The following is a 56656-nucleotide window of genomic DNA, read 5'->3' as shown; positions in this document are numbered from 1 at the left end:
GCGGTGACGCCGACCGCGACCGCACCGATGACGGAGAACACGAGCTGCCAGGTCTCCGACGGCATGGTGTGTTTCACGATGCCATGCGTGGCGTGGAAGCCGGCGATCGCCGCGGGTGCGACAAATGCCAGCGCGATCAGCAGGCGTGCCCAGAGCGGGCGGACAATTCCAAGCAAGAGCTGCCCCACGCCCAACGTCAGGCCGGCGCCGAGCATGCCGATAAGGATGGCGCCGAGCCAGCCCGCGCCAGTGTCATAGGCCCAGGTGCCGGCGGTCACGCCCGCGAAGAATGGCAGTGCGAACACCGCGAGCGTGAACAGCAACCAGCACAAGATGCCGATGGCTGCGAAGGATAGGACAATGCCGAGGATAATCATGGTGGTGTCTCCGAAAGAGCAAATTCTGACGGTCGCGCCTTCCACCACCACCACGGCGCATTCGGGAGCATAGCAAAAGCTGTGCTCCGTCGGGAGCGGAAACCGCAGGGGTCTCCGCGTCGCCTGGAAGGGTGGCGCGCCGTCATGGCGCGAAGGGATCGACCTCGTGGACGATCTCCGAGACGTCGCCGTCGTATTCGTTTGCGGGTGTCACCGAGAGAGTGCCGTCGCCCGCGCGGAAGATGACGATGACGGCCATCAGCGTGGTGGCGAGGCTGAAGGCGAAGGCGTGTGCGTCGGGGAAGGACATCGATCCGGCTCCTGTTTCGAGCGGAGGACCATCCCCCCGCTGACAGGCGCCCGATGTGTTCGGCCGATGGCCGCAATCACCGCGCAGGCAACGCCGGCGCGGCGGCACGCTATGCGTAGTCCGACCCTTTACGGGTTGATGGCGTCAGGCCATCGGCTGGACCAAGGACCAGCGCCATTCAGCGGGGAGTGGTCTTCTCCGGGCTGGGAGCCGAGTCGATGTGGCCGTGACGTTGGTGAAGCCGTACTGTCTGCGCGAGCTGCCGTGCGACCTCACCTGCGTCATCCGCAAAGCCTGGTGGCCATTTCCTCGACGGCTCGCGCTGAAACCCGCCACGCTGAAAATGCGGATGGAGGTGGCTGATAATCCACTCGATGCGTGAAGGAGGCACCAAGCCGGCTTGAGCCGAATAATGGAGTGCCTTGGCGAGATCGTGCCCGATGTTCGCGCGGTTCCAAACATCATCGGTCGCGACGTTAAGCAGATAGGATTTGAGGAGGAGTTCGATGGCAATTGCAATCGCATGAAGGGCTTGATTGTCGAATCCTTGATCCGCCGCCCATTCGGCGGCTGCAGCCTTCACGGTGGCATTCTCCAGGAAAACCGCAGCGAGAACGGCGTCCGAACGTGCCGGTTTCGGGAGTGGCTTCAGTCGCTGCATTCGTTGCGTTATGCCATAGGCTTGGCCGTTTAGCAGGTGCCCGATGCGGCGGCGCTTACGCGCCGCCGAATTTCCACACCGGGATGCCGAGCTTCTTGGCTTTGTCGGCGAGGTTGTCATTGATGCCGGTGCCGGGGAAGTGCAGCACGCCCTTCGGCAGGATTTGCAGCATCTCGTCATTGCGTTTGAAGGGTGCTGCCCGGCCGTGCTTCGTCCAGTCGGGTGCAAAGCCGATCTGTGGGACATTGCGATTCCTGGCCCAGAGAGAAGCGATCTTCTCGGCACCCTTCGGCGACTTGCCGTGGATCAGCACCATGTCGGGGTGCTTCTCGTGAACCTGGTCGAGCTTGGCCCAGATGAGGTGATGGTTGTCGAAATCGAGCCCGCCGGTGACGGCGATCTTCGGTCCAGGCGGCAGGAGCACTTCCTGCTCGGCACGCTTCTTCGCCATGATGAAGTCGCGGCTGTCGATCATCGCCGAGGTGAGGTTGCGATGATTGACCTTCGATCCTGACCGCGGGAGCCAGGCTTTGCCGACCTGGCGTTCGTAGTGCTCGGCGGCCTGGTCGCGCATCAGTTCGAAGGCGGTCTGGCGTTCGACCTGTGTCTTGCCCTCGGCGATCAGGCGCTCGAGATCGACCGACTTCACCTCGCTGCCGTCCTGTTCGCGTTGGGAGCGCTTTTGGGCCTGCTCGTTGTCGTCGAGCTCGCGGTTGATCCGTTCGGCGGCGCGATGAAAGACGTTCACGGTCGACCAGAGGAGATCGTCGAGGTCGGGTTCGAGGCGCGTGTCCTCCAGGGTCACGATCAGGGCGTCGAAGATGTCGGCGACCGCGCCCGCGACCGCGTTGCCGTCCGGCAGAAGCCGCTGATCGGGTTCGTCGGCGAAAGGCCGGTAGCCGTGGAGCTGCAATTCGTTGAGGACGTGGTCAGTCGGTGAGGATTCGTGGTGCGGTTCGTAGTCGTCGAGATCGCGCATCGGATGCTCCGTCGGATGGACCGCGACCGTCGCGGCCTTCATGGCGACGAAGCACACCGGCGGGGCGGCCCTGCACCCGGAGCGCGAGCGAGGGCCGGAGCGTCAGCGGAGGATGGCGGAGGCCGGCTATTTTGTTTCGCGATGGAAAGCGGCCCCTTGGGGCCGCGCCGGAAAATAGTCGGCCGCAGCCATTGCCGGGCCGGCCTGCCTGTGGGCCGATCGCCCTCTCGAAGGCCGAGGCGCGGTCCTCTCCGATCCGCTGCGTCTGAGCGAGTACGGCGGCGGGGCCGCTGCCGCTTCCTTACCGGCTATGCCGCCAGCGCCATGAAGCGTGCGACGTCCTGCGGCCCGAGCTGTACCCGAGTCTGACTGCGCAATGTCGCGATGCCGAGGGTGCGGAGATCCTCGTTGAAGTCCCCGAGCTGTGGAGAGATCACGATCGCCTCGATCCCGGCCGCGTTCGCCCGTTCGATCAGGCTGTCACGCGCACCATCGCCTGCCGGATCGTCATCGCGCAGGATGTAGAGCCGCCGCAGCGTGTCCGGGAACAGGATGGCGGCGAGATGTGCCGCGGAGAGCGCCGCCACCATCGGCATGTTGGGCACGACCTGGCGGATTGAAAGGACCGTCTCGATGCCTTCGCCGGCTGCCATCACTTCGCCACCAGCGCCAAAGCGGACCGCGTTGCCGAGGAGATCGCCCATCGCCCGGCGCGGGGTTTCGAATGGCGCCTTGTCGTGGCGTCGTGAGTCGAGCCAGGTGCGATGCGCCCCGGTGATCATGCCGTCGAGGTCAGTGACAGCGGCGATCATGGCCGGCCAAGTCTCGGTCGGCGCATGCTCGTCCGGGCGATAATAGCAGTGCGGGTGGAAATACAGATTTCCGGCTCCACGGAGATCCGTAATGCCGCGTTGCCGGAGATACGCCGCGACGATTGTGCCCGCAATCGGCTGCGACATGCGGATGAGGCGCCGTGCGGCTTCGGGCGATCCATGTGGTGCGGGCGCCAGCGGCTGGAAGGCGGAGGGTTCCGGCGCTGGTGGTGGCATGCTGAGGAAGAGCCGAGCCTCGTCGGCGACATCCTTGAAGTCGATGAGGCCGCAGCTCTCGCGGATGACGTCGAGGAGGTCTCCATGCTCGCCGGTAGCGGCGTCAGTCCATTTCCCGGCGGGGCCTTTGGGCGAGTCCTTGAGCCGGACGTACATCGAGCGGCCCTTAGTGTTACGGGCGTCGCCCACCTGCCAGTAGTTGCCCTGACGGTGGCCATTGCTGAGATAATGGCGGCACACCGCCTCGGCCTGTCGGCCGAGACGTTGCGCGAGATCGGATGCGTCGAGACGGGCCATCACGCTGCCTCCCGCTCGCCGACGCGCTGGATCGGGTAGGTGCCGATCAGCTTGCCGATGATGGTCGCGCCGTCCGCGCCGACGGGCACGAAGAAGCGGAGCTTCCACGAGATGATCTCGCTGAAGAGGCCAAAGGCGCGCAGGCGCTCGCGCATCGCGTCGGTGAAGCCGGAGAGTTCGATGCGATCGGCGCCCATGACGCGCACGCGACGGAGTTGGAGGCCTTCGGCGAGATCGAGGATTGTCTTGCCCTCGATGAGCGCGGCATAGGCATGGTCGGCGGACAGGTTCGTCGTTCCGACTGTCGTGGCGTTGGCGACCCATGCGGGCGACACGCGGCGGCCGATGATCCGTTCCCCGTCATCGGTCTGGAGCCGATAGACACGGCTCGACTCGTTGGGCAGCCGCTTCCAGATCGGCAGCAGCAGGCCAGCGACGATGTGGATCGTGGAATCGGAATAGGCTGGCACCTCCGCGATCTCGGCGTTCCAGGCGGCGGTGAACTCGGCGCGACTGGCGGCGATCCAATGGCTTTCGTCCATCATGCGGATGGAGGCGTGATGCTGCTCCATCGGCCGGATCAGCCGCACGCGGCGTTCGATCTCCCCGTCGTCGAGCATCAGCGAAGGCGCTGGAAGCTGAACCGCGGCGCGGTGGGAGCGCTCGTTGACCAGCAACTTGGCGACCGGATCGTCGAGCCAAGCCATCGCCTCCTCGGCGGTCATCGGCCGGTTGCGCTCGCGCTGTTGGATGGTCAGCAGGCTGGTTTCCGCGCCGGTGCCGGGATGGGTGTAGATGGTCTGGCGATCGGTGACGACGAAGCTCTCCGCGCGCAGCGTCTCCAGTCCGATGTCGTAGATGCCGGCGGCGATCGCGCCCTCGACCTTGGCGGTCAGAAGCTGCTCGAAGGCGGCGAACAGGACGTCCTGCAGGTCGATGGTGAGCGCGAGCAGGCGGTTGAGAAAGGTTGTGATCGGCGGGAGCTCGTCCTTGATGCCGTTGTCGTCCATCAGCTTCAGGCCGGTCGTGTCCTCGAACCGCTGGAGCGAGCACCCTTCGATCTTGCCGCGGACGATCAGGATGTAGAGCTGGCGAAGCGCATCGCGCGCATAGTGGCTCTCCAGATTGTCCTCGGGTCGGAACAGGCCCTGGCCGCCGGTCTGGCGCTGTCCGCGCGTGATCGCGCCCAGCGTGTCGAGCCGGCGCGCGATGGTCGATAGGAAGCGCTTCTCCGCCTTCACATTGGTCGCGATCGGACGGAAGAGCGGCGGCTGCGCCTGGTTGGTGCGGTGGGTGCGGCCGAGGCCTTGGATCGCGGCGTCGGCTTTCCAGCCCGGCTCAAGCAGATAGTGGACGCGAAGCCGCGTGTTCCGTGCCGACAGCTCCGCATGGTAGCTGCGGCCCGTACCGCCGGCATCGCTGAACACGAGCACGCGCTTCATGTCGTCCATGAAGGCCTGGGTCTCGGCGAGATTGGCGGACGCCGCGCGGGTCTCGACCACAAGGCGCTGTCCCTTGCGCACGATACGACGCGAGCGGCCGGTGACTTCGGCCACCACGTCCGCGCCGAAATGCTGGACGATCTGGTCGAGCGCGCCCGGCACCGGCGGAAGGCTCGCGAGTTTCTCGATCAGCTCGGTGCGGCGGGCGACCGCCTCGCGGCTCTCGACCGGCTGGCCGTCGCGAAAGACCGGACGCGAGGACATATTGCCCTCGCCGTCGCTGAAGGGCTCGTAGAGCTGCACCGGGAAGGAATGGGCGAGATAATCGAGGACATATTCGCGGGGCGTGATGTCGACGCGAATGTCATTCCACTCCTCGGTCGGAACTTCGGCCAAGCGCCGTTCCATCAGCGCCTCGCCGGTCGAGACGATCTGGATGACCGCGGAATGCCCGGCCTCCAGGTCCGCCGCGATCGAGCGGATCAACGTCGGCGTCTTCATCGATGTTAGCAGATGACCGAAGAAACGCTGCTTGGCGCTTTCGAAGGCGGAGCGCGCGGCGGATTTGGCCTGGCGGTTCAACGTCCCGGTCGAGCCGGTGATGTTGGCCGCCTGCATGGCCGCATCGAGATGGTTGTGGATGATGGCGAAGGCGCCGGCATAAGCATCGTAGATGCGCCGCTGCTCGGCGGTCAGCTCGTGCTCGACCAGCTCATATTCGACGCCGTCGAACGACAGCGATCGGGCGGTGTAGAGGCCGAGCGCGCGAAGGTCGCGGGCAAGCACCTCCATCGCCGCGACGCCGCCGGCCTCGATCGCCTCGACAAACTCGGCGCGGGTCGAGAAGGGAAAATCGTCGCCACCCCACAGACCGAGGCGCTGCGCGTAGGCAAGGTTCTGGACCGTGGTGGCGCCGGTGGCGGAGACATAGACGACGCGGGCATTGGGCAAGGCGTGCTGCAGGCGAAGCCCCGCGCGCCCTTGCTGCGAGGGCGTGACATCGCCCCGTTCTCCCTTGCCGCCGCCAGCGTTCTGCATCGCGTGCGCCTCGTCGAAAATGATCACTCCGTCGAAATCGGAGCCCAACCATTCGACGATCTGCTTGACCCGCGAAACCTTCTCGCCGCGGTCGTCGGAACGCAGCGTGGCATAGGTTGTAAATAGGACGCCTTCCGGCAGAGCGATCGGCTTGCCCCGCGGGAAGCGCGAGAGCGGCGTGACCAGCAGGCGCTCCATGCCGAGTGCGGACCAGTCGCGCTGCGCATCCTCAATCAGCTTGTCGGATTTGGAGATCCAGACCGCCTTGCGCCGGCCCTGCATCCAGTTGTCGAGCACGATGCTGGCCGACTCGCGCCCCTTTCCGACGCCGGTGCCGTCGCCGATGAAGAAGCCGCGGCGGAAGCGGACGACGCCGTTTGCATCATCGGCGGCGGCCGCCACGACATCGAAAGTGTCGTCGATGGTCCAGGAACCTGCGAGAAAATCGGAATGGGCTTCGCCCGCGAAGATCAGGGTTTCGAGCTGGGAGTCTGAGAGCGAGTCCATGATGGTCGCTGGCAGCGTCGGCCGATAGCTCGGCTTGGGCGGGGCGACCGAGGCCATGGCGGCGGATTGCACGAGCTTGGTGGGATGGGCCTGAGAGCCGGGAATACGGATCGTCTGCAATCCGTATTGCTCGTAGATCGCGTCGCTGAGGCGGGCGCCCTCGGCCGGGGTCCAGTCGACGGTCTCATAGGCGAGCGGCACGCCCTCGGGATCGGCGAGGCCCACGCGGGTCGCCGATGTCGCCGCGGTGCGCGCGAGATAGCCGCGAACGGTGCGCGGCGTGGCGCCGGTCGGCATGACCTGAACAGCAGGCGCGACAGCCAGGCGCGGCGGCACATGCTCGGCGATCCACGTCATCAGCGTGGCGATGTCGGGAGCGGTGCCGGGGGACGCCGGAAATGCGGATGGCTCGTCGGCCGGGATCTTGTCGATCACGGTCAGCCGGGTTTCGACGGTCGTGCCGTGCTTGGCATAGACTGAGCCATGGACGGCGGCGGTGAACACGACGCGGCCCCTCTCCTGCAGGCGGACGAAGGCGTCGCGCCAGGCCGGTATGTCGGGGCCGAAATTCGCGCCGGTGATCGCGACCAGGCGCCCGCCATCGGCGAGCCGCGCGAGCGCGGATGCGAGATGGCGATAGGCTGCGTCGGCGACACGCCCCTCGACATTGGCGAGGACCGAGAATGGCGGGTTCATCACCACGATTGTTGGGACGGTCGCCGGGTCGAGATGATCGTCGATCTGGGCTGCGTCGAAGCGGGTCACGGGAATGGCCGGAAAGAGGGAGGAGATGAGTGCGGCCCGGGTTTCGGCGAGTTCGTTGAGGACAAGCGTGCCGCCGGCGATCTCGGCGAGGATGGCGAGCAGGCCGGTGCCGGCCGATGGTTCGAGCACGCGATCGGCGGGTGTGATGGCGGCCGCAGTGATCGCGGCCAGGCCGAGCGGGATCGGCGTCGAGAATTGCTGGAAGGCCTGCGCCTCCTCGGAGCGGCGCGTGTGGGTGGGCAGAAGTCCCGCGATCTTGCCGAACAGAGGAACCGCCGCAGCCGGAGACCCGGCTTTGCGCAAAAGCGCCTTTCCGTATTTGCGGAGCATGAGGACGGTTGCGGCTTCGCAGGCGTCATAGGCGTCCTTCCAGTCCCAGGCGCCGGCAGTATCGGACGCGCCGAAGGCGGTCTCCATGGCGGTGCGCAAGACCGCGGCGTCGATGCGCTCGCCGCGCTCGATGTGAGGAAGGAGGAGAAGTGCCGCGGCATGGATGGCGGCAGCGTCGGTCGGCTGATCGGCGGCGGTCGGCAGCGCCGCCGCAAGGGTGTGAGCATTCATGGGAGACGTCCTCGGGAGAGCGGAGCGGGAAAGCCCGCCGGCGCTCTCTCTCGGACCGGACGGGCTCAAACCCGTCCCGGCCTTCCTCTCGCTCTCAAGGGGCGCGGCCCGGCCGCGCCATCAAGCGACAGACAATGGTCTCGATGATGTCAGGCACCATCGCCGCCATCGATCACCTCGGCGAGCCAACCGTTGGTATAGATCCACGCCACAGTTTCGCCGGTCGCGAGATCGAGGACATGCGCGCCGCCACCGAAGCCATCGAGACGCGGCCGGGAGCAGGTGTTGGCGTACTGAAAGCCCCATCGGCCGGTGAGGTGGAATTCGGCGGCGCAGCGTATGACGAACTGGATCAGCCGTTCGGGATCGCCGGTGACATCGTCGCGCATCCAGAGTTTGGAGCCGCCATGCTCGGGCTGGATGGACAGGAGGAAGCCATCGGACGGCGGTTCCTCGGATGCTCCGTCCTCGGACAGTTGGTTGTAGAGATCGAGCGCGCGGGCTGCGGTCTCGGGCGTGCCGACATCGAGCAGGCATGAGAAATGGGTGAAATAGTCGGCCATGAGGCCACTCCCGGAGAGCAGGGAACGGGAGAGCCGGCAGGCGCTCTCTCCTCCATGTCCGGCTCGCCACGTCCGGGCCAAACTCTCCCTCTCGATCGGCGCGCATGAAAAAAGCCCGACGCCCCCGAAGGGACGCCGGGCTCGTCAAGTCAGATGAGGACCGCCGTCACTCCGCGGCGGCGAGGTGCCGTTCCTCCTCATCATCGGTGTTGGTCTCCTCGTCATCGCCGTCGAGGAAGTCCGGCAACGCCTCGTCGCCCTCGCCAGAGTCCGCCTCGGTGCTTTCGGCATCGGCGCCGGAATTGCGCAGCGGTTCGGGCAGCCAGCCCGTCTCGGCGAGGAGACGTTCGGCTTCGGTCGCCATGTCGCCCTTCTTCAGATGTGCGATGAGTTGGGCGGCGCGCTCGCCGGCGCCTTCACGCACCGCTTCGAGGATGCGGGGCTTGGTGACGCGGCCGAGATAGTTGGCGACGGTCGGCCGCCACCCGGCTTCGGCCATGTCGAGCCCGACCGCCAGCGACAGGCGATCGGCTTCGGCGATGCGCTGTTCGACACTATGCGCCGAGACACGGCCACCGTAGCGATCGGCCCGCTCATAAAGCGCATTGACGCCGAACGAAGCGCAATGGGCGAAGAGTTCGGCCTGTTCGGGGCCAGTCAGTGCGGCCAGCCCATCCCAGAGATCAGCGACTTTGGCCGGGAGCCGTTTGCGCCAGCTATCGTGCCGGGCCTCGATCGCCTTGGCATAGACGCTGTCACGAAGCCCTTCGGGCTGCGAATGGAAGGTCGTGCCCCGCACGCTGACCTCCATCGCGAAGCCGTACTGGCTGCCGCCGTAGAACACGTCCTGGCAGAACTTGTGCAGGACGGCGACGAAGGCGACCGAGGGATCGGTGGCGAGCTTGTCGCGGAGCGCGAGGGTGCGATCGGCGGTCAGCTCCGTGATCAGTCGATCGGGGAGCGGCTTGATCGTGTCGTCCTCGTCCTCCTCCTCGGGCTCGGCAGGTTTGCCGCAGATGGTGATGACCGCGCGCTGGACCGAAGGCGACGCCGGATAGTCAGCGTCATCGTCGCCGCCATCCTGCTCTTCACCCTCGCCATCGCCCGCCTGGTTGGCGATCTCGTCCTCGGGTCGGACATAGCCGCGGTCGATCGACAGCGTGCCGTCGGCGTCCAGGCTGACGAAGACCCCGGCGATCGCGATGTCGGCGGGTTCGTAGTGGACCGGCCGCTCGTCGAAGCTGGCGAGCGCGGTTTCGATTTCGCCAAGGCGCTGATCGATCTCGTCCGGCAACTCGTCGGCGTTCTCATATTCGGCCTCCAGCTTGGCGCACTCGGCGTTGAGCGCCTCGATGGTCGCCTGTTCGTCAGCCGTCAGGTCGAGCGGCGTGCCCACGATCTCGCGCAGGCCGTGGGTGGCGCCATAGGGGAAGCTCATCGCCACCTCGATCCATTTCCAGCCTTCGCCGGCGATCGCTTCGGCGGAGGCTTTCAGCTTGTCGGCGACCAGGCGATCGAGCAGCGCAGGATCCTGCAGCCAGCCGCCGTCGTCATCCTGGAAGAGATCGCGCAGCACGCAGCCGCCGTTGGTTTCATAGGCATCGATGCCGACGAATACGGCCCGCTTGTCGGATGCGCGGACGGCGGTCTCGGTCAGCATGCGCCGGATCTGGTAGGGTTCCCTCTGCCAGCTATTGCGAACCGACTCCCAGACCTGCTCCTGACGCGCATGATCGTTGGTGACGGTGAAGGCCATGAGCTGTTCGAGCGTGATGCCGTCCTCGGCATAGATATCGAGCAATGACGGCGAGACGGCCGCGAGGCGAAGCCGCTGCTTCACGACCTGGACGGACGCGAAGAATGCAGCCGCAATCGCCTCCTCGGTCATGCCCTTCTCGCGCATCGCCTGGAACGCGCGGAACTGGTCGAGAGGATGCAGCGGGGCGCGTTCGATATTCTCGGCCAGCGACACCTCGTCGACGAGGATGTCGGCATTGGCGTCCGACACCACGCACGGCACCTTGGAGGTCTTGGTGAGGCGCTTCTGCTTGACGAGGAGCTGCAGCGCGCGGAAGCGACGCCCGCCCGCCGGCACTTCGTACATGCCGGTTTCCTGGCCGTCGGCATCGAGCACCGGCCGGACGTGGAGGGACTGGATGAGACCGCGCCGGGTGATCGACTCGGCCAGCTCGTCGATCGAGACGCCAGCCTTGACGCGGCGGACGTTCGACTGGCTCAGCACCAGCTTGTTGAAGGGGATGTCCTGCGCCGACGACAGGGTGATCTTCTGAATGGCAGTTGCCATGAGACTTACTCCGCGACGGGCGCCGAAAGCCTCTCTCTCGACCCTAAACCCGTCACGAAGCGAAGCACCGCCCTCTCACTCTAGGAGGGCAGCGACACCATCAAACGCCATCGGTAAGGTCACTGCCAGAACCGGCGATGATCCCGCGCCAGTCCTTCGTATTCGCCCATGACGGCTTGATGCCGCCCTAGAAATTCGAGCGCGGTTCGATGCCGAGGAAGCGGATCATGTTGTCGGGCGCGACGAAGTTGACACCCGAACCCAAGCTGCGGTCGCCTGTTGCGACGAGGCGGCGGAAAATCGCTACCTTGTCAGGATGCATGGGGGCGCCGCCCCACACAGCGTCCTGTACATATCGCGCGATGAAACCGGCGAGGACGTCGGCGACCTGAATGCCGATAGAATCGTGCGATCGCTGGAATTGCAGGTCGGCCGCCTGCGAGAATTCGAAGTCGGCCGTCTGCAGGGGCAATTTCACGCCAAGCTGCGCCAGGTCCTCTGCGAGCTTCTTGTTGTGCAGAAGAATGTCTCCGAACTGCAATTGCTCGTCGTGGAACAGCGTCACGCCGGAAACCTGCTTTCGCGCGAAGCGATTGATCCGGGCGTAGATGTTGGTGAACGATGTCAGGTTCGGCAGAACCCAGAGCAGCTTCCCGGCGGGATTCTTGTCGGGAATCGGTAATGCCCGCTCGACGGCCTTGGCTTTCGGCAGCTTGCGGAAGTCCTTCAAGCTGTCGCGCGCAAAACGGATGATCCCCGCCGCCACGTCAGTAGGCGGAACTCCGCTTCCCTGCGCCCACCGAATTATTTGCTTGTAAAGTTCGCGTATTTCCGCGTGGTCTCTGCTTTGGCAACATGCGGCAAAGGCGTGAGCCAGCTCGGGAGGTGCATATAGCGCCATGTAGTTCGCCATAACGCCCTTCATCCAAAGGGCGCCAGGTTGAGTGTCGCATTCCCCCACATAGGGCACCACCATTCGCTCGATGATGTTCACGACAACGAAGAAGTGCTTGTCGACAAGCTCGATAAAGATTGGGGCGCGGCGCGTCTCAAGGAGGTCCAGAAGATCAAAGATGAAGCGCGGCTTGTCATAAGCCTGTTTTGATTTGAGCTCCGACGACTGGATGCGGTGCGCCTTTTTTAGTGCGCCCAATTTATCGGTGAAGTCCTGGTCGAGCGTGCAGCCGAATGCAGCCAAGGCGAACATGCGCTGTTCGACGAAGTAGGAGTCGATTTTGACCGTGCTCAGGTCGCCGGTATTGCCGCTTTCATCGATGTAATATTCCGCAGGCGCCTGCTCTAGCATTCTGTATCCAGTCGCTCGTTTGGCGATTGTGCTCCATGCCGCACCACTGAATAGGTGACCTGGATCTGGGCCACAAGACAGCCCGGAAACAGTATGGCTAGGGGACGCAAAGCCGGAGACACGGACAACCGCATCTCCGGCATTGCGGGGATCAGGCGGCGCGATCGAGCAGCTTCTTGGCCTTGCCTTCGAGCTCGAGCCGCGCGTCCTGGTGGGGCTTGTCGCGCGCGACGGCGGTGATGCCCTGGACGAAATCGAAGATGCTTTCCGGCGGGCGGCCTTCCTCGGCCAGCACCGCGTCGATGATTTTGCCCGTCTCGGCTTTCGAGAAGCCGCGGCGGCGCAGGAATTCGGTGCGCTCTTCGTCCTTGTGCGCGACGATGCGTTCGCGCGCCGCCTTGATGCCGGTGATGAACGGCTGCGGTGAGGAGTCCGCGAAGCTGAGCAAGGCCGGCGCCGCCTCATGGGCGAAGCGCGAAGCGGCGTATTTGGAATGGCGGATGGAGATCTCCTCGAAATCTTCGACGCCCCACAAATTGCGATTCTGGCACACGGCCCTGAGATAGAAGGACGCGATACCAAGGGTCTTGGCGCCCACTTCGCTGTTCCAGGCATAGAAGCCCCTGAAATAGAGATCGGGCGATCCATCCGCGAGCTTGCCGGCTTCGATCGGATTCAGATCGTCGACGAGGAAAAGGAAGACGTCGCGATCGGAAGCGTAGAGCGTCGTGGTGTCCTTGGTGATGTCGACGCGCGGATTATAGACGCCGGTCGACCAGTCGAGGACACCGGGCACTTTCCAACGGGTGTCGCCGGTGCCGTTGCCGGCGATGCGCTGCACGGCTTCGACCAGCTCGTGGTCGTAGATCCGGCCGTAGTCGGGGCCGGTCACGGCGCGCAGCTCGACGCGGCCGTCGTCGGTCTCGAGGGTCTTGATCTGCTCGGCGCGGTGGGCGGTCAGCCCATATTGCAGGTTGATGCCGGCGAGCGCGGCGGGGAGCTGCCGCAGATAGGCGGCCGGCGCGCCGACCTGGCTCGCGAGCTGACCGAAACTCCAGTGCGTCGGAGCGATGGGCTTGTCGGCGCCTGGTAGGATCAGGGCAAGCCGTTCGGGATCGGTGCGGCTGGCTTCGACATGGATAAGCGCGGATTCGACAACGCGCGTTCGGCTGCGCTCGGTGCGCTCGCGGACGGTCCGGCCGAGTTCGGCGAGCGAGAGATAGCGCTCGTCGTCGGGTCGCGAGAACCACTCCGAGGAAACCCGACCGATGCGCTCGCCGCGGTTGATGTCCACCTTCCAGCCGCCACTCACGTCGCGCCGGGCATCGAGAACCTGCATGTTCATGGGATCAAACTCCATGACGGGCGCCGGAAGACTCTCTCCCGACCCTCAACCCGTCACGGAAATCCGGTCCACACTCTCACTCTAATGAGGGCGTTGCGGGGTCTCCCCGCAGAAGGGGTCGGCCGAGACCCTGGGCTCGGCCGCAGGGGAAGGCTTTCCCCTCCAGGCCCCCTCTCAATCGCTGGCCCTTCCAGTCGGTTTGGGGGAGATTGAAAACTGTCAGAAAACCGCATATATTTCTGACAGGAGAAGTGCCGTGCAACGACTGACCGAACAGATTCTGGCGCACACCGAGGGCTTGCCCGAGGGCGCTCCGATCGCGGCGAAGAGCCTGCTCCATCTCGGCAATCGCGCCGCGGTGGATCAAGCCTTGTCGCGACTGGCTGAACGTGGCCGGCTGATGCGTGCCGGGCGCGGCGTCTATCTGCGCCCGGTTTCGAGTCGGTTCGGCGTCCGCGCGCCCTCCGTCGAGAAGGCCGTCGAAGCCCTCGCGCTCCAGCGCGGCGAAACCATCGTGTCGAACGGTGCCGCGGCCGCTAACGCGCTCGGCCTCACGACACAGGTGCCGGTCCGGTCGGTCTATCTGACATCGGGCCGTAGCCGGACGATGAATCTGGGCCAGCAGGTCGTCGAGCTGCGGCATGCGCCGCGCTGGCAGTTGGCGCTGGCCGATCGGCCCGCCGGACAGGCGGTGCGAGCGCTCGCCTGGCTGGGGCCGGAAAAGGCAGAAGCCGCCTTGATGACGTTGAAGCGCAAGTTGCCGTCTTCCACGTTCGGCGAACTCGTCGCGGTCGCGCCCCAGCTACCGAGCTGGCTCGCCAGGACGGTCGGCAAAGTTGCATACGGCCGAAGGAGCCATTCTCAGGTGGGCGGCCTACCTATTTAGATTGTCCGAAATTTGTATATTTATTTCGGACAATCCACTTGGTTCGCGTCCGAAAAAGGACTACAATTTTCGGACATGAACACCGACTCGCCCGATCTGAAGAAAGCCATGCTCGAGCGCATCCGTGCGGATGCGCCACGCAAGGTCTGGACGCCCAGTGACTTCGTCGATCTCGCCTCGCGGGACGCGGTCGATAAGGCGTTGCAGCGGCTGACGAAGGTCGAAATCCTTAGGCGGATTGATCGTGGGCTCTACGATCAGCCTGGCTTCAACAAACTCACCCAGAAACCCAATCCGCCTGATCCGCGCTCAGTCATCGACGCCGTCGGGCGACGTGACCAAACCCGGATGCTTGTCGACGGCATGACCGCGGCGAACGATCTGGGCCTAACTGACGCCGTCCCCGCCAAAATCGTGGTGCACACCGACGCTCGGCGCCGCGCGATCAAGCTCGGCAACGTAACGATCACCTTCCGTCCAACCGCGGCCAGCAAGCTATTCTGGGCCGGACGACCAGCGATGCGCGTCGTCCAAGCGCTTCACTGGCTGCGCGATCTCCTGGTTCGTGAAGGAGAAAGTGATCAGGTTAGGCGCAAGCTCGCCAATCTTTTCGAAGATCCCACGGTGGGACCGCCCCTCAAAGCGGATCTCACTGCCGGTATGACAGCTCTTCCGACATGGATGTGGGTGTTTCTCAAGCCGCTCGTTGAAAGCGACGCCGGCGTTCGTCGTCGGCACGTCGATGATGATCGTGATGATGCTGATCATGATCGTCATCAACAAAGAACGGCGGACGATGCCGATGATCAGCGTCATGCTGCCGTCGCCCGGCCCAAGCGAAAGCCGCTCTCCCCGCAGAAGGCACAAACTGCCAAGCGCGGTGCAGCCCGGGCGGTGAAGACATGAATCCGGCTTTCGACGAGGTTCTCGCGGCCGGGTCGGACGCGATGTTGAGCGCCTTCGATACGACGGCGCTACGCCTCGGCACGGCGTCTCAGAATATCGAGAAGGACTTCTGGGTCTGCTGGACGCTGGATGCCTTGTTCAATGGCTTGAAAGAGGGCGGACCCCGCCTCCTCTTCAAAGGTGGAACCTCCCTGTCCAAAGGGTTTGGTTTGATCAATCGCTTCTCCGAAGACATTGATGTCACGGTGTTTCGGGACGACATCGGCGAGCCGGCGACCATCGAGGAGCTCGAAGCGCTGAGTAGCAAAAAGCGCCGGGCGCGCCTCGATGCGATCAAGGACGCCTGCCAAGCCTACATCAACGGCCCGCTGCGGGCTGAGTTGACGCAGATCCTGCAGGACCGGCTTCAGGCTGCCGGCCTCGATGCCGGCGCGGCCCGAGTGGAAGCCGATGACGCTGATCCCGACGGGCAGACGCTTCTGATCTGGTATCCCGCGGCGACGCCGCGATCGGATTATGTGCGGGCAGCGATCAAGATCGAGTCGGGCGCGAAATCCGCGCTCGATCCGAACAGCGAAGTGCCGATCAAACCCTATGTCGATGATGATCTGCCGGCGCTCGACCTGACCGTGCCGGCCGTCCGCACGGTCGATCCGGAACGTACCTTCTGGGACAAGGTTGTCATCCTCCATGGGCTGCGGCGCTGGTTCGACAAGCGCGGCGAGCTGCGCGGGGGCGGCCAACGCGTTTCCCGTCACTATTATGACCTGCACCAGCTCGCCGCGGCCCGCGTCGGCGCCGCCGCCATCGCTGATCCGGCGCTCGGTGCGGATTGCGTCGCGCACGCCCGGATGTTCTTCAATCGACCGGACTTCGATCTCGCGAGCGCTGCGCCTGGCTCGTTTGCACTCGCCCCGCATGACGCGATGATCGAGCAACTGCGCGTCGACTACAGGGCCATGCAGGGCATGATCTTTGGCGATCCACCGGATTTCGAGGCGGTGCTCGACAGCATCGGCTCGCTCGAGACGCGTCTCAACAAGAAGGGCGATACGGGAGGCGGGGCCGCGCGATGAACCAGTTGGAGGGAGCTTTCGACACCGGGCAAAAGGCAGACGCGCGTGGCGCGGGCGAAGCGATCGTAACCCCGCTGCGCAAACGCCGCCTCAGCGGCGAACTCTACGAGCGCGACCCGAAGATAGAAGCCCTCATCGCCGAATTGGCAGTCCTGCCGCGTGATGGCTTGATCGCCAGGGCGGAAATCACCAAGCGCTCGGACCCGGGCTACGTCCCGAGCGAATGTCTCGTTTACTTCATTCGCGCGAGCCGTCGCGACAACAACGAGGTGTGGTTCGAGCGCCTCTATCGGATCTTGACCGAACGGGTGCTGCGCAGTTTGCCCAGGGCGGAAAGCTCCGATGGAAAGACGGAATCGCTGACGCGCGGGGTCGTGCGCGACAAGGTGTTCGGCCGGTTCGTCGAGCTCTTTTCGGCGGACCGCGCCGCCTACGACGAAAAGGTCGACTACTTCGAGGTGCGCTTCGATGGCGCGCTAGCGAGCCTGCGGCGCGATGCGCAGGAAAAGGCCTGGCGCGACGAAAACCGTTCCCAGCCCCTCGAATATGACGAGGAGAGCGGAGAACTGTCACCGGAGGTCGAGGCGGCCGCAGGGACCCACGATCCCTTCGCCGTGTCGGATTTCGACGACCCGTCTTACCGGTCGCGCCTGGATGCAGCGATTGAAGCTCTACCGACAGAACAAAGCAGGATCATTCACATGTTGAGACAGGGCTTCCCCATCGACTCCAAGGAGCCGGACGTCATGACCATCGCCAAGGCTTTGGGCCGCTCCGAAAAGACCGTCCGAACCTACCGCGACAAGGCCTTCGCCGCCCTGCGAGCTGCCATGGCCGACGGAGACGAGCGGTGAGCCCCGGCGGCGGACGTCCATCCCGCGAGGCCGTGCTCGACGCGTTCGCGGTCGAGAGCGAGCCTGGCCGGTCGACCTTGGAACGCTATCTGCGGCTATACCCGGAATATGCCGGGGAGCTCATCGACCTCTCGCGCGAACTCAGCCGCGAGGCTTATGAAGATGCCGCACCCCTCTCTGCTACCGATCGGGCGCTGATCGACGCTGCCTGGTCGCAACACGCGAAGGTTATGCCGGCGGCAGCAGCCGACCCTTTCGCGGCGCTGACGGTCGATGACTGGCGCGCCGTCGCGCAGCGTCTGGACGTGCCCCGGCAGGTCGTGACCGCACTGCGCGAACGGCGGGTCTCTCTCGTCAGTATCCCGCGACGCTTCCTGGCGATATTGGCGGATGCGATGCGCAGCTCTGTCGCACAGTTGGAGTCGTCCTGGGGGCCAGCGCACCTGATTGTCGCGCGCAGCTATAAGGCCGACAGCAAACCGGTGGCCGGCGAGCAGGTCACCTTCGAGCAAGTGCTGATCGATGCCGGCGTCCCGGCCGAGAAGCGCGCCCGGCTGTTGGCGGAGGCGGACTGACATGGACAGTGTGGAGCTCGCCAGGCAAGTCGCCGCCGAGCTTCACGCTCGCCTCGTTGCATCCGGCGCCGATCCCTGGTCGCCCTATGACTTTGCTGTCGCCGAGGCCAAGCGGCGGGGGATTGATGTCGAACGGACTGCCGCCGGCGCAGCCGTCCTCAATGGCGGCCGCGCGACTTTCGTCGCCGCCGACGATCTGATTCTTCACGAGAATATGGGCTCTCCGTTCGAGCAAGCTTTCCTCGTGGCGCATGAGATCGGCCATGTCGAGCTGGGCGACGATCCTGGTGGCGAAGCGGCGCCGATGATTGATCCGGCACGCCCGGCCGAGCCCTCACCAGTCGGAATGGATCGGGTTGTCGATTATGGACGCCGGCAACGCCGCGAAGTCCAGATGGACCTGTTCGCGCGCGAACTGCTGCTTCCGCGCACCGTCGCGCGGGCGCTCCATGTCGACCAAGGGCTCGCCGCGTCCGCCATCGCCGCGAAGCTCGGCGCGCCGTTCGAGGTCGTCGCGCAGCAGTTGTTCGATGCTTTGCTGCTGCCGCCCGTGCCTCCCGCCGCGACTGCGGCGCATGTCGAACGGCCGCTCAATCCGCTGCAAGCGGCCGCTGCGGCGCATCGCGGCGAAGCCTATCTGCTTGAGGCGGGGCCTGGCACCGGCAAGACGCAGACGCTGATCGCGCGCGTCGAGGGCCTTCTAGGCGAGGGCGTCGATCCACGGCGCATACTGCTGTTGACCTTTTCGAACAAGGCAGCGGGCGAGATGGCCGAGCGGATCGCGCGCAAGCGGCCCGAGGCTGCGGCCGCGATGTGGATCGGCACGTTCCATGCCTTCGGCCTCGATATCATCCGTCGTTTCCATGCGGAGCTCGGCCTGCCGAAGGACCCGCGGATGATGGACCGGACCGAAGCGGTCGAACTCCTCGAGGGGGAGTTCCCGCGGCTTAGGCTCGCGTACTACCGCAATCTTTACGATCCGACCCAGATCATTGCCGACATGTTGGCCGCCGTATCGCGGGCGAAGGATGAGGTGGTCGACGCCGAAACCTACGCCGCGCTCGCCGACGCCATGCAGGCGAAAGCCCAGGACTCGGATGCGCGCGAGGCGGCGGAACGCGCCGGCGAGGTTGCCCGCGTCTACGCGGCCTACGAACAGCTCAAGCGCAACGCGCATTGCATCGACTTCGGCGATCTTGTCGCCTTGCCGGTGCAACTGCTCGAAAAGGAGGCGGCCATCTGCGCGGCGCTGCAGGCGCAATATGATCATGTCCTGGTGGATGAGTATCAGGACGTGAACCGCAGCAGCGTGCGGCTGCTGAGCGCACTGCGGCCCGACGGCCGCAATCTCTGGATGGTCGGCGACGCCAAGCAGTCGATCTACCGGTTTCGCGGTGCCTCATCCTTCAACATAACCCGGTTCGGCAAGGAGGACTTCGCCGGTGGCAATCGCGGTCGATTGAAGCGTAATTATCGTTCGGTGCCGGAGATTGTCGCCAGCTTCTCCAGTTTCGCGATCACGATGCGCGCCGGCGATGCGGATAGTGGCCTCGACGCGGACCGCGACGCCAATGGACATAGGCCCGAGTTGCGCACGGTCCAGCGCGCCGAGCAGCAGCAGGTCGCCCTGGCCGACGCTATCGAGGAGCTGCGGCGTGACGGCTACGCCTATCGTGACCAGGCGGTCCTGTGCACCGGCAACGAAAAGCTGTCGACGATCGGGCAGGACCTGGAACGGCTCGGCGTGCCGGTCCTCTTCCTGGGAAGTCTGTTCGAGCGGGGTGAGGTCAAGGATCTCCTGGCTCTCCTCTCGATCCTGGTCGATCGGCGCGCCATGGGCCTGGTGCGCATTGCCTGCTGGCGAGACTTCGCCACCTCCTTTGCCGATGTGGTCGCGGTCTTCGACCATCTGCGGGCGGCCGAGCACGCGCCGGCGGGCTGGCTGCGGCATGGCGAGGCGATCCCCGGTTTGAGCGACAGGGGGCGGCAGACCGTTGCCAAGCTCGCGACTGCGCTCGATGGTTTCGATCAGACGGCCTCGCCCTGGACCGTGCTCGCGACGCTGTTGCTCGATCGCACACGCATCGCCGCGCGCCTGGGCGCGTCGGAGGATCTCGCCGACCGCACACGGGGCATCGCGATCTGGCAATTCCTCAACTTTGTGCGGGTACAACCGGCCGGACGCGGGCTGCCCATCACGCGCCTGCTCGATCGTGTGCGCAGGCTCGTGCGGCTCGGCGACGACCGCGACCTGCGCCAATTGCCGGCGGCCGCCCAGCATCTCGACGCCGTGCGGCTGATGACCATCCATGGCGCCAAGGGCCTAGAGTTCGGTGGCGTCCATATTCCTGGGCTTAACAGCGACACGATCCCACGCACGCCGCCGGCGCCGCCCTGTCCGGCGCCCGACGGGATGATCGCGGGGGCGGAGGGCAGTGCGCTGGAGGCGTTCCGCGCAGGTCAGGCCGAGGAGCAGGAGTGCCTATTTTACGTGGCGCAGTCGCGCGCCCGCGATCGCCTGATCCTTTATGCGCCGACCGAGAAGAGTAACGGCCACAACCGACCGCTTTCGCCATTCCTCGACCGTCTCGGGGCGACCTTAACACGCCGTTCGCTCGTGCCGGCACGGCCGCTTCCCGTGGCCGCGGAAGCTCGGGATATCGATTTGGTGGTCGACGGACGGCTGCGGTTAGGCGCCCCGCAGATCGCTCTTTATGAATCCTGCCCGCGTCGCTTCTTCTACACGCATGTCCTGCAGGTCGGCGGCCGGCGAACCGCGACCGCCTTCATGCATCTGCATGAGGCGGTTCGCGTGGTGGTCGAGGCGGTGATCGCGTCGGATGGACCCGTGTCCGAGCAGGCGCTGCAAGATCGCATCGATGCGGCGCTCGCCGGCGAGGGGCTCGGCGAGCACGGCTATCGCGCGGAATTCCGCGATCTGGCGCTGGCAATGCTGCGCTTCTTCCTGGCGAACCGCGCCGAAGCAGTCCCCGAAGCGCCGGTCGCGCTCAGCCTCAGTTTCGGCGGCGAGGAGATCATCGTTCGGCCGGACGAGGTGCTGGTGCGGCCGGACGGCATCCGCGCCGTGCGCCGCATTCGCACGGGTCACATGCGGTCGGCCGAGGGCAAGGATGTCGGCGCGGCGGCGCTGATGCTGGCGGTCAGGCAGTCCTTTCCCGGCGCGGTCGCAGAGCTCGTCCATCTTTCCGACGGCGAGGCACATGCGCTTGCCTTGTCCGATCGGGAGCTGAAGGGGCGCAAGGACAAGCTCGCAAAGTTTCTCGGCGACATCCGCGCCGGACGGTTTCCGGCCGAGGTTTCGTCGCGCACCTGCCCGAACTGCCCGGCCTTCTTCATCTGCGGGCAGACCCCCGACGGCCCCTTGCAAAAAAAGTTCGTCTGACCTTACCGGTCGGCCTCCCTCGCTCCGATTGGACCCTTAGAGCCGCGGCGCTGCCTCGGCCGAACCTAAGGACCCAATCTTATGAACACCGAAGAACTTCTTGATTACGACGATCTCGGCGACGCCCTGCGCGAAGGCCGGGCGTTGCGTCCGGCGCGGGGGTATCGCTTTCTCCTCGCGCAGGGCGATCTCAACTTCCAGTCCCGTGTGGTGAGCGATCCCGTGCCGCTCGGCCGCCAGTTGCTGGAAGCCGCGGCACTCGACCCGCGGGACGGTTACAGCCTCATCGCGATCCTGCCCTCGGGCGATTTCGAGGATGTGAGGCTCAACGAGCCGTTCGACCTGCGTGAGCGCGGCGCCGAGCGGTTCATCGCCTTCCAGACCGACCGCGACTTCAAGCTGACCCTCAACGACCACGAGCTGCTCTGGGGCAAGCCGGTCATCAGCGGCACGGTGCTCTACGGCCTCGCCAAGCCCGGCGAGGGGGAGGCCGTCTTCCTCGAGGTTCCCGGCGGTGAAGATCGCCTGATCGAGCATGGCGAGCTGATCGATCTGGTCCAGCCCGGCATCGAGCGGTTCATCACCGCGCGGCTGACGTTCGAGATCATCGTCAATTCGCGGCCGCGCACGGTGAACGCCCGCACGGTGACGTTCGAACAGATCGTCCAGCTCGCCTTCCCGGGCCAGCACGAACCCAACGTCGTCTTCTCGATGACCTATCGGCACGCGGCGTCGACGCCGCCCGCCGGTGAGCTCGGGGTTGGCGGCTCCGTCGACGTCAAGAAGAAGGGCACGGTGTTCAATGTCACGCGCACTGTTCAGTCGTAATCCGGACCTCAAGCGGCTGCGGGACGAAGGCTACTTCGTCCAGCAGCAGGGCGGGTATCTCGTTATGCGCGAGGTGCCGTATGTCGATGCGCGCCGGGAGGTGCGCATCGGCACCCTCATCTCCAGCCTCACGCTGGCCGGAGATCAGACGCGCCCGCCCGACACCCATGTCATCCACTGGGACGGCGATTTCCCGTGCCACGCCGACGGCAGGCCCATCCAGGGCATCTCGCATGCGGCCGGCGCCTTCGATCTCGGCCACGGCCTGAAGGCGACGCACAGCTTCTCCAGCAAGCCAGACGGCGGCTACTCGGACTACCACCACAAGATGACGAGCTACGCGAATATCCTCGCGGGCCCGGCCGCAGTGCTGAAGTCCGGCGCGACGCCTCGCACCTTCCGCGAACCGGAAGAGGAGGAGGACAGCGTCTTCAACTATGTCGAGACCGCCTCCGACCGTGTCGGGATCGGCGTCCTGACCGAGCGACTCGTCAACGAGCGGGTCGCCATCATCGGCGTCGGGGGGACCGGCGGCTACATCCTGGATTTCGTCGCCAAGACGCCTGTCCGGGAAATCCGGCTGTTCGACAGCGACGAGTTCCTGACCCATAACGCGTTTCGCGCGCCGGGCGCTCCGAGCCTGGAGGAATTGCGGGAAGCGCCCAAGAAGGTCGAATACCTGAAGCGCATCTACAGCCGGATGCACCGGAACATCGTGGCGCACGATGTCGCGCTCGGCGTCGACAACATTCACCTTCTCGACGGCGTCACCTTCGCGTTCCTGTCCCTCGATGCGGGTGACGCTAAGCGGCTGATCGTAGAGAAGCTCGAGGCGATCGGCGCCGCGTTCGTCGATGTTGGCATGGGGCTCGAGCTCGACGAGGGGTCGCTGGGCGGCATCCTGCGCGTCACCGCCAGTACGCCGGAGAAGCGCGATCACGCGCGGCAGCGCATTTCCTTCGTCGGCGGCGGCGCCAAGGACATCTACGCCTCCAACATCCAGGTCGCGGATCTCAACGCCCTGAATGCTGTCCTCGCGGTCGTCAAGTGGAAGAAGATTCGCGGCTTCTACCGCGACCTCGAGCGCGAGCATCACTGCACCTACACCACCGACGGCAACATGCTGATCAACGGGGATCTCGCGTGATACGGCACAAGCGACTCGAACATCGTTTCGTCGAACACATCCCTGAGCGCCTTGAGGCAGGCATTCTCTATGTTTCGATGGAATATGCCACATCAGCCCACAGCTGCTGCTGCGGTTGCGGCGAGGAGGTCGTCGCCCCCTTCACGCCGACGGACTGGAAGATGACGTTCGATGGCGAGACCGTCTCCCTTCGGCCGTCGATCGGCAATTGGACGCTGAAATGCCGGTCACACTATGTGATCGACCGCAGCAAGGTGATCGAGGCCGGCCCCTGGAGTGACGAGCAGGTCGAAGCCGAGCGTCGTCGTGACCGCGCTGCCAAAGCGCGCTTCTACGGGCAGACGCCAGCGATCGAACTTGCCGTTCAGCCCGCTCCCGTCAAGGCGGCTCCCGGCTTCTGGCGCCGCGCCTGGCGTTGGCTATCTGGCAGATCGTGACGATAGGCCCGACGGCAGGTTGCCGTCGGGCTATCCCGCTTCGGAACGCAGCGCAGCCCTAAGAGACAAATCAAGAACATCTATCAGGAGCTTACACGGTCTTCGCCGAAATCCTTGTGCAAGGAATGACCGACACACCATATATTGATGTTAGGCATGGGGCGATCTCCTAGCACGTGCGCGTCTCCACTCATGGTGGTGGGGACGTGGGCGAGCTTCTTGCGACCTCCTCCGGTGCCTGGCGAGGACAGATAGGCATCGAGAAGGAGCGTGGAGAATGGATGCTACCGAATTCAAGCCCGGCGATCTTGTGCGGGTGAAGTCAGGCGGGCCGATCATGACGGTCGAGCAGGTCGGGAAGACGGCCATGCTGGAGGAGGATGCCGTCTGGTGTGTCTGGTTCGAGAAGGTGGGCAACAAGCAGGTCGCGCGGAAAGACACGTTCGCGCCGGTCGTGCTGGAGAAGGCTGAGAAGCCACGAGCCGCGTTCTCCGTCGGCGTCGTTCGGGCGTAGCGTGGTGCCTCATGCCGTTTCGCGGCCTGTTCATCGGCATCGACCGTTATAGCTCGACCGGCATTGATGAGCTGACCTGCGCGCGTCGCGACGCGACGGCGCTGGAGGCACTGTTCTTCGACACGCTGGGCGGCAGCACAGTCTTGCTGGCAGATGCGGAGGCCACGCGGCAGCGGATTGAGGACGCATTTGCCGACCTGGCCGGCTGCGGCCCCGAGGATACGGTGGTGATCGCGTTCTCCGGCCATGGGTCGGAGACACATGAGCTCGTCACCCACGACGCGAATCCAGATGATCTCGCCGGCTCCGCGATCCCGCTCGAGCTGTTGCAGGAATGGTTCTCGCGGATACCGGCAAAGCGCCTGATCCTGTTCCTCGACTGTTGTTTTTCCGGCGGCATTGGGGCGAAGGTTCTGCACGTCGATGCGAAGCCGCGCAGCCTTTTGTCCGCCGAAGCGCGCCTGGCTCAGCTTGGCGGCGCTGGTCGGATCATCTTCACCGCCTCCGCGGCGACCGAGCCCGCCTATGAGCACCGCCGGTTCGGGCACGGCTTTCTGACCCACTTTCTGCTTGAGGCGCTATGTGGCGCCGAGGAAGTCGTGAGCGGCGGCAAGCTCTCGCTCTACCGCCTCCTCGAGCATGTCACGAGCCGCGTCCGGGCGGCCGCGCTGCAGGGCGGCAAAGAGCAGAACCCGACCATGCGCGGGAGCATCGACGGCGATGTCGCGTGGCCCGTGTTCGTGCCGGGCGCTAAGTATCGGGCGGCCTTCCCGGCGCGTCTGCCTGCCAAGGTGACGTCCGATCTTGCCAGCCTCTCGTCGGCCGGTTTCCCCGACGCGCTTGTCACCGCCTGGGCTGGAGCGATCCCGTCCTTGAATGCGCTTCAGATCTCCGCCATCACCGACTTCGGCGTGCTGGACGGCGAGAACCTGGTGGTGTCGGCCCCGACATCCTCGGGCAAGACGATGGTGGGCGAGCTCGCGGCGCTCCGGAACGTGCTGGATCGCAAACGGGCTTTGTTTCTGCTGCCGCTTAAGGCCCTTGTGGCAGACAAGCGGCGGCACTTCGAGAGCGTCTATGGCGGTTTCGGGGTCCGCACGGTGGAAGCGACGGGCGAGACGGACGACATCGCGCCTCTGCTGCGGGGCCAATACGATGTCGGTCTCCTGACCTATGAGAAGTTCGCCGCGATCGCGCTGACATTCCCTCATGTGCTGGCGCAGGTCGGCGCGATCGTGATCGACGAAGCGCAGATGATCGCCGACCGTGGCCGCGGCGCGAATCTGGAGTTCATTTTGACGCTCATCCGGATGCGCCGGCGTGAGGGGATCGAGCCCCAACTGATCGCGCTTTCGGCTGTGATCGGGGACACGAACGGCCTTGAGCAATGGCTCGGCGCGCGGCTCTTGCGGCGCACGGAGCGGCCCGTTCCGCTTGAGGAGGGCTTGTTGCTCGGCACCGGGCATTTCCGCTTTCTTGACCCGGAGACTGGCAATGAGCAGGTTGAGGGGCCGCTCGTTCGGCGTCTTGTCGGCGGCAAAGGATCCAGCCAGGATTGGATCATCCCGCTGGTGCGCAAGCTTGTCGCCGAAGGCCAGCAGGTGATCGTGTTTCGCGAAACCAAGGGCGAAGCCCGCGGCTGCGCCAACTATCTCGCAGAGTCGCTCGGATTGCCTCCGGCTGCCGAGGCGCTGACGCAGATGCCCGGCGGCGATCCCTCGCAGGCCAGCGCCGACTTGCGGAGCGCGCTGGGGCGCGGCGTCGCTTTCCACAACTCGGATCTCGACCGCGAAGAGCGGCGCGTCATCGAGGAAGAATTTCGCCGTAGCGGCTCGGGCCTGCGCGTCATCGCAGCCACGACGACGCTGGCGATGGGCGTGAACACGCCCGCGTCATCGGTCATCATCGCCGGCTTGAATCATCCCGGCGACGAGCCCTATTCGGTAGCCGAATACAAGAACCTAGTCGGTCGCGCGGGAAGGCTTGGCTTCGCCGAGAAGGGAGCTTCGTATCTGCTGGCGCTCGATCCGCGCGCCGAGCATGATCTGTGGTCGCGATACGTGACCGCGGAGCCGGAAGACTTGGTGTCCCGCTTCCTCGACGGTACAACCGACCCACGCTCCCTGATTATCCGCGTCCTAGTCGCGGCACAACGAGCGGCCGGCGAAGGCGTGCCGAGCGAGGAGATTGTCGAATTTCTGGAATCGAGCTTCGGCGCGTTCCAAGCCCGGCGCGCCCATAGCGCGTGGCAGTGGAGCCGGCCGGATCTGCTTTCGGCCCTAGCGGATTTGGAACGCCACGGCCTGGTGCAGAAGAACGCTACAGGCGCGTATGAATTGACCAAGCTGGGCCGTCTCGCTGGCGAAAGCGCGGCAGAGGTCGGGTCCATCGTCGCGCTCGTAGATTGCCTCGGCTCGCTTCAGCCCCAAGAAATCAGCGATCCCGTCCTGATTGCCGCAGCTCAAACGACGGTCGAGGTCGATCAACTCCTTTTTCCGATCAACCGAAAAAGCACGCAGAAAGAGCCTCAGCTATGGCCCAACGAGCTGCAGAGGCAGAATGTGCCGTGGCACGTCCTGAACGCGCTTCAACGCGGGACAACAGAAGATCATCAGGCGACCCTGCGTGCGAAGAAGGCGGTCGCTTGTCTTTTGTTCGTGTCCGGTCGTGCCATGAGCGAGATCGAGCGCGTGCTGACGCAGTTCGGTGGTGCGTTTGGCGGCGCCGCCGGCCCCATACGCGCGGTCGCAGCGCGGACTTGCGATCTGATGCCGGTCGCGGCTCGCGTCGCCGAGATCCTGCACCCCACGCTCGATCTCGGTGACCGTGTGAGACGTCTGGCGATCCGGTTGACATATGGCGTGCCCAGCGCCGCCGTCGACCTCGCCCAATTCGCTGGAGCCGATTTGCTGCGGGGCGACTATTGCCGCTTGGCCGCCGCGCAGCTCTGTGAGCCCGAACAGATCGACGCCGCAACTGATGACCAAATTCTGGCATGCGTGGACAAGGACAGGCGCAAGCTTGCACTTGTCCGCGATGCGGCGAAGCGCGTTGCCAAGCGTCGGGCCGAAGCGGTGGCGCCTTCCGCCCCGATCCTTGAAGTATATGTGCCCTAAATTGCGCGCAACGGGGGCGTGAGGCGATTGCGTCAGATGCCCCCTCTGCGAGACGTTCCTGCCTCAGAAAGTCTCCAATGCTGGCGGAGCCAATGCGGCAGCGGGCGATCAAGCGGTCGAACGAGACAACGCGCCGCTACGGCTGCGCTCGGTGTGCAGGAGTGTCAGGATGGTCTGCCGGTTCGGAGCAAATGACCTGGTCGCCGATGGCGCCAAACCGAAGATCGTCGATTTCTTCAAAAAGCTTTTTCGACTGCATCGTGGGCGGCGATGAATTGCTCGCCGACCAGTGGCTGATCGCAAGCCTCAAGCTGCCAAGCGACGCTCCTCGTCCTCGGCTTCGTTCCCCGGCTCTCCAACCGCTTTGGTCAGGAAGAGGTCAAGCGCAGCTCGACGAGAATCACGATCCAATGCGTAGGCCGTCTGTTTGAATTCGATCCCCTCGAGTAGCCCTTGGATGTAACCGGAGATCGTGTCGGCGGCCATGATGAGCGCAGTGTCGAGCGTGTGAATGTATTTGCTCGTCACCGAGCCCTTGGAGTGGCCGACGAGCGCCGCGATGGTCACCTCGGTGAAACCGAGATCGTTGGCGATGCTGGCAAAGCTGTGACGCAGGACATGCGGGGTGACGCCGGCGAGCGGACTGTCGCTGAAAATCTGTTCCCAATGGTTCGGGAAGCTGCCGAACGCATGGTCCTCGCCCTGACCTGGGAAGACATAGGTGCCCGCTGCGGTCTTGCGCCGTTCCTCCAGATACTCGACGACGGGCAATCCGATTGGACGAATGGACTCACCTTCCTTGCTGTCCACCAGGCGCATGCAGCTCGCGTCGGTGTCAGCTTCGATCCACATTAGCGAGATCATTTCCGAGCGGCGGCAGCCGGTGAGCGCGATCTGCCGGATGATGTCCACGGTCATGGCGTATTTTTCGTTCGCCGCGGCATCGCGAAGCATTTGCCCGAGGGTGCGATACTCCGCCTCGGTCAGCCTACGATTCCGAACATTGTCCTTGGGCTTCTTGATGCCGTGCGCCGGATTGACCTCTATAATCCCAGCATCGACAGCGTAGGTGAGGATTCCGCCCAATAGGCCGACGGTGCGCGTGGCGGTGCCCGCGCCACCACGAACAATGGCCTTTCCTCGCAGCTTTTTCGTCTTGACGGCGACGCGCGTCTTGCCGGCCATGATGTCCTTCAAGACCTTGTTGATGTCGGCCTTGGTGAGATCCTTGACCCGGCGCGCGCCGATCAGCGGGATGATGTGCCGCTCGATACGGCCAGTGTCGGTGACGATGGTGGTGGGCTTTTTCGGTCGCCCGCCCTTACCCAGAATGAGGCCCGCGTTCAGATCAGCGGTATAGAGGGCGCAAAGCTCCTTGACCGTGATGGCCTTGTGATCGAGCTGACGTTCTTCGGAAGGGTTGTCGCCGCGCGCGACGCGCCCGAGTTGGACCTTCGCTTCTTGCCGGGCTGTCTCCGGCGTCCACACGCCATGCAGGCCGATGGTGTAGCGTCGCGTGCGTCCAACAGCGCGATATTGGATGAGGTAGCTGCGCTTGCCGGAGGCGAACACGCGGAGGCCGAAACCGGGCAGTTCGTCGTCCCAGATAAAATAGTCCTTCTCGCGAACATCGGCAGCGTCCACGATCCGCTTGGTCAGCTTTGCCATGAGGTGTTCCCCTCGCTAGTGAGGGGCTGCTTCCGCGGAAGCACCACGGAAGCAACCGGATGGATATCGGAGCGAAATTCTGGATAGACAGTTCGGCGCGGAAATACGAATTGTCTAGTATCTTCAGTTACATATCGCATTGTAGCGTGCCCTGTCGTGCATTTAGGATAGGCAGGCTAAATTGCTCCGAAGGCAAAGGTCACACGTTCGAATCGTGTCGGGTGCGCCAGTTGCCAGCCGTTCAGGCGCCGGCCCTCACGTCAGCATCGCAATGATCACGTGGAGCTGGTCGGACGCGGCCGTCACCAGTCCGTCATATGACGTCTGGCCGTGTGCGGCGGCGTGCAGGATGTATTCGGCGACGGCCGCCTTAAGGCCGAACACGGATTGATGGGCCGGAACGCTTGCCATCACGGTTTCCAGCGCTTGACGCATGGTGTGAATGAGCTCGGAGCTGTATTGCATGGGCTGTCCTCCCGCCGGCTCATATTGGATCGCGTGTCCATGCTTGCCACTCACAAGCCCGAGATTGTTTCTTGAATCGGTCGAGACTCAACGTCTCAGTTCAAACGCAAGATCGCCGCATTGAGCACGCCGGCAAACGCTACCCAGGCGGCGTAGGGCACGAACAAGGCGGCGGCCAGACGGTCGCGTGACAGCTCGAGACTGATGTAAGTCACGATCGCGACGAGCAGGCAGATGAGGATGACGAGCGCGGCCCCGATCTGGTGCATGGTGAACATGACCGGCGACCAGACGAAATTGAGCGCCATTTGCGCGGCCCAAGCCAGCATCGCCTTGCCCCGGGGCTCGCGACGAAATGTCCGCCAGCCCGCAATCGCGATCAGAACGTAGAGAATCGTCCAGGTTATCGGGAACACCCAGTTCGGCGGCACGAAGCCCGGCTTGGCAAGACCGGCATACCATTCCCCAGGCAGATTGGTTGCGCCGATGAGCCAACCGATGCCGACCACGCCTGCCACGAAGACCAACAAGTGAAACATCCATCACCTCGCGCTTCTCTTCACCCGATTGTATCATCTTTCCATGAGCGAATCCGACAGGGTGACCGGCAAAGCCTCGCGGGTGCGCAAGATCATCCATATCGACATGGATGCCTTCTATGCGTCGGTGGAGCAGCGCGACAATCCGGAGCTGCGCGGAAAGCCGGTCGCCGTCGGAGGCTCCGCGCAACGCGGCGTCGTCGCGGCCGCGAGCTACGAGGCCCGCAGGTTCGGTGTGCGCTCCGCCATGCCGTCCGTGACGGCGAAGCGGCAATGCCCCGATCTGATCTTCGTCAAGCCGCGCTTCGAGGTCTACAAGGCCATCAGCCGGCAGATCCGCGACATCTTTGCCGAGCACACACCGCTCATCGAGCCGCTGTCGCTCGACGAAGCGTATCTGGACGTGACGGAAAATCTCCAAGGCATTCCTCTGGCGCGGGACATCGCCCTGCGCATCCGCGAGAAGATCAAGGCCGAGACAGGTCTCAACGCGTCGGCCGGCATCTCCTACAACAAGTTCCTGGCCAAGCTCGCGTCGGACCATCGCAAGCCCAACGGCCAGTTCGTGATCTCGCCGGAGATGGGACCGGCCTTCGTCGAGACGCTCCCGGTCGGCAAGTTTCATGGCATAGGCCCCGCCACTGCCGCGAAGATGAACGCGCTAGGCATGTTCACCGGCCTCGACATGCGCAACCAGACACTGGAGTTCATGAACGCGACCTTCGGCAAGTCGGGCGCCTATTATTACTGGATCTCACGCGGCGTCGACGAGCGGCCAGTCCGCGCCAATCGGATCCGCAAATCCATCGGCGCGGAGAACACGTTCTCCGTCGATCTCGCCGAACTTGATGCGCTGGTCGGAGAGCTCAGGCCTCTCGTCGACAAGGTCTGGCGTCACTGCGAGGCGACCGGCAATCGCGGCCGCACCGTGACCTTGAAGATCAAGTTTGCCGACTTCGAGATCATCACGCGCAGCAGGTCCGTCGCAGCGGCCGTCGCAGGCCGGGACGAGCTGGAGCGGCTGGCCTGCGGCCTGCTCGAAGCCGAGATGCCGCTGCCCAAGCGCGTCCGGCTGCTCGGGGTCTCGCTGTCTTCGCTCAAGGCCGGCGACGCTCCGGAACCGCAGCTGACGCTGGGCATCTGAACCGGGCTGGCGCGTCCTTTCGGCGGACGCGGCAGGCGCGAGGTCTGACATCCACAACAGCCACTCCGCGCAAAGAGCGGACGCCGCGCCGCCGCTGATCCGGTTCATTCATCTCACGTCGCTCTACTCCGCCGAAGCAGTGATCTGTGCCGGCACTCTCCCTGTTCAGCTGAGCATGGAGGCGGTGGTCGTCCTGTTCACCATTGTCGCGATCGTTGGACTTGCAACGGCCGCAGCAACCGCGGCGAGAGGCGGCAGGACCAAGCCCGCAGAACGCAGCAATGGCAGGTCTTTGACCGCGCTGTGTGGCCTCGTGGCGCAGGGAACCCAGCGCGTCCTCGCGCTGTTACAAGCCTGCTCCGGCAGTTCGGCCGACACATGCCGAGATCCCGCAATGATCGACTGGTCCTCCATTCTCATTCCGCAGAATTCCATCGCCGAAGTCGTGTTGCGGGGGACGCTGATCTATTTCCTGCTCTTTTTCATCCTTCGCCTCTTCCTCAACAGACAGTCCGGTGCCGTCGGCATCCCGGACCTACTCGTGGTTGTCCTCATCGTCGAGGCGACGACGGATGCACTAGGGCGCAACGAATCGGTCACCGAAGCGGCGATCCTGATCTCCACGGTCATGTTCTGGAGCTACGGCCTGCAATGGCTCGCCTATCATGTGCCCGCCTTGGAGATCCTGACAACCTCTCCCAAGGTCAAACTGGTCGAGAGGGGTCGAATGCTGCGCCGTAATATGCGCAAAGAACTGGTGACGGAAGATGAGTTGAAATCGTTGCTCAGGACGCAGGGCGTAGAAGACCTCAACATGGTGAAACTCGCCTGTCTCGAAAGCAGCGGTGATATCAGCGTGATCACATACGACAAGGCTGAACCCGCTTCCGGTCGCTCGAGCAAGGCGAAGGAGCTTGCCTGATCTAGTTTGAAGACATTTCGGCCGACCACGATGTCGGCTCTTCGTACTTTGACGTCCCCATGGTACCGGCCTGGTCGCCGACCGCGTGAGGGCTGCTTGGGACGGCCGCAGCCCCCCTCTCGGCGGCGATGCGGTGCCTTAACGAGGCCCGAGAGACCAACCGACGCGACATCTTTATCCGCGACGCAGCTGCAATCCTGTCGTACAGACACCCATCACGACGTTTTCGCGATTGAGCTGGAATGCTTGGCTTATTGATCCGCCTCGGGCTGCGCTTCGAAGACCGCATCGAGGAGCGGCGGTTTGTCGACCAATACGTCCGAGGCAGCCTCGGCTGGACGCAGATCGCGATGCTGCTCGGCGCCGCCACCTATGCGGGCTACACGCTCTGGGATTGGGTGCTCTACCCCGAAGTGGTTCCGACGACGCTGGCCATCCGTGGCGGCACGGCGCTGTTCGTGCTGCTGCCGTTGACGGCGCTGTTGTCGCGACGATGGATGAAGCCGTGGGCCGAGACGATCTTTCTCGTCTATTGCGTCATTCCCGGCTGCATCCTGCCGAGCATTTATCTCGTGCTGCCGTCCGGCTTCACCTTTGCCGCGCCCGGCATGATGATGATCATCCTGTTCGTCTCGACCATGCTGCCATTGCGGATCGGCTCGCTTGCGATCTTCTGCCTGCTGTCATGGGTTGCGCTGCTGGTCGCCGAGTCGTTCGCGTTGACGATGCCGGCGGGCCTGAGATTCATCAATCATACCCTCGTCGGCAACGCCTCCGCATTGTCGCTCTACGCCGTGGCCGCGCGCGAGTACCGGGCGCGGAAGCAATTCCAAACCTCCGAAGCGCTGCAGCGGGAGAAGGAACGCTCCGAGAAATCGCTGCGCGATCTGCGCGCGACCCAGGAGCAACTCGTGCAGACGGAGAAACTCGCCTCGCTCGGGCAATTGGTCGCTGGAGTCGCTCACGAGGTCAGCACGCCGCTCGGCCTCGCCCTGACGACCTCCACCACCATGCAGACCGATCTGCAGACGATGGCAGATGCACTGGGCGGAGCATCCGTCCGGCGCTCCGACCTGACGAAAGGGATCGACCGGCTCAGGCAAGGTCTCGATCTGACCTTCGAAAATCTGCATCGCGCATCCGAGATGGTGCACAGCTTCAGGCAGGTCGCCGTCCATCAAGCCGATGAGGACCGGCGCGAGTTCGAACTCAAGGATTGGCTCTCGGAGTTGATGTCCAGGCTCGGGCCGCTGCTGTCGCACAATGGCCTGGCGGTCGAGGTCCAGTGCCCAGCGGGCATCAGGCTCAACAGCTACCCCGGAGCGCTTGCTCAGGTGATCAGCAATCTCGCCCTGAATACGGCAGGGCATGCGTATCCCGGCAAAAGAGGCGGCAGGTTTATCCTCACAGTCAGCCAGCCGGACCCGAAATCAGTCCGTCTGGTCTGCTCTGATGATGGCGTCGGCATCCCGGACGAATTGCAGGCGCGCATCTTCGATCCGTTCGTCACGACAAGTCGGGACAGTGGTCATTCCGGCCTCGGGCTCCACATCGCCTTCAATCTGGTCGCCTCATCGTTGAACGGCCGGCTGCGGCTCGAGCGCACGAAGCATCCGGGGACCCGGATCGCCATCGAGATCCCGCTCCAGGCATGATCCCGGCAGCTACGTTGGAGCCCTCAGCGCGCGCCGCACGGCTGACGGTGACGGATTCTCGGACCCCGCCACCATTGAGAGCGATTCGCCGGGCCGCTCAATGCCGCACGTGCTCGAACACAACGATCACGCCAGTCGGCTCGGGCTCGTGTGCCATCAGGCGCGTCAAATCGGAATCGCCCCAATCGGCCAGGCTGACGACCTCGCCGCTGTGGCGTTCGGTATCGGGCGATCCCGTCGGCTCGAGGACCTTGAGTCCCATCTCGTCGACGAAGAAGGTGTGCTCGCCGAACATGCTGTTGAGCTGCGGCATCGCGGGATGCTCGTCGGGCAGCACCTGAGCGCCGAGCTGGTTGACGGTCTGCTTCACCTGTTCGGATGTGAGCTTCATGAGCTGCTCCGTTTCTGTCGTGGCGGGTTTCCATTAAGCCGAGCCAGGACGGTGTTCCCTGCGACGGTATCTGCCTGGCTCACCTCCCGAACAGGTGCTGCGCACAAATGTTCCTGGGAAATGTATTTCGTGATAAGGGCGCGCCATCTGCCGCGTTCAAGGCACGGGATCGCCACAGGATGCCCATGATTCGCCGATGTCGCGCTATTCAGCAGCTTCGACGATCCGAATGTCGCGGTCGGCGCCGTCTCCGAGCAGATCGTGTGCCTTCTGATAGGCCGGGCTCGCATACGCCGCCTTGGCGCTCTCGACGCTGTCGAACTCGATGAGAACCACGCGCTCCATTTGGCCAAGCTCGAAGGCAGCGGCCGGCATTCCCCGCGCAAGCACGCGGCCACCAGCCGCTTCGATGGCCGGGCGCGACAGCTTGGCATAAGCCGCCATGGACTCGGGATCCTTGATCGCGCGATACGTGGCAACCCAATAGGCTTTTGCCATTCTCGTTCTCCTTGGTTTACTACTTGCCTTTGACCTCGCCGACGGACAGCGCGCAGATGCGCGAAAGATAAGTGTAAGGCAGGCCGGTCTCCTCGGCCCAGGCGTTGAACTGCGCCTGCACCTTGGCGAGATCGCCCTTCGACTTGACCTCTTCAGCGATATCGAGACCTGCATTGCGCAGGCACGCCACGACGTCCTTGGACGTCACGAAACCGTCCCAGCCGACGAAGCGCAGCAACATCTGGCCGGTGTTGCCTCCCAGCCGGCTGCCGCGCCTGGTGAGCAGATCGAGCAGGCCGATCTCGTCGGACGACGGCCACTTCGCCAGAAACTTGCCGAAGCTGCCGTGCTCCTTCGCGATGTCCTGCACGAAGGCGGCGTTGTCGCGCACGGACATGATCTTGGCGCCGTTGCGTACGATCCGCGCGTCGGCCAGCAGGCCCTCCCAATAGTCTTCGGGCTGGAAGGTGAGCGTGGCGGGTTGGAAATGCAGGAAGGCGTCTTCAAAGCCGTCCCATCTGGAATCAATCACGCTCCAGGCAAAACCGGCGCAGAACACCCGCTTGGTCATTTCGGCGAGGATGCGGTCATCGCCGAGCCTCGCCAACCGCTTGAGGTCAGGCTTTGCCGGCAGCAGTTTCTCGAGCGCCTTGGGCCCGCCCTTTCGTTTCTCGGCGCGGGCGCGAATGGTCTTGAAGGGAGTCATTGGGGGCACGAGCGGTTGAGGGTATGCAAGGACATCAGAGTTCGGCGATCCGGTCCAGCCCTCGCACTGCCTGAGCCTTGCCTGTGCCACGCGTCCAAGCATGCTGTCGCGCGGTGGAATGAGGAAGCGAGCAGTCGTATTGGTCTGCTTCTTGCTTTGTGTCGTTTGAAATTCCCGGACATTCTCGATCGCTCGCGGACGGTTCTCCAATGCGCTGCCTGGTCGTGGCCGACCTGCACTATTCGCTGCCTCAGCTCGACTGGCTGGTCAGCGCGGCGCCGCAATTCGACCTCGTGATCTTCGCCGGCGATGCGCTCGACATCGGCTCGATCGTGGATTTCCGCGCCCAAATCCTGGTGGTGAAGAAATACCTTGCGCTTCTCGCCGCGACGACCCGCGTGATCCTCTGCTCCGGCAATCACGACCTCGACGGGCGCAACGCGGAGGGCGAGAAGGTATCGCGCTGGATCTCGGAGATGCGCGAGCTCGGCATTGCCTGCGACGGCGACAGCTTCAGCATCGGCGACACAAGCTTCACGGTGTGCCCGTGGTGGGACGGACCGCTCGTCAAGCAACGGCTTGTCGAGCAGTTGCGCGATGCCGCCGCAGGCCGGAAGCAGCGCTGGATCTGGGCGCATCATGCGCCGCCGGCGGGTTCGCCGACAAGCTGGGGCGGCAAGCGCTTCTTCGGCGACGTCGAGCTGGTGCAGTGGATCAAGCAATATCAGCCGTCCATGGTGATCTCGGGTCATGTGCATCAATCGCCCTTCATCGGCGATGGATCGTGGTTCGACCGGCTGGGCCAGACATGGGTCTTCAACACCGGACTGCAACCCGGCCGCCCCCCGACCTACATCGTGCTGGACCTCGACGCGGACAAGGCGTTCTGGCTTGCGGCGGGTGAGGCGCAATGGATCGACCTGAATGCTCCGCTACAGCGCCCCGCCGCTGCCATCGAGGCGCCTCCGGCCTGGCTCACATTCTTGGATCGGATTGCCGATCCGAGCCTGGCGAGACCTCAAGCGGCGGCAGGTTGATCATGCTTTGAAGCACTTCCCCGACCATGGCCAGATGCGTGCCGTGGCCAGCATATTGGCGCTTGAGATCGGCGAGGTAGGTATTGGCGGCATTGAGGCGCTGCGCCAGCATCTTCGCGATCAGCAGCGCCACACCCGGCTCCCTCTCGAGGAAGGCGGCGGCATCCTCGAATTCGTAGACGACTGCGTCGGAGCAGGCTCGCACCGTTGCCGTATGCGGCTGGCCGAGCAGCACGGACATTTCACCCAGCACGGCGCCGGGTTCGGTGACGGTGGCGACCACCATCTCGCCCTTGAGCACCTCGAGCCTGCCTTGCATCAGCACGTAGAGATGGCCGGTGGTGCCGCCCTCTGCGACGATTGTCGTGCCGGCGGCAAGCTGCCGTTCCGTTCCGCCGGTGCAATAATCCAGAACCGCGCGCATCTTGCGAAGCTCCCATCGCTGCGGACACTCCATCGCGAGAGACTAGAGCACGATCCGTGCCACGCGGCAAATCAACGTGGCCGCGGCGGCCGCGACATCACACCCGAGAGAGCGAAGGCACCTCCTCCGGCACGATCGCCCGCAGGCCGCCGAAGCGGCGCTCGCGGCCATGGAAGGCGGCGAGCGCCTCGGCAAGATCACCTGCGTCGAATTCGGGCCACATCCGCTCGGTGAAGTGCAGCTCGGCATAGGCACCCTCCCAGAGCAGGAAGTCCGATAGACGCTTCTCGCCGGACGTGCGGATGATGAGATCGACATCGCGCAGGCCGGCCTCGCCGGTGACGAGCTGGGAGAAGGCTTCGCGGGTGAGGCTGGTGAGCGCAGCCGCCTTTGCCGCGGCATTGAGGATGGCGTCGCGCGCGGAATAATCGACGGCGATGCGCAAATGCAGCGTGCCACCATCGGCGGTGGCCTCCTCCGCGCGGGTGATCGCGGTGGCGATGCCCTCAGGCAAGCGATCGCGGCGGCCGATAACGGTGAGACGCACGCCGTTCTTGACCAGGCTCTGCACCTCGTTGGCGAGGTAGAAGCGCAGCAAGGTCATCAGCGCGGCGACCTCGGCCTTCGGCCTGCGCCAATTGTCGGTGGAGAACGCGTAAAGCGTCAGTGCGCCGATGCCCTGCTTGGGTGCTGCCTCGACGATCCGGCGGATGGTCTCGACGCCCGCCTCATGGCCGCGCACGCGCGACAGGCCGCGCCGCGTCGCCCATCTGCCGTTACCGTCCATGATGATGCCGACATGAAGCTTCTCGTGGCGGGACGTTGTTTCACTTTGCATTACAAAGTCTCCGGGCAAAAAAGGGGGATGATCAGGTCGATGCGATGCCGAGGCGCCCGAGCGGCGGCGCCTCGCGGCCGGCGGCTTTCGCTGCGTCGCGCACCAGCCGCTCAAGCACGGCGAGATAGTCGAGGAAGCGCCGGCGGCCGGCCTTGGTCAGGCGGCAGGTCGTGTGCGGTCGGTTGCCCTCGTAGCCCTTGGTCACCTCGACCAGACCGGCCTCCTGGAGCACGGCGAGGTGCCGGCTGAGATTGCCGTCGGTCAGGCCGCAGAGCTGCTTGAGATCGCCGAAGGCAAGCCCCTTGGGATGCGCCATCAGCGAGGTCAACAGGCCGAGCCTCGCCTTCTCGTGGATCACGCGATCGAGTCCTTCGTAAGAGAAGGGCGCGCTGTCAGTCTTCGGCATCGTCATCTCCGGACGCGACATGCAGAATGGCCGCCATCACCGCCTGCCCGATCACGAAGGGCAGCCCCATGGTCCATGGCGACAGCGTGTGGGTTTGGCTCGCGAGCACCACGACCGCGAAGCCGGACAGGAAATACCAGGCGCCGGCGAGCGCGACGGTGCGCGGCAACGAGCGGATCGAGGCAAAAATGCCGAGCGAAACCAGGATCTGCCACAGTCCCGGGAGCAGCCACAACGTCTCGCTGGCGAACTTCCACATCACGACCGCGAGCAGCACGCCGGCAACGCCGGCCGGCAGGAACTGCTCGACCGCCTGATGGATCATGGCATCGGCAAGGCCTGAATGGTGACGGCGCGAGCGCGCGCGCATCTCGATCCCGATCATCAGTGCCGAGAGCGCGGCCGCAACGAACCAGCCGAGAAAGAAGCCGAGCGGCTCGCCGGTGGGATCATCCAAGAGCCAGAATTGCAGGACCGCGGTGATGAGCGCGACGGCGCCGGTCGCCGCCATGGTCGCCGGGCCGTACCCGCGGAATGCAGTGCCCGCAGCGATCTGGCTGCGGATCGCAACGATGTCGGAAAGTGCCTTGTCGAGATCGCGCATTGGCAATGCCAAACCTCGTTCCGCCCCCGGCATTGCGGGATGCAGGTTACTTTGTAATGCAAAGTATATGGCGCGGCAAAGCAAAGGCAAGGCCGAATGTCGCGCCGGGCGGATCGAAATTGCAGTAACAACTGCAGGTTGCGCGTACCCCGCCCTGACGGATAAGATGAACCCAAGGGCGTTCTGGGGGCTGGTATGTGGCTGAGATCGTTTGTGGTTGCGTTCGTTTTGCAGGTGAGTGTCTCCGCGGCCAACGCGGCGGGTCCGTTCGGAACCGTCAATGTCGGCAACTGGATCGGCGGCGCTTTCAGCAATGATGAGACGGGCGCCTTCTCCCATTGCGCGGCGACGGCACCTTACGCCAACGGGGTGAGTCTCGTCGTTGCGCAGAATGCGGCAGGCTCATGGCTGCTAAGCTTTGCCAGCCCCAGCTTTCGCTTCAACAAGGGCGATACGGCGCCCATCGACTTCATCTTCGATGGGCAGGAGCAGGCCAGACTGTTCGCGACCTCCAATGCACCCAACATGGTGACGACCATCCTGCCCCTCAACGTCGCTCGCACCTTCCAGAAGGCAAGCCTGATGGTGGTGACGACCAATGGCAGCAAGCCGCTCCAATTCGTGCTGACATCGACGGCGCCCTTGGTCGCTGCGCTGGCGAATTGCGTCACGCGGGTGAAAGCCGATGGGCTCAACAAGGCGGGAGATTTCGCAAAGGGCAGTGCGAAGCCTGCGGCCACGGCGGACAAGGCGGCGTCACCGCCGGCCAGCAAGTCCGGCAAGTCCAGGAGTGGTACTGGGTTCGTGGTCAGCGGCAATGGACACGTCGTCACGAACCATCACGTGATCGACGGCTGCAGCGACCTCAAGGGCAATCTGACCGGCGAGGCCGCGGTTGCGTTGCGCGTTGTATCGATCGATGCAATCAACGATCTCGCCCTCCTGCAGGCGCCGTCGACGGCGACGTTCAGAGATTTTGCTCGAATCCGCGACCGCTCGATACGCTCTGGCGACTCGGTCGTCGCGATCGGCTTTCCCTACCGCGGACTGCTGAGCTCTGACTTCACCGTGACCACCGGGATCGTGAGTTCGCTCAGTGGCATGCGGAACGATTCGCGTTTCCTGCAGATCAGCGCGCCCGTGCAGCCCGGCAACAGCGGAGGCCCGCTGTTCGACACCACCGGCCAGATCGTCGGCGTGGTCACGGGAAAACTCGACAATCTGCGGATTGCAGTCGCGACCGGTAATATCCCCGAGAACATCAACTTCGCCATCAAGACGGGCGCGCTGCGTGACTTCCTCGACAATTCCGTAGTGCCCTACCAGACCGCAGAGCCGAAGGGCGAACTGAAAACCACCGAGATCGCTGCCAACGCCCGGGCCTACACAATGCTGATCTCATGCAATGGCACGGGACAAGCCGATGCCAAGCGGTAGGCCGTGATTCCCTCAGTATGGCGCGACGGCCCGCACGTGCCGGTGCGGCCGCGGCTGAGGCGGCCGATTCAGCCCGTAAGCGAAACGAGGATTGCGACCGCAGAACAGCAGCCGGCCCGACACGCTGGCCTGGCATTGCTCGTAGGTGCTGTAGGCGCATTCGCCGGGATAGTCGTACTCGCCGCCCTGGGCACACCAGGGATAGTCGCAGGCCGCGGCCGGCGTAAGGCCGGCAAAGGCTGGCAGACAGATGGCGGCCAGCGCCGCCAGAGCGCATTGAACCCTGCTCACGAGCCGTCCTTCAGTGCAACGAGGACAGAGCGTCCCCGTTTGCCAGGTCGCGTCAAGTCACTTTCTCCGGATCGTGGAGCCAGTCGCCTCCCTAATAGGGCGCGTAGTGATCATGCCGATGCCGGCGCACCGGCCGCTGCTGGTTGTACGCCGCGCGCGGATTGATCCCGCAGGTCAGCAGCCGCCCGGACACGCTCGCCTGACATTGTTGCAGGGTCCGGTAGGCACATTCACCGGGGTAACCGTAGCCTCTTCCCTGGGCACACCAGGGATAATCATAGGCCGCGGCTGGACCGGTGCCGGCGACGCTGCCGACTCCCAATCCAGCCAGCGCGATCATTGCGAGCATTGCCTTGCGCATCTGCGTGCTCCTTGCCGGACGCTTCACGAATGAGGTCTCCTCCGGAGAACGCCGGCAAGGCCGCCAGGTTGCTATCCGGCCTACTCGACCTTCAAGCCCGCGAACTCGACGACCTTCCGCCACTTCTCGGTCTCGGCCTTGATCTCCGCGCCGAACGCCTCGGGCGTCTGCGCCCGCGGCTCGCCGCCGAGCTCCACCAGACGCTTGGCCATGTCGGGCTCCTTGATCACCGCGTTGACCTCGGCATTGAGCTTGGCGATGATCTCCTTCGGCGTGTTCTTCGGCGCCCCCATGCCGAACAGCGCGCTCGCCTCGTAGCCCTTCACGGTGTCGGCGATCGGCTGCACGTCGGGCAGCTGCGGCGAGCGTTCCGTGGTGGTGACGCCGATGGCGCGCAACGCGCCGGAGCGGACGTGCTGGATGACCGACGGCATGTTGTCGAAGATCACCTGCACTTGGCCGGCGAGCATGTCGGTGAGCGCGGGAGCGGCGCCGCGATAGGGCACGTGCTGCATCTTGCAGCCGGTCATGGCCATGAACATCTCGCCGGACAGATGCACCGAGGTGCCGTTGCCGGACGAGGCCATGTTCACCTTGCCGGGGTTGGCCTTCACGTACTCGATGAACTCGGCGACAGTCTTCGCCGGCACGTCCTTGTTCACGGTCATCACGTTCGGCACGCGCTGGAACGAGGCGACCGGTGCCATATCCTGCACGAAGTTGAACTTGAGGTTCTTGTAGAGCGAGGCGTTGATGTAGTTGGCGGGGTTGACCAGCTGCAGCGTGTAGCCGTCCGGCTCGGCGTTGATGACCGATTCGGTCGCGATATTGTTCCCGGCGCCAGGCTTGTTCTCGACCACGAATTGCTGGCCGAGCCTTTCCGAGAGCCGCTGGCCGATCAGCCGCGCCAGGATGTCGGTGGCCCCGCCCGGCGGATAGCCGACCACCCATTTCACCGGACGGGCCGGATAATCGGCGGCCAGGGCCTTCGACAGCGGGGTGGCTGCAAGCGGACTGGCGGCAAGCAGGCCCAGCGCGGTACGGCGAGTGATCATCTCGAGGGTTCTCCCAGTGTTGTTCTTGAAGGCCGATTGGCTTGAAGGTCGCGTCGATGCGGTTGTAACAAAGCTCGCCGCGGGCGGAAAGTGCGCGCGGGCGCGTCATGACGAAAGGATGAGACATGCCGATCAAGGTTCATGCCCTGGATCATCTGGTGATCAATGTCAGCGATGTCGCGGTGACCGCTGAGTGGTACCGCAAGATTCTCGGCATGGAAGTCAAGCTGTTCGACCCCGGCGGCGGCAAAGCGCCGCGCACTTTCCTCGAGTTCGGTAACCAGAGGATCAACGTCCGGCAACGCGATGCCGACAAGGTGGACTGGTTCACCGCCGGCCACCCGACTACCGGCAGCGAGGATCTGTGCTTCCTCACCTCCGCGACACCGGATGAGGTGGTGGCGCATTTGCAGGCACATGGCGTTGCGATCGAGGCCGGGCCGGGCCCGAGACAAGGCGCCCGCGGCACGCTGCGCTCGGTCTATTGCCGCGATCCGGATGGCAGCTTGATCGAGATATCGTCATACGAGGGTTGAGGCACTCTGGCGCCACCCACCGTCATTGCGAGCGTAGCGAAGCAATCCAGACTGTCTTCGCTGAGCGAGGCTGGATTGCTTCGTCGCAAGGGCTCCTCGCAATGACGGGGGAGATAGGGTGTGCCCCGCGATTGCGCCCCGGGCCATCCGGTGGCAGGAAGACGCAATAATCGATAGACAGCCCGCAGCAAGATGCAGGGCCGCACCGGGAGGAGCCATGCCAGTTCAACAGACCGCCGCCGGAATCGTGAGCCCGTTCGACGGGCTCGACGTGCCCTGGCTGCTCAAGCTGCGCGCCGAGGTCCGGCGTGATCATCCGTTCCTGATCTGGGCTCCGTTCGACGCGCCGGCGCGACGCTGGAGCTACGGCGAATTTCACGAGCGGGTCGGTGCGCTCGCGGCGGGGCTGGCCAGGCGCGGCGTCAAGCCGGGCCAATACGTGCTCATTCATCTCGACAATTGCATCGAGGCGATGCTGGCCTGGTTTGCCTGTGTCGAATTAGGGGCGATCGCGGTCACCACCAACACGCGGTCGGCGCCGGCCGAGATCGAGTACTTTGCCGATCATTGCGGCGCGGTCGCCGCGATCACGCAGCCGTCCTATGCGGACCTCGTTGCGCAGAACTGCCGCAACATCCGATGGATGGCGGTGATCGCGCATGACGCAGGCGCTGCGCCGGCGCAAGCGGTCTCGCGCGGTGACAGTTTCGAATCCCTGTTCGCCGACAGCGCCGACCGACCCAGGCGCGCGACTGATCCGCTGGCGCCGTGCAGCGTGCAATACACGTCGGGAACGACGTCGCGGCCGAAGGCGGTGCTGTGGACCCATGCCAATGCGCTGTGGGGCGCCAAGATCAATGCCGCGCATGAGGATCTGCATGCGAGCGACGTGCACCAGACCTATCTGCCGCTGTTCCACACCAATGCGCTGGCCTACTCCATGCTGGCGACGCTGTGGGTCGGGGCGACTTGCGTGATCCAACCGCGCTTCTCCGCCAGCCGGTTCTGGAGCGTCGCGCGCGAGCACGGCGCGACCTGGACCTCCACGATCCCGTTCTGCATGAAAGCGCTGCTCGAGCAGGAGATCCCGAACGACCACAAGTTCCGGCTGTGGGGCACGGCGATCAACGAGCCGCCGGCCTTCGCCGCCTTCGGCATCAAGATGATCGGCTGGTGGGGCATGACCGAAACCATCACCCACGGCATCGTCGGCGAGATCGACCAGCCCAACATCCCGATGTCGATCGGCCGGGCCGCGCCGGAATATCAGATCCGCATCACCGACGACGACGGCCGGCCGACGGAAGTCGGCGGCACCGGCAATCTCGCGATCAAGGGTATTCCCGGTCTGTCGCTGTTCGCCGAGTACCTGCACAACGAGAAGGCGACGCGCGAGAGCTTTGACGAGCACGGCTTCTTCCTCACGGGCGATCGGGTCGAGCGGCTTCAGAACGGCTTCATCAAGTTCGGCGACCGCGCCAAGGACATGCTGAAGGTCGGCGGCGAGAACGTCGCGGCCTCCGAGATCGAGCAGGTGATCGCGGTGGTGCCTGGCGTGCGCGAGGCGGCCGTAGTGGCGAAGACGCATCCGATGCTGGACGAGGTGCCTGTCGTCTTCATCATCCCGCAGGGCGGCGTCGCGGGCGCTGCGCCGGATCTGCATGATCGTGTGATGGCGGCCTGCCGCGCAGGCCTCGCCGACTTCAAGGTGCCGCGCGAGATCAGGCTCGTCGACGACATGCCCCGTTCCACGCTGGAGAAGGTGGCGAAGGCGGAGCTTCGGAAGATGCTGGGGTAGCCACAGTCGTTCCGGGGCGATGCGAAGCATCGAACCCGGAACCTCGAGATTCCGGGTTCGCGCTTCGTGCGCCCCGGAATGACGGATTAGATTGTCAGAACGATCCCAGTGCCACCGGCCGGAACGCCTGCAGCAGCTGCTGATCGAGCTTGCCGCCCATGCCTTCCATCATCGTGAAGGCGCGAGAGTGGGTGAAGGGCATGCGGTAGGCGCGCTTCTCCACCAGCGCGGCGTAGATATCGACGATCGTGGTGAGGCGCACGATGTCGCTGATCTGGTTCGACGACAGGCCGTTCGGATAGCCGGAGCCGTCGAGGAATTCGTGATGATGCAGCACGACGTCGAGCATTTCCGGCGGGAAACCGCCTTGCTCGGCAAGCGCCTCATAGCCGCGCCGCGGATGCTGGCGGACCTCGGCCATCTCCTCGTCGGTGAGCTTGCCCGGCTTGTCGAGCAGCCAGGCCGGAACGAAGGCCTTGCCGACATCGTGCAGCAGCGCGGCGCGGGTCAGGCGGCGCTGGTCGTCCTCGCGCATGCCGAGATGCTGGGCGAAGGCGACCGCGAAGCCGGTGACGAACAGGCAATGACGATAGCTGCCGACATGGTGGCAACCGACCGTGGTGAGCCATTCGCGCAGCGAGGAATGCTTGATCGCCTTCAGGATCTTGCTCTCGGCTGCAATGACGTCGTCGAAGGTCAGCGGCACCCCGAGCGGCAGCTTCTCGAACATCTTGGTGAGCACCGCGTGCGCCGCCTCGACGCCGCGGTTGAGCGTCTTGCCGCGATCGGTCGCGTCATAGGCGGCGGTGTCCGGGAAGGCGGCGCGAATGCGCTGCAGGATGGCCTCGGCCTGAAGCGGCCGCGAGATGGTATCGGTGGCCCCCAGCGCCCAGGCCTGCATGGTGCCATGATGCAGGGCGTCCGCGAGCACGAACAGCCGCGGCATCGAACGGTAGGCATCGCCGCGCAGCTTGTTGCGAACCCGCTGCACGCTATCGGGCGAGCGCAGGTTGATGTCGACGACGAGGCCGGAGAGATCGCGCGCCGGCTGGGCGGGGATGTCTTCCGTCTTCACCGTGGAGACGTCGCCGACCGCCGTCAGAATGCTGGCGAGCTCGCTGCTTCCGTCGCTGCGATCGGAGGCGAGAAGAAGCCGACGTTTGGCGGCGGGTTTGGCTGCGGCGTTCATGACTTCCCCAAGGCACGGGACGGGATTTGCCAGCAGCCTAAGACGGATCAGGTTCTCCGGGTCTTAAGAGGCGTGCTCAATGGAACCTTGGGGGATTGTGCTCAATTTTAGGGAATTCTGGTCCCGCAGCAGGGGGTCCGAACCAAGGCGCGAAAACAACCCCATGCACAGTAGAACTGGCACTGATAACAAAGGGGAATTTTGGATGCTCTCGGCACACCCTCCGCTGTCGTCGCCCGGCTTGACCGGGCGACCCAATACGCCGAGCTGGCACGGCTGGACCCGAAAGGCCGCGGCGTACTGGATGCCCCGCTTTCGCGGAGCATGACAGTGAGGGTGGGACTGTCACCGCGCCAAAGAACAATCCGCCGGAGGTTGGCCCTCCGGCGGATCGTCTCAAGCAGCCTTCATCAGCCTTACGCCCTCATGCTCGCCTTCACCGCCTCTGCCGTGATCGGCAGCGCCCGGACGCGGGCGCCTGAGGCGTTGAAGATGGCGTTGCCGATGGCGGGGGCGACCACCGTCACCGCGGGCTCGCCGACCCCGGTTGCCTTCTCGCCGTTGGCGATCACGGCCACCGCGATCTCGGGCGTCTGGCTCATGCGCAAGGGCGTATAGCCATCGAAATTGGTCTGCTCGATGCCACCGTCCTTGAGCGTCGCTTTCTCGTACATCGCCAGCGACAGGCCCCACAGCGCCGCGCCCTCGACCTGGGCGCGGATGTTGTCGGGATGCACCTGGGTGCCGACGTCGGTTGCGACCGTGAGCTTCTTCACGGTCACCGCGCCCGACGGCGCGACAGCGACATGAGCGACGCAGGCCGTCCAGCTCGCGCTGGCGCGCTCCTGCGACGACACGCAGGCAACGCCCATGCCCTCGCCTTTCGGCAATTGCCTGGTGCCGTAGCCCGACAGCCCCATCGCGGCGAGCAGCGTGTTGCGCAGCCGCTGCGCGCCGCCGTCGTTCTTGCCGGCGCCGTCGAGCAGCGAGATGCGGAATTGCGCCGGATCCTTGCCGGTCGCGGCCGCGATCTCGTCGATCATGCTTTCGACCGCCCAGAAGGTCCAGCCCGGCGCCACCGACCTGAGCTGGCCGGACGGCGTGGCGTTGTGCGCGAGTTCGTTCTTGATCGCGCGCACATAATGGTTGGGCACGGTGTAGAAGAAGTCCGCCCCGTTCACCGTGAAGGAATCAAGCGGCCCCTTCTTGTCGACCGAGGGCGTCAGGAAATCGGGGATTCCCCAGCGCGCGGTCGGCCAGGCCGAGACCACGTCGTGGCTGATCGCAATGAGCTTGCCGTCGCCGTCCACGCCGGCCTTGACCTTCTGGTAGGTGAGCGGACGCGAGAAATCCATCGTCATGTCGTTCTCGCGCGAGTAGATCACCTTGACCGGCTTGCCGACCGCCTTGGCCGCCTGCACGGCGGGAATCATCATGTCGGCATCGAGACGCCGGCCGAAGCCGCCGCCAAGCCAATGCTGATGCATGACCACGAACTTCGGATCGATCCCAGCCGCACCTGCGGCGATCGCGCCGGAGCGCGTCGCGAACTGGTTGCCGGAATAGACGTGCAGGATGTCGCCCCTGAACTCCGCGGTGGCGTTCATCGGCTCCAGCGGCGCGTGGATGTTGATGCTGGTGGTGTACTCGGCCTCCACCACCTTGGCCGCCGACCCGAAGGCTGCATTGGGATCGCCGTCCTTGACGAAGAACTGGCCGGAATCCTCGAGCTTCTGAAGCCGCTTGGCTTCGTCGAGCAGTGACTGGCTCGACACCTTGGCGTTCGGACCCGCGTCATAGGCGATCTTCAGCGCCTGCGCCGCCTTCCTGGCGTTGGCGTAGGTGCTGGCGACGGCGACGACCCATCCCGACGTCGTGCCGGTCTTGTCGTCGAGCGTGACTGCCTTGATGAAGCCCGGCACCTTCTTCGCCGCGCTGTCGTCGACCGATTTCACGGTGGCGCCGAACCGCACCGGCGGCGTGACCAACGCGCCATAGGCCATGCCGGGCAGCATCACATCGATGCCGTACTTGGCCGTGCCGTTGGTCTTGGAGGGAATATCAAGCTGCGGCACCGAGACGCCGATCATGGTGTATTGGTCGGGCGTCTTCAGCTTGATCGCCTTCAGCTCATCGGGCGTGAAGGTCTTGGTCGCCTTGCCGCTCTTGACGATCTCGGCGAACGACATCTGCTTCTTCGATTTCGGATGCACGATCATGGAATCGCGCACCACGAGCTCCGACGCCGGCACGCCCATTGCGGCGGCCGCACCTTCCGTCAGTGCCATGCGGCCGGCGGCGCCCGCGCGGCTCATGGCATCAAAATTCATCATGGTCGACCAGCTGCCGCCGGTGATCTGCGCGCCCAGGACGGGATCGTTGAACTTGGGGTCGTTGGAGGCGAGCGATACGCGCATGTCGCTCCATTTCGCGCCCAGCTCCTCGCAGACGAGCTGCGCCATGGTGGAGGCGATGTGCTGGCCCATATCGGCCTTGCCGCAGGTCACGGTGACGAGACCGTCCGGCGAGATCGCGTACCACACGCTCGGCTCGAAACTGGCCGGTGCCGCGGCAGCCGCAGCATCGATGCCGGGCAGCGCGGCATAGCCGAGCACGAGGCCGGTCGCGGCGGTGCCGACCAGGAAGGAGCGGCGGCTGAGATCGGTCGTCGCGGGGACGACGTTCTTCACGTGCTCGTTCATGTGGGCCTCCGCTCGCCGGAGGTGGCGGACGCGGTACGCATCTCGGATGCGGCGCGCATGATCGCCTTCTGGATTCGCGAATAGGTCATGCAGCGGCAGAGATTGCCGTCCATATGCGCGACCACTTCCTCCTTGGTCGGGTTGGGATTCCTGGCGAGCAGCGAGGCTGCCTGCATGATCTGCCCGGACTGGCAATAGCCGCATTGCGGCACCTGCTCGGCGATCCACGCCTTCTGCAAGGGATGATCGCCCTTGGCGGAAAGGCCTTCGATGGTGGTGATCTTCTTGCCGGCGACATCGCCGACCATGGTCTGGCACGAGCGCACGGCTTCGCCGTTGACGTGCACGGTGCAGGCCCCGCACAGCCCGGCACCGCAGCCGAACTTGGTGCCGGTCATCTGCAATTGCTCGCGGATCGCCCAGAGGAGCGGCGTGTCGTTCGCCGCATCCACGGACAGACTCCGCCCGTTGATGGTGAGTGTTGGCATAGGCGTCTTCCCCTGCCGGTGCATGAAGCCGCTTACGGCGGCGACTTGTACGGCGGACGCCCACCGGGCTGGCGTCAGCCTTGCCCGCGAGAATGATCGCGTTCAGGCGCGGAGGCAAATGCAAATTGGAACGAGTCGAAAGCAACGCGGCGCGGACAGGTTGTGCATTGCAAGAGCGGGGCTTGATGCAGCGACTGGACGCAACAGAGAGCGTTGGCGAACATGCGTGCCATCGTATCGAGGCAGTTTCTTTGAGGTAACTTGGCGCGTTAGAGTACAACCGCCGCCGCGGGCACGTCCCTTCTCCCTTGTGGGAGAAGGTCCAGCGGTGTCGCGGCGAGAAAAGAAGGGCGGAAGCAATGCCGAGGATCGATCGGGACGGCGTCGGAATCCACTACGAGGTTCATGGCGAGGGGCCACCGCTGCTGCTGACCCATGGCTATTCCTCGACATCGGCGATGTGGCATGAGCAGATCGAGGCGCTCGCGAAAGACCACAGGCTGATCTTGTGGGACATGCGCGGACACGGCCAGTCCGATTATCCCGACGATCCCGGCGCGTACAGCGAAGCGCTCACGGTCGGCGACATGGCGGCGATCCTCGATGCGGTCGGCGCAGAGCGCGCCATCATCGGCGGACTCTCGCTCGGCGGTTACATGTCGCTGGCGTTCTACCGCGCGCATCCGGAGCGCACCCGCGCGCTCTTGATCATCGACACCGGCCCCGGTTTCAAGAAGGACGACGCACGCGAGACCTGGAACGCAAGGGCACTTGCCACTGCCGACAGGCTCGATCGCGAAGGTCTCGATGTCCTGAAGGCGGCGACGCGCGAGCGCGCCACCGCCAGCCATCGCGACGCCAAGGGTCTCGCGCTCGCTGCGCGCGGCATGCTGACCCAGCGCGATGCGCGCGTGATCGAGCTGCTCCCCGAAATCAAGGTGCCCTCCCTGATCGTGGTCGGCGCCGACGACACGCCGTTCCTCGCGGCGTCCGACTACATGGCGGCCAAGATCCCCGGCGCACAAAAGGTCGTGATCCCCGCGGCCGGGCACGCCGTCAACATCGACCAGCCCCAGGCTTTTGTTGACGCGGTCGTGCCTTTCCTGAAGAACTTGCCGGCATAGGTCGATCAAGCAAGGGCATTGGCGATGAAGCGGGCGATACTGGCAGCGGGCGCGACGTTGCTGTCGATATCTGCGCAGGCCGAACCGTTCGGCGCCATGCCGCCGCGCCAGCCCTTCGTCACGACCTTGTCGAACAACACGCCGCTCGCCTTCGGCATGGATGCCGGAGAGACCGCGCGTGCCCTCGGCCAGCCCCTTCAATATGTGCGTGGCCGTCCCGGCAACGAAATCTATCTCGCGCTGCGCAACATCGGCGGCAGCGGATTGCTTCCCCACCGCCACCGCCTGTTCCTGCAGTTCCGTCATGGACGGCTGGCAGGATGGAAGGAGGATTACGGCGAGAACTGGATGTGGGAGTGAGGTGCCGCCCCTCATCTGAGGAGCTTGCGCAGCAAGCGTCTCGATGATGAAGGCCCGGCTCTGCCGTCTCGGCCTTACATCCTTCGAGACGCGCGCAGGTGCGCGCTCCTCAGGATGAGGGGAAAGAGACAGGTTCGTAACAACTGGAAGGATACCCCGTGGGACAGGACATCAAGCTGACGGCCTCCGACAATTTCCAGCTCGGCGCCTATCGCGCTGATCCCGCAGGCAGCGCGAAGGGCGCCGTCGTGGTGATCCAGGAGATCTTCGGGGTCAATCACCACATCCGCTCGGTCTGCGACCGCCTCGCCAAGGAGGGCTATGTCGCGATCGCACCGTCGATCTTCGACCGGACGTCGCCGAACTTCCAGTCGGGCTATTCGCCCGACGAGATTGCGGAGGCCCGCAAGTTCGTCGCCAATCCGGACTGGGCCGCGATGCTGCGCGACACGCAAGCCGCGATCGATGCCGCGAGGAGCGTCGGCCCCGTCGGCATCATCGGCTTCTGTCTCGGCGGCAGCATCGCCTTCCTCGCGGCAACGCGGCTCTCGGGGCTGAAGGCCGCGATCGGTTATTACGGCGGCGCGGTGGTGCGCTTTGCCGACGAGACGCCGAAGGCGCCGACGCAGCTGCACTTCGGCGAGAAGGATGCCGGCATCCCCTTGACCGACGTGGAGACCATCAAGTCGAAGCGGCCGGATGTGGAGGTCTTCGTCTATCCGGGTGCCCAGCACGGCTTCCATTGCGACGAGCGCGCCAGCTACGACAAGGCCAGCGCCGACGTCGCCTGGCCGCGCAGCATGGCGTTCTTCGCGAAGCATTTGAGATAGGCGGACACGCTCGCTCCGGCCGTCATTCCGGGGCGTGCGCAGCGCGACCGCGGAATGACGAAGGTGACAGGCGATCTGAAACCTTAAAACCAGCGCTCGCCGACGAACACGGTGTCGCCGGGGGCGAGGGGCGTGCCGAGCGGCACCACGGCGCGCATCGAGGCGCCGTTCTCGCTGTGCGTGACGGTGACCATGTCGCGCTTGGCGCGCGGCGAGAAGCCGCCGGCGATGGCGACCGCACTCTCGACGGTCATGTTCGGCACGTAAGGATACTGGCCGGGCGCGAGGACCTCGCCGAGGATAAAGAAGGGACGATAGGTCTCGATCTCCACCGCCACCGAAGGCTCGCGGATGTAGCCGTTGCGCAGGCGCGCGGCGATCTCGCCGGCCAGCCCCGCCGTGGTGCGGCCGCGCGCCGGCACCGCGCCGATCAGCGGCATGGTGATGGAGCCGCCGGCGTCGATCGCATAGCTGTTGGTGAGACCTTCCTGGCCGTAGACGACGACGCGAAGCTTGTCGCCGGCGTCGAGATGATAGGATGCGCCTTGGCGCACCGTCATGGGCGCGGAGTAGCCGACCGGCATGGGTGCGGGCGAAGCTGCAAAGGAGTTGCTCAGCGCCGCGATGGCGCCACCGCCGTTGTTGGCAACGACGACCGGCTGCGGCGCATTGTAAGGCTGGCCATAGGCCATGGAGTCGAGATCGGGACGCGGCTGCATCACCGCGACGGGACCGGTCGTCTGCACGCAGCCGCCAAGGGCAAGCGCGGCGGACGCTGCCAAGGACGCCAAGTTCGACCATCGAAACGCGCGTGCAACCGGCACCGGACCTATCCCTCGAAACGAGACAGCTTCAGTGATGCACCGGTTATGGTTAATAAAGCGTTGAGTGAGGCTGCTCTGCAAGCAGGGCGGTGCGCCCCTCTCCCGCTTGCGGGAGAGGGTTGGGGAAAGGGCATCTCCCCAAAGGGACTATCCCCTGGAGGAAAGAACCCTCACCCGCATTGCATCTCACGATGCGATGCGACCTCTCCCGCAAGCGGGAGAGGTGCGGCGAGCCCGGAGCCGACTTACGCGCTCACACCGACGCCAATCGGGCAGGACACACCGGTGCCGCCCAGGCCGCAATAGCCGGCCGGATTCTTCGCCAGATATTGCTGGTGATAGTCCTCGGCGAAGTAGAACGCGCCTGCGGGCGCGATATCGGTCGTGATGGCACCAAGGCCTTTTGCAGCAAGCGCCTTCTGGTAGAGCGCCTTGGATTCCTCGGCCGCTTTCTTCTGTGCATCTGAATAGGTGTAGATCGCGCTTCGATATTGCGTTCCGATATCGTTGCCCTGACGCATGCCCTGCGTCGGATTGTGGCTCTCCCAGAACGTCTTCAGGAGCTTGTCGTAGGAGATCTTATTCGGATCGAACACGACCAGCACCACTTCGGTATGAGCGGTGCGGCCCGAGCAGACTTCCTCATAGGTCGGGTTCGGCGTGTGACCGCCGGCGTAGCCGACGGCAGTCACGTGGACGCCGTCACCAAGCTCCCAGAACTTGCGCTCGGCGCCCCAGAAGCAGCCGAGCCCGAACACCGCCTGCTCGAGACCGGCCGGATGAGGCGGCTTGAGCTTGGCGCCGTTGACGAAATGGGTGGTCGCGGTGGGGATGGCCTGTGCACGGCCCGGCAGCGCTTCGGTTGCGCTCGGCAATGCGGTGGTCTTGCGCATGAACAGCATGACGGATCTCCGAGACGAGCTGTCCGTCGCGTGAGCCAGACACTCAGGCGGCGCGCTCGCGATCAGGTGGGAATATAGGCATCTACGCAGCAAGGGGCAGCCGTGTTACGCGGCTGCCAGCTCGGAGGGCTCAGTCCCGGCGATAGATTGAGATCAATCCCGGCGGAATTGAAGATCAATCCCGGGAATAGCCGATCAACGGCTTGCGCGGCCGGAACAGGATCATCAGCAGGATGCCGAGAATGCCTAGGACGGCGAAGACCGGCTGATCCAGCACGAGGCGGATCACCGAGGTCCATAGCCAGGGCGCCTTGGCCTCGACCCAGGTGCGGAATGCCGCCTGGCTGGCCTGATTGATGTCGTTCCAGAACTGGCCGAACCGGGTGAACTGGAGGGTCTGGTCGGCCACCCAGCGGGCGCCATCATAGACCATGAAGATGAACCCGCCGGCGAGCAGCAAGAGCCCAATCAGTCGGAAAAAGCCGCGGATCATGCCTCACCTGCGATGGTCGTCCGATCGGACAACCTTTTCGGAACGTTGCCAGCCAATAACCGGGCGACGGCAGAAATTCAACCTCTTCAGGGCGTTAGGGCGCGCGCCAAGCCGCCAAAGGCAGGATTTCCAGCTCCCGAAAGCGTTGACGGTGCCGAAGACCCTGACTATAAGGGCGCCGACTGGCGGTGGGCGCAATCCTGCCGCCGCTGTTCTTTGAGCAGTTGCAGGCGCCTTGAGCTTCAAGACTCTCTTGGGCTTGAAACTCTTTGGAGCCTCAGAGACAGCCGCAAGGCCGTCGCTCATGTTCCGGGAACGGCCCAGCAACCGAACACCCTAAATCCGAGCGTCGATTACGCGGTCAAGCAAGCCGGCGCTACCCGACCAAGACGCGACCGGTACCCGCAAAGGACATTGAGACCATGGCCAATACCACTTCCGCCAAGAAGGCGACGCGCAAGATCGCCCGCCGCACCGCAGTCAACAAGTCGCGCCGCACCCAGATGCGCGGTGCCGTGCGCACCGTCGAGGAAGCCATCAAGAGCGGCGATCGCGCCGCTGCCGTGAAGGCACTCGCGACTGCCGAACCCGCCTTGATGCGCGCCGCCCAGCGCAACATCATTCACAAGAACAACGCCAGCCGCAAAGTCTCGCGCCTCACCGCGCAGATCGCCAAGCTCGCGAAGTGATTTCGCCAAATCATCTCGCGGCTCTCATCTGATCGGTCGATCCGGTCAGCGCGTCAAATAGCCCGGCATCGCGCCGGGCTTTTTTGTTGACTGTCATATGCAGGCAAGCAGTCGCGCCAGGCCTGATGCTCGCTTGGGCGATTTGCTGCGTTATTCTTCTTCCGTACTTCTACCTGCCGACATTCTGCAACAGTGGAAACTTCACTGCGTTGCAAAACCCCTGTGCTGCGAGCTCGAATTGAAGCGGCGGCCGACGAGAGTTCTGCACACCGTGAATTCACCGGAACGCGTGTGGCGCTGGAGTTACCCTGCAAAACGAGTCTCGAAAACCGATGACTCAATAATCACTTATCAACATAGCAGCGACAAGCACTTGGAAAATACGTCCGCACGTCGGGCGCGTGACGGTTTTTTGAAAAAAAGTCGGCGGTGACTGAGAATTGTCACACGATGCGCGGCCTTCTCGATTCTGTGCACGGATTCAAAAACATACCTTGCGGCCTGTGAACAACTCGCGCGCGGCGTTAACCGACGTCAAGTTTTTTTGGTGGCTCAACAGTGAATCAATTCGTTGCGAGTCTTTCCGCTTAGTGTATTCCTTAGGTCGTCAGCGGCGCCCACGATCTTCAGACCAGCGCGGTTTAGGAAACGGGGCGAGCGTGCAAATCGGCGGCGGTGTGCACGTAGGCGACGCTTCAACAAGCGATGGCGGTTCAAAACCCATAGCAATATGGGAATGGTAGCTCTTTGTCTGAATGTCTCCAAGCGGGATCTTCCCGCTCGCGCCAAGCGCGCACAGGAGAGACATCGCAACGCTACCCCGGCACGCAAGGCGGCGAAGCCGAGCGGACGACTAGTACATTGGGCAGGCATCCGCGACAGGAGTACGGCGCGGTTGTCTTCAGGACACGCAGGACCTTGTCGTGAGTGATCACGGCAGGACGGGGAGGTATCATGTCTTACGGACTCAACGCGGTATTGAAGCACGTTTCCTATTCCAACGATGCCGTTCCAGCTCCGTCTGATCTCCAGCCTCCCGCGTGCGACGGAGCGCCGAGTACGCGCTGACCTCGCGACCCCTCCATCTCCGACATCGCTGATCTGACCCGCGGCGCTCGCGCCGAACGGTCGAGCCATGCCAGACGATGGAATCGCTCGAGGTCGCGCCAGTTCAGGGCCGTGGCAGGGACCCTGCATGGCGCTCACAACGCAACTATATCTCTCAAGAGAAGTTTTCTGACGATGACAATGGAACAGGATCGCTGGTCACGCGTGAAGGGTCGGCTGCGCTCGAGCGTTGGCGAGGACGTGTACACGAGCTGGTTTGCACGCATGGATCTGGAAGGCGTGCAGGACGAGAGCGTGCGGCTCTCGGTGCCGACGCGGTTCCTGAAGAGCTGGATCCAGGCCCACTATGCCGAGCGCGTGCTGTCGTGCTGGCAGGCCGAGATGCCGGAGGTGCATCGCATCGACCTGACGGTCCGATCCGCCGTGCGCCCGGCCGCGCAGCCGAAGGAAACGCCGGCGCCGATCGAAGCACGCCGCGCGCCGACGCCGGAATTGCGCTCGACCGCGACCGCGCCGGTCTCGGCCAACCACGACGCGCTCGGCGGCTCGCCGCTCGATCCGCGCCTGACCTTCGCGAGCTTCGTCGTCGGCCGCTCCAACACGCTGGCACATGCTGCTGCCCGCCAGGTCGCCGAAGGGCGCCGCGGCGATCCCGTCATGTTCAACCCGCTCTACATCCATGCCGGCGTCGGCCTCGGCAAGACGCATCTGCTCCAGGCGGTGACCTGGGCCGGCAACTCCGGCAGCGAGCGCAAGGTGCTTTATCTCACGGCCGAAAAATTCATGTACGGCTTCGTCGCTGCGCTGAAGACGCAGACCGCGCTGGCGTTCAAGGAAGCGTTGCGCGGCATCGACGTGCTCGTGATCGACGATCTCCAGTTCCTGCAGGGCAAGTCGACCCAGGCCGAGTTCTGCCACACGCTGAATGCGCTGATCGACGCCGGCCGCCAGGTCGTGATCGCAGCCGACCGTCCGCCGTCCGATCTCGAAAGCCTCGACGATCGCGTGCGCTCGCGGCTCGCGGGCGGGCTCGTGGTCGAGATGGGCTCGCTCGGCGAGGAGCTGCGCCACGGCATTCTCAAGTCGCGCGTCGCAGCGGCCCGCGCCCATCATGCGACGTTCGAGGTGCCCGAGGAGGTGCTGCTTTATCTGGCGCGCACCATCACCCATAACGGCCGCGACCTCGAAGGCGCGATCAACCGTCTGCTCGCGCATTCCAAGCTCAACAACCGTCCGGTGACGCTGGAGATGGCGGAGCACGAGGTCCGCGACCTGGTCCGGCCGCAGGAGCCCAAGCGGATCAAGATCGAGGACATCCAGCGCGTGGTGGCGCGGCAGTATAATGTGAGCCGCTCCGACCTGCTCTCCTCGCGCCGCACCGCCAATGTGGTCCGCCCGCGCCAGGTGGCGATGTATCTCGCCAAGACGCTGACACTGCGCTCGCTGCCGGAGATCGGCCGCCGCTTCGGCGGACGCGATCACACCACCGTGCTGCATGCGGTGCGCAAGATCGAGGCACTGGTCTCCAAGGATACCGCGCTCTCCGAGGAAGTGGAGTCGCTGAAGCGCCAGCTTCAGGAATAAAGGCCCAGGCTTCCGCCATTCTCCCGCCGCTCCGGCTTGCCCGGGCGGCGGTCTTCGTTCCGGGCGGTAAATCGTGGGGGAACTGCCCTCCATCCCTTGAATCCGTGGGCCATCCGGGCCACCTTGTGCGGCCCTGACAGCTTTGGTCATATCGGCTGGATGATCCGGCTTGGTCGGGGTCTTCGGTGCCGTGGCGCGCGTCCCGCCGCCCGGCCTTCTCAACGCTGTGTTTTCCTTGGGGATCGGGCGAGTAGTGCAATGAAGGTTACGGTCGAACGCGCGCAACTGTTGAAGTCGCTGGGCCATGTCCACCGCGTGGTCGAGCGCCGCAACACGATCCCGATCCTCGGCAACGTGCTGGTGCGCGCCGAGAACGCGAAA

Annotated in this window: 53 protein-coding genes (2 of these 53 only partly in view); 24 read left to right on the top strand and 29 right to left on the bottom strand. The window is 64.5% G+C overall.

All coding sequences use genetic code 11. The features are described from left to right. From K408_RS0112510 to K408_RS0112465, 10 genes are all read right to left on the bottom strand, one after another. Positions 1 to 377: the 5' portion of a hypothetical protein gene (locus tag K408_RS0112510; protein WP_006022613.1), read on the bottom strand. Its footprint begins 64 nt before the window's first position; only the first 377 of its 441 coding nucleotides appear in the window; its start codon is at positions 375 to 377; its stop codon lies off the left edge, out of view. A 142-nt stretch (positions 378 to 519) separates the two neighbouring features. Continuing rightward, positions 520 to 687 (bottom strand): hypothetical protein, encoded by a 168-nt coding sequence (locus K408_RS42725; RefSeq protein WP_006022614.1) that lies wholly within the window; start codon positions 685 to 687, stop codon positions 520 to 522. Positions 688 to 865: 178 nt separating this feature from the next. After that, positions 866 to 1270 carry a hypothetical protein gene (locus tag K408_RS0112500; protein ID WP_155248356.1) on the bottom strand — a complete coding sequence of 135 codons (405 nt, stop codon included), beginning with the start codon at positions 1268 to 1270 and terminating at the stop codon, positions 866 to 868. 133 nt (positions 1271 to 1403) lie between these two features. Further along, entirely contained in the window at positions 1404 to 2327 is a 924-nt protein-coding gene (locus K408_RS0112495; protein ID WP_006022616.1) for a DUF2493 domain-containing protein, read from the bottom strand. 308 nt (positions 2328 to 2635) lie between these two features. Continuing rightward, entirely contained in the window at positions 2636 to 3673 is a 1038-nt protein-coding gene (locus K408_RS0112490; protein ID WP_006022617.1) for a DUF7146 domain-containing protein, read from the bottom strand. Further along, positions 3673 to 7986 (bottom strand): strawberry notch family protein, encoded by a 4314-nt coding sequence (locus K408_RS0112485; RefSeq protein ID WP_006022618.1) that lies wholly within the window; start codon positions 7984 to 7986, stop codon positions 3673 to 3675. Before K408_RS0112485 ends, K408_RS0112490 begins: the two co-directional genes overlap by 1 nt. Positions 7987 to 8135: 149 nt before the next feature. Continuing rightward, on the bottom strand, positions 8136 to 8549 hold the full coding sequence (locus K408_RS0112480) for a hypothetical protein (protein WP_006022619.1): 414 nt from the start codon (positions 8547 to 8549) through the stop codon (positions 8136 to 8138). A gap of 166 nt (positions 8550 to 8715) precedes the next feature. Beyond that, positions 8716 to 10854, bottom strand: coding sequence for a ParB/RepB/Spo0J family partition protein (locus K408_RS0112475; protein ID WP_006022620.1), 2139 nt, complete (start codon positions 10852 to 10854; stop codon positions 8716 to 8718). Positions 10855 to 11041: 187 nt separating this feature from the next. Beyond that, positions 11042 to 12160 carry a DUF3800 domain-containing protein gene (locus K408_RS0112470; protein ID WP_006022621.1) on the bottom strand — a complete coding sequence of 373 codons (1119 nt, stop codon included), beginning with the start codon at positions 12158 to 12160 and terminating at the stop codon, positions 11042 to 11044. Between the two features lie 151 nt (positions 12161 to 12311). After that, complete coding sequence (locus tag K408_RS0112465) at positions 12312 to 13505, bottom strand: hypothetical protein (protein WP_024338475.1); 1194 nt, start codon at positions 13503 to 13505, stop codon at positions 12312 to 12314. Positions 13506 to 13761: 256 nt separating this feature from the next. Here K408_RS0112465 and K408_RS0112460 point away from each other — a divergent pair, with 256 nt between their 5' ends. From K408_RS0112460 to K408_RS0112410, 11 genes are all read left to right on the top strand, one after another. Continuing rightward, a complete protein-coding gene (locus K408_RS0112460) occupies positions 13762 to 14391 on the top strand; it encodes a DUF6088 family protein (RefSeq protein WP_006023614.1) in 630 nt (209 codons plus the stop codon). Between the two features lie 75 nt (positions 14392 to 14466). Further along, the gene (locus tag K408_RS0112455) at positions 14467 to 15297 is read left to right on the top strand and encodes a DUF6088 family protein (protein ID WP_006023613.1); all 831 of its coding nucleotides are present in this window, start codon (positions 14467 to 14469) and stop codon (positions 15295 to 15297) included. Next, on the top strand, positions 15294 to 16373 hold the full coding sequence (locus tag K408_RS0112450; RefSeq protein ID WP_006023612.1) for a nucleotidyl transferase AbiEii/AbiGii toxin family protein: 1080 nt from the start codon (positions 15294 to 15296) through the stop codon (positions 16371 to 16373). The genes K408_RS0112455 and K408_RS0112450 overlap by 4 nt, the downstream gene beginning before the upstream one ends. Further along, positions 16370 to 17227 carry a response regulator transcription factor gene (locus K408_RS0112445; RefSeq protein WP_006023611.1) on the top strand — a complete coding sequence of 286 codons (858 nt, stop codon included), beginning with the start codon at positions 16370 to 16372 and terminating at the stop codon, positions 17225 to 17227. The genes K408_RS0112450 and K408_RS0112445 overlap by 4 nt, the downstream gene beginning before the upstream one ends. Continuing rightward, positions 17224 to 17802, top strand: coding sequence for a hypothetical protein (locus tag K408_RS0112440; RefSeq protein WP_006023610.1), 579 nt, complete (start codon positions 17224 to 17226; stop codon positions 17800 to 17802). Before K408_RS0112445 ends, K408_RS0112440 begins: the two co-directional genes overlap by 4 nt. A 1-nt stretch (position 17803) precedes the next feature. Then, positions 17804 to 21205: a UvrD-helicase domain-containing protein gene (locus K408_RS0112435; protein ID WP_006023609.1), complete on the top strand. Its 3402-nt coding sequence runs from the start codon at positions 17804 to 17806 to the stop codon at positions 21203 to 21205. Positions 21206 to 21286: 81 nt separating this feature from the next. Further along, positions 21287 to 22033 (top strand): multiubiquitin domain-containing protein, encoded by a 747-nt coding sequence (locus K408_RS0112430; protein WP_024338476.1) that lies wholly within the window; start codon positions 21287 to 21289, stop codon positions 22031 to 22033. Next, positions 22008 to 23180, top strand: coding sequence for a ThiF family adenylyltransferase (locus K408_RS0112425; protein ID WP_006023607.1), 1173 nt, complete (start codon positions 22008 to 22010; stop codon positions 23178 to 23180). Before K408_RS0112430 ends, K408_RS0112425 begins: the two co-directional genes overlap by 26 nt. Further along, complete coding sequence (locus K408_RS0112420; protein ID WP_006023606.1) at positions 23177 to 23617, top strand: ubiquitination-like system serine protease family protein; 441 nt, start codon at positions 23177 to 23179, stop codon at positions 23615 to 23617. The genes K408_RS0112425 and K408_RS0112420 overlap by 4 nt, the downstream gene beginning before the upstream one ends. Positions 23618 to 23894: 277 nt before the next feature. Continuing rightward, complete coding sequence (locus K408_RS0112415) at positions 23895 to 24131, top strand: DUF2158 domain-containing protein (protein WP_006023605.1); 237 nt, start codon at positions 23895 to 23897, stop codon at positions 24129 to 24131. A gap of 11 nt (positions 24132 to 24142) precedes the next feature. Next, positions 24143 to 27247 (top strand): DEAD/DEAH box helicase, encoded by a 3105-nt coding sequence (locus K408_RS0112410; RefSeq protein WP_024338477.1) that lies wholly within the window; start codon positions 24143 to 24145, stop codon positions 27245 to 27247. Positions 27248 to 27553: 306 nt separating this feature from the next. Here the strand turns inward: K408_RS0112410 and K408_RS0112400 are convergent, their stop codons facing one another. The 3 genes from K408_RS0112400 to K408_RS0112390 form a co-directional block, all read right to left on the bottom strand. Continuing rightward, a complete protein-coding gene (locus K408_RS0112400) occupies positions 27554 to 28915 on the bottom strand; it encodes a tyrosine-type recombinase/integrase (RefSeq protein ID WP_006023603.1) in 1362 nt (453 codons plus the stop codon). A 255-nt stretch (positions 28916 to 29170) separates the two neighbouring features. Next, a complete protein-coding gene (locus K408_RS0112395; RefSeq protein ID WP_024338478.1) occupies positions 29171 to 29380 on the bottom strand; it encodes a hypothetical protein in 210 nt (69 codons plus the stop codon). Positions 29381 to 29475: 95 nt separating this feature from the next. After that, positions 29476 to 29919 carry a TspO/MBR family protein gene (locus K408_RS0112390; protein ID WP_028145880.1) on the bottom strand — a complete coding sequence of 148 codons (444 nt, stop codon included), beginning with the start codon at positions 29917 to 29919 and terminating at the stop codon, positions 29476 to 29478. A gap of 43 nt (positions 29920 to 29962) precedes the next feature. On the opposite strand from K408_RS0112390, the gene dinB reads away from it, so the two are divergent. The 3 genes from dinB (at position 29963) to K408_RS0112375 (ending at position 33640) form a co-directional block, all read left to right on the top strand. Then, entirely contained in the window at positions 29963 to 31063 is a 1101-nt protein-coding gene (dinB, locus tag K408_RS0112385; RefSeq protein ID WP_024338480.1) for a DNA polymerase IV, read from the top strand. Positions 31064 to 31238: 175 nt separating this feature from the next. Continuing rightward, a complete protein-coding gene (locus tag K408_RS0112380; RefSeq protein WP_024338481.1) occupies positions 31239 to 31985 on the top strand; it encodes a DUF421 domain-containing protein in 747 nt (248 codons plus the stop codon). Positions 31986 to 32227: 242 nt separating this feature from the next. Beyond that, positions 32228 to 33640, top strand: a complete 1413-nt coding sequence (locus tag K408_RS0112375; RefSeq protein WP_024338482.1) for a sensor histidine kinase — start codon at positions 32228 to 32230, stop codon at positions 33638 to 33640. Between the two features lie 97 nt (positions 33641 to 33737). On the opposite strand, the gene K408_RS0112370 is transcribed toward K408_RS0112375, so the two are convergent. The 3 genes from K408_RS0112370 to K408_RS0112360 form a co-directional block, all read right to left on the bottom strand. Further along, a complete protein-coding gene (locus tag K408_RS0112370) occupies positions 33738 to 34031 on the bottom strand; it encodes a hypothetical protein (protein WP_024338483.1) in 294 nt (97 codons plus the stop codon). Between the two features lie 204 nt (positions 34032 to 34235). Beyond that, positions 34236 to 34529, bottom strand: coding sequence for a DUF1330 domain-containing protein (locus tag K408_RS0112365; protein ID WP_024338484.1), 294 nt, complete (start codon positions 34527 to 34529; stop codon positions 34236 to 34238). A gap of 19 nt (positions 34530 to 34548) precedes the next feature. Then, positions 34549 to 35235, bottom strand: a complete 687-nt coding sequence (locus K408_RS0112360; RefSeq protein ID WP_024338485.1) for a DNA-3-methyladenine glycosylase I — start codon at positions 35233 to 35235, stop codon at positions 34549 to 34551. A gap of 209 nt (positions 35236 to 35444) precedes the next feature. Between K408_RS0112360 and K408_RS0112355 the strand changes: the two genes are divergently transcribed. Beyond that, positions 35445 to 36272: a metallophosphoesterase family protein gene (locus K408_RS0112355; protein ID WP_024338486.1), complete on the top strand. Its 828-nt coding sequence runs from the start codon at positions 35445 to 35447 to the stop codon at positions 36270 to 36272. Here K408_RS0112355 and K408_RS0112350 read toward each other — a convergent pair. From K408_RS0112350 to K408_RS0112335, 4 genes are all read right to left on the bottom strand, one after another. Next, the gene (locus K408_RS0112350; RefSeq protein ID WP_028145878.1) at positions 36211 to 36696 is read right to left on the bottom strand and encodes a Crp/Fnr family transcriptional regulator; all 486 of its coding nucleotides are present in this window, start codon (positions 36694 to 36696) and stop codon (positions 36211 to 36213) included. The genes K408_RS0112355 and K408_RS0112350 overlap by 62 nt on opposite strands. Positions 36697 to 36793: 97 nt before the next feature. Continuing rightward, positions 36794 to 37534: a di-trans,poly-cis-decaprenylcistransferase gene (locus tag K408_RS0112345; RefSeq protein ID WP_024338488.1), complete on the bottom strand. Its 741-nt coding sequence runs from the start codon at positions 37532 to 37534 to the stop codon at positions 36794 to 36796. Positions 37535 to 37565: 31 nt separating this feature from the next. Next, positions 37566 to 37940 (bottom strand): transcriptional regulator, encoded by a 375-nt coding sequence (locus K408_RS0112340; RefSeq protein ID WP_024338489.1) that lies wholly within the window; start codon positions 37938 to 37940, stop codon positions 37566 to 37568. Next, positions 37927 to 38544: a hypothetical protein gene (locus tag K408_RS0112335; protein ID WP_024338490.1), complete on the bottom strand. Its 618-nt coding sequence runs from the start codon at positions 38542 to 38544 to the stop codon at positions 37927 to 37929. The genes K408_RS0112340 and K408_RS0112335 overlap by 14 nt, the downstream gene beginning before the upstream one ends. A 195-nt stretch (positions 38545 to 38739) precedes the next feature. Between K408_RS0112335 and K408_RS0112330 the strand changes: the two genes are divergently transcribed. Then, complete coding sequence (locus tag K408_RS0112330) at positions 38740 to 39981, top strand: S1C family serine protease (RefSeq protein ID WP_024338491.1); 1242 nt, start codon at positions 38740 to 38742, stop codon at positions 39979 to 39981. A 12-nt stretch (positions 39982 to 39993) separates the two neighbouring features. Here K408_RS0112330 and K408_RS0112325 read toward each other — a convergent pair whose 3' ends face one another. From K408_RS0112325 to K408_RS0112315, 3 genes are all read right to left on the bottom strand, one after another. After that, complete coding sequence (locus tag K408_RS0112325; protein WP_024338492.1) at positions 39994 to 40272, bottom strand: DUF3551 domain-containing protein; 279 nt, start codon at positions 40270 to 40272, stop codon at positions 39994 to 39996. Positions 40273 to 40363: 91 nt separating this feature from the next. Further along, positions 40364 to 40633 carry a DUF3551 domain-containing protein gene (locus K408_RS37975; protein WP_024338493.1) on the bottom strand — a complete coding sequence of 90 codons (270 nt, stop codon included), beginning with the start codon at positions 40631 to 40633 and terminating at the stop codon, positions 40364 to 40366. An 80-nt stretch (positions 40634 to 40713) separates the two neighbouring features. After that, a complete protein-coding gene (locus tag K408_RS0112315; protein WP_024338494.1) occupies positions 40714 to 41688 on the bottom strand; it encodes a Bug family tripartite tricarboxylate transporter substrate binding protein in 975 nt (324 codons plus the stop codon). Between the two features lie 125 nt (positions 41689 to 41813). Here K408_RS0112315 and K408_RS0112310 point away from each other — a divergent pair, with 125 nt between their 5' ends. Beyond that, positions 41814 to 42224: a VOC family protein gene (locus K408_RS0112310; protein WP_024338495.1), complete on the top strand. Its 411-nt coding sequence runs from the start codon at positions 41814 to 41816 to the stop codon at positions 42222 to 42224. Between the two features lie 217 nt (positions 42225 to 42441). After that, positions 42442 to 44022, top strand: coding sequence for an AMP-binding protein (locus K408_RS0112305; RefSeq protein ID WP_024338496.1), 1581 nt, complete (start codon positions 42442 to 42444; stop codon positions 44020 to 44022). 94 nt (positions 44023 to 44116) lie between these two features. On the opposite strand, the gene K408_RS0112300 is transcribed toward K408_RS0112305, so the two are convergent. The 3 genes from K408_RS0112300 to K408_RS0112290 form a co-directional block, all read right to left on the bottom strand. Further along, a complete protein-coding gene (locus tag K408_RS0112300; RefSeq protein ID WP_024338497.1) occupies positions 44117 to 45211 on the bottom strand; it encodes an HD-GYP domain-containing protein in 1095 nt (364 codons plus the stop codon). 416 nt (positions 45212 to 45627) lie between these two features. Continuing rightward, a complete protein-coding gene (locus K408_RS0112295; RefSeq protein WP_024338498.1) occupies positions 45628 to 47913 on the bottom strand; it encodes a xanthine dehydrogenase family protein molybdopterin-binding subunit in 2286 nt (761 codons plus the stop codon). Next, on the bottom strand, positions 47910 to 48401 hold the full coding sequence (locus K408_RS0112290) for a (2Fe-2S)-binding protein (protein WP_024338499.1): 492 nt from the start codon (positions 48399 to 48401) through the stop codon (positions 47910 to 47912). The genes K408_RS0112295 and K408_RS0112290 overlap by 4 nt, the downstream gene beginning before the upstream one ends. Positions 48402 to 48760: 359 nt before the next feature. On the opposite strand from K408_RS0112290, the gene K408_RS0112285 reads away from it, so the two are divergent. From K408_RS0112285 to K408_RS0112275, 3 genes are all read left to right on the top strand, one after another. Continuing rightward, positions 48761 to 49525, top strand: coding sequence for an alpha/beta fold hydrolase (locus tag K408_RS0112285; RefSeq protein WP_024338500.1), 765 nt, complete (start codon positions 48761 to 48763; stop codon positions 49523 to 49525). A 24-nt stretch (positions 49526 to 49549) separates the two neighbouring features. Further along, positions 49550 to 49885: a hypothetical protein gene (locus K408_RS0112280; RefSeq protein WP_024338501.1), complete on the top strand. Its 336-nt coding sequence runs from the start codon at positions 49550 to 49552 to the stop codon at positions 49883 to 49885. Between the two features lie 158 nt (positions 49886 to 50043). Continuing rightward, positions 50044 to 50715 (top strand): dienelactone hydrolase family protein, encoded by a 672-nt coding sequence (locus tag K408_RS0112275; protein WP_024338502.1) that lies wholly within the window; start codon positions 50044 to 50046, stop codon positions 50713 to 50715. Positions 50716 to 50798: 83 nt separating this feature from the next. On the opposite strand, the gene K408_RS0112270 is transcribed toward K408_RS0112275, so the two are convergent. From K408_RS0112270 to K408_RS0112260, 3 genes are all read right to left on the bottom strand, one after another. Beyond that, positions 50799 to 51539 (bottom strand): polysaccharide biosynthesis/export family protein, encoded by a 741-nt coding sequence (locus K408_RS0112270; RefSeq protein ID WP_024338503.1) that lies wholly within the window; start codon positions 51537 to 51539, stop codon positions 50799 to 50801. A gap of 245 nt (positions 51540 to 51784) precedes the next feature. Next, positions 51785 to 52441: a peptide-methionine (S)-S-oxide reductase MsrA gene (gene msrA / locus K408_RS0112265; RefSeq protein WP_024338504.1), complete on the bottom strand. Its 657-nt coding sequence runs from the start codon at positions 52439 to 52441 to the stop codon at positions 51785 to 51787. Positions 52442 to 52616: 175 nt separating this feature from the next. Further along, on the bottom strand, positions 52617 to 52934 hold the full coding sequence (locus K408_RS0112260; RefSeq protein WP_024338505.1) for a hypothetical protein: 318 nt from the start codon (positions 52932 to 52934) through the stop codon (positions 52617 to 52619). A 422-nt stretch (positions 52935 to 53356) separates the two neighbouring features. Between K408_RS0112260 and rpsT the strand changes: the two genes are divergently transcribed. The 3 genes from rpsT to dnaN all read left to right on the top strand — a co-directional run. Then, complete coding sequence (gene rpsT / locus K408_RS0112255; protein ID WP_024338506.1) at positions 53357 to 53623, top strand: 30S ribosomal protein S20; 267 nt, start codon at positions 53357 to 53359, stop codon at positions 53621 to 53623. Positions 53624 to 54865: 1242 nt separating this feature from the next. Then, complete coding sequence (gene dnaA / locus K408_RS0112250) at positions 54866 to 56275, top strand: chromosomal replication initiator protein DnaA (RefSeq protein ID WP_024338507.1); 1410 nt, start codon at positions 54866 to 54868, stop codon at positions 56273 to 56275. A 258-nt stretch (positions 56276 to 56533) separates the two neighbouring features. Continuing rightward, positions 56534 to 56656: the beginning of a DNA polymerase III subunit beta gene (gene dnaN, locus K408_RS0112245; RefSeq protein WP_024338508.1), read on the top strand. Its footprint extends 996 nt past the window's final position; 123 of the gene's 1119 nt are visible here — the first part of the coding sequence; the start codon lies at positions 56534 to 56536; the stop codon falls past the right edge of the window.

The sequence above is a fragment of the Bradyrhizobium sp. in8p8 genome, from assembly GCF_000426845.1.
GTDB lineage: Bacteria > Pseudomonadota > Alphaproteobacteria > Rhizobiales > Xanthobacteraceae > Bradyrhizobium > Bradyrhizobium japonicum_C.
Note: the sequence above shows the minus strand (reverse complement) of the source record. Positions and strands in the feature narration are given on the sequence as shown.

Excerpts from the sequence above, each read along its gene's own strand:
- K408_RS0112425 (WP_006023607.1), top strand. The coding sequence starts at position 22,008 with ATGTCACGCGCACTGTTCAGTCGTAATCCGGACCTCAAGCGGCTGCGG.
- dnaA (WP_024338507.1), top strand. The coding sequence starts at position 54,866 with ATGACAATGGAACAGGATCGCTGGTCACGCGTGAAGGGTCGGCTGCGC.
- K408_RS0112450 (WP_006023612.1), top strand. The coding sequence starts at position 15,294 with ATGAATCCGGCTTTCGACGAGGTTCTCGCGGCCGGGTCGGACGCGATG.
- msrA (WP_024338504.1), bottom strand. The coding sequence starts at position 52,441 with ATGCTGTTCATGCGCAAGACCACCGCATTGCCGAGCGCAACCGAAGCG.
- K408_RS0112495 (WP_006022616.1), bottom strand. The coding sequence starts at position 2,327 with ATGCGCGATCTCGACGACTACGAACCGCACCACGAATCCTCACCGACT.
- K408_RS0112445 (WP_006023611.1), top strand. The coding sequence starts at position 16,370 with ATGAACCAGTTGGAGGGAGCTTTCGACACCGGGCAAAAGGCAGACGCG.
- K408_RS0112315 (WP_024338494.1), bottom strand. The coding sequence starts at position 41,688 with ATGATCACTCGCCGTACCGCGCTGGGCCTGCTTGCCGCCAGTCCGCTT.
- K408_RS0112465 (WP_024338475.1), bottom strand. The coding sequence starts at position 13,505 with ATGAACATGCAGGTTCTCGATGCCCGGCGCGACGTGAGTGGCGGCTGG.
- K408_RS0112410 (WP_024338477.1), top strand. The coding sequence starts at position 24,143 with ATGCCGTTTCGCGGCCTGTTCATCGGCATCGACCGTTATAGCTCGACC.
- K408_RS0112345 (WP_024338488.1), bottom strand. The coding sequence starts at position 37,534 with ATGCAAAGTGAAACAACGTCCCGCCACGAGAAGCTTCATGTCGGCATC.
- K408_RS0112390 (WP_028145880.1), bottom strand. The coding sequence starts at position 29,919 with ATGTTTCACTTGTTGGTCTTCGTGGCAGGCGTGGTCGGCATCGGTTGG.
- K408_RS0112335 (WP_024338490.1), bottom strand. The coding sequence starts at position 38,544 with ATGCGCGATCTCGACAAGGCACTTTCCGACATCGTTGCGATCCGCAGC.
- K408_RS0112305 (WP_024338496.1), top strand. The coding sequence starts at position 42,442 with ATGCCAGTTCAACAGACCGCCGCCGGAATCGTGAGCCCGTTCGACGGG.
- K408_RS0112375 (WP_024338482.1), top strand. The coding sequence starts at position 32,228 with ATGCTTGGCTTATTGATCCGCCTCGGGCTGCGCTTCGAAGACCGCATC.
- K408_RS0112480 (WP_006022619.1), bottom strand. The coding sequence starts at position 8,549 with ATGGCCGACTATTTCACCCATTTCTCATGCCTGCTCGATGTCGGCACG.
- K408_RS0112400 (WP_006023603.1), bottom strand. The coding sequence starts at position 28,915 with ATGGCAAAGCTGACCAAGCGGATCGTGGACGCTGCCGATGTTCGCGAG.
- K408_RS0112395 (WP_024338478.1), bottom strand. The coding sequence starts at position 29,380 with ATGCAATACAGCTCCGAGCTCATTCACACCATGCGTCAAGCGCTGGAA.
- K408_RS0112290 (WP_024338499.1), bottom strand. The coding sequence starts at position 48,401 with ATGCCAACACTCACCATCAACGGGCGGAGTCTGTCCGTGGATGCGGCG.
- K408_RS0112355 (WP_024338486.1), top strand. The coding sequence starts at position 35,445 with ATGCGCTGCCTGGTCGTGGCCGACCTGCACTATTCGCTGCCTCAGCTC.
- K408_RS0112430 (WP_024338476.1), top strand. The coding sequence starts at position 21,287 with ATGAACACCGAAGAACTTCTTGATTACGACGATCTCGGCGACGCCCTG.
- K408_RS0112435 (WP_006023609.1), top strand. The coding sequence starts at position 17,804 with ATGGACAGTGTGGAGCTCGCCAGGCAAGTCGCCGCCGAGCTTCACGCT.
- K408_RS0112360 (WP_024338485.1), bottom strand. The coding sequence starts at position 35,235 with ATGACTCCCTTCAAGACCATTCGCGCCCGCGCCGAGAAACGAAAGGGC.
- K408_RS0112415 (WP_006023605.1), top strand. The coding sequence starts at position 23,895 with ATGGATGCTACCGAATTCAAGCCCGGCGATCTTGTGCGGGTGAAGTCA.
- K408_RS0112365 (WP_024338484.1), bottom strand. The coding sequence starts at position 34,529 with ATGGCAAAAGCCTATTGGGTTGCCACGTATCGCGCGATCAAGGATCCC.
- K408_RS0112330 (WP_024338491.1), top strand. The coding sequence starts at position 38,740 with ATGTGGCTGAGATCGTTTGTGGTTGCGTTCGTTTTGCAGGTGAGTGTC.
- K408_RS0112295 (WP_024338498.1), bottom strand. The coding sequence starts at position 47,913 with ATGAACGAGCACGTGAAGAACGTCGTCCCCGCGACGACCGATCTCAGC.
- K408_RS0112455 (WP_006023613.1), top strand. The coding sequence starts at position 14,467 with ATGAACACCGACTCGCCCGATCTGAAGAAAGCCATGCTCGAGCGCATC.
- K408_RS0112475 (WP_006022620.1), bottom strand. The coding sequence starts at position 10,854 with ATGGCAACTGCCATTCAGAAGATCACCCTGTCGTCGGCGCAGGACATC.
- K408_RS0112260 (WP_024338505.1), bottom strand. The coding sequence starts at position 52,934 with ATGATCCGCGGCTTTTTCCGACTGATTGGGCTCTTGCTGCTCGCCGGC.
- K408_RS0112310 (WP_024338495.1), top strand. The coding sequence starts at position 41,814 with ATGCCGATCAAGGTTCATGCCCTGGATCATCTGGTGATCAATGTCAGC.
- K408_RS0112380 (WP_024338481.1), top strand. The coding sequence starts at position 31,239 with ATGGAGGCGGTGGTCGTCCTGTTCACCATTGTCGCGATCGTTGGACTT.
- K408_RS0112370 (WP_024338483.1), bottom strand. The coding sequence starts at position 34,031 with ATGAAGCTCACATCCGAACAGGTGAAGCAGACCGTCAACCAGCTCGGC.
- K408_RS0112300 (WP_024338497.1), bottom strand. The coding sequence starts at position 45,211 with ATGAACGCCGCAGCCAAACCCGCCGCCAAACGTCGGCTTCTTCTCGCC.
- K408_RS0112280 (WP_024338501.1), top strand. The coding sequence starts at position 49,550 with ATGAAGCGGGCGATACTGGCAGCGGGCGCGACGTTGCTGTCGATATCT.
- K408_RS0112490 (WP_006022617.1), bottom strand. The coding sequence starts at position 3,673 with ATGGCCCGTCTCGACGCATCCGATCTCGCGCAACGTCTCGGCCGACAG.
- dinB (WP_024338480.1), top strand. The coding sequence starts at position 29,963 with ATGAGCGAATCCGACAGGGTGACCGGCAAAGCCTCGCGGGTGCGCAAG.
- K408_RS0112340 (WP_024338489.1), bottom strand. The coding sequence starts at position 37,940 with ATGCCGAAGACTGACAGCGCGCCCTTCTCTTACGAAGGACTCGATCGC.
- K408_RS0112285 (WP_024338500.1), top strand. The coding sequence starts at position 48,761 with ATGCCGAGGATCGATCGGGACGGCGTCGGAATCCACTACGAGGTTCAT.
- K408_RS42725 (WP_006022614.1), bottom strand. The coding sequence starts at position 687 with ATGTCCTTCCCCGACGCACACGCCTTCGCCTTCAGCCTCGCCACCACG.
- K408_RS0112485 (WP_006022618.1), bottom strand. The coding sequence starts at position 7,986 with ATGAATGCTCACACCCTTGCGGCGGCGCTGCCGACCGCCGCCGATCAG.
- K408_RS0112350 (WP_028145878.1), bottom strand. The coding sequence starts at position 36,696 with ATGCGCGCGGTTCTGGATTATTGCACCGGCGGAACGGAACGGCAGCTT.
- K408_RS0112470 (WP_006022621.1), bottom strand. The coding sequence starts at position 12,160 with ATGCTAGAGCAGGCGCCTGCGGAATATTACATCGATGAAAGCGGCAAT.
- rpsT (WP_024338506.1), top strand. The coding sequence starts at position 53,357 with ATGGCCAATACCACTTCCGCCAAGAAGGCGACGCGCAAGATCGCCCGC.
- K408_RS37975 (WP_024338493.1), bottom strand. The coding sequence starts at position 40,633 with ATGCGCAAGGCAATGCTCGCAATGATCGCGCTGGCTGGATTGGGAGTC.